Genomic DNA, 55,209 nt, shown 5'->3' on the forward strand with positions numbered 1-55,209 from the left:
GACCAACCCAAAGGTCAGCCTGAGCGAGCCTCTATCTACGCAGTGCGTCGATGTTCTCTTGACCATCCCAGGAACAAACCCGAAAGTCCGTCCCAAAATGTTCCGCAAGGACAACGCCGTCTGCGCTTCTCTTTCCGATGCAATTGTCAAAGAGCAAGGCCGTCCAGATTACCAGACAACCGCCAGATGAACAAACCCGAAACAGGCGAAAACCCCGACCATTCGATCGGTCCGTTCCGCCTGACTTTCGGGAAGTCTCCGGTAAGCTTCAGGGCCGCGCCCCGTCGCTGATGAGCGGCTTATAGGACCCCGCTCACCCAACTGTCAACGCCAGCCTTCGCAAAAAGTTCAAAATCCCCGCAAAACGCCCGACAGGGCGACGAGGCCGTATACGCTCAACGTTGCGCAACATTTTCACGAAACAAGGTTTTTCGACAAAAAACGCCGGAGCCCTCCCTGTGGAAGGCTCCGGCGCCAATGCATCGCTGTTTTGCGCCGGATACGGATCAGGCCGCCTGGTCGTCCGGGTTTTCCGTTTCCGGCTTGCGGCCGAGGCCCATGGATTTTGCCAGCGCCGAACGCGAAGCCGCATAGTTTGGCGCCACCATCGGATAATCGGCCGGCAGCCCCCAACGCGCCCGATAATCTTCCGGCGTCATGTCGTAGGCCGTGCGCAGATGACGCCTGAGCGATTTGAAGCGCTTCCCGTCCTCAAGGCAGATGATGTAGTCCGGCGTCACCGAGCGCTTGACCGGCACAGCCGGCTGCGGCGCCTCCTCAGCGGCTGGGGCCGCCCCCTGCCCGAGACGCTGCAGGGACGCATGGACGGACGCGATCAGCGCCGGCAGCTGATCCCGCTCAACCCGGTTATTGGCGACAAATGAAGCGACGATGTCGGCGGTAATCACCACCATCTGCCCGCTTCCCTCAGTTCTCTCCATAACGCACTCTCCTTCAGGAAGCGCTAATCTACGCAATATATGAAAAAGTAGAAGTTCAAAATTCCGACATGTTGCGGGTCTTTATCAGGGTTTGCTGGAATTTTCTCTGACACTGTTCAGAAATATCCAACCTCACAATCCGGTGATTGTCGGCGCGCCGGCGCGCACCTGCCAGGACGCCGCGACATTCCCCCGGATCGTACGGCCATCACAGCGGCGTAGTTCGGGAATCCAGGTTTTGCTGGCGCGTGCCGGGTTCATCAAACGGGCGGACTGGCGCAATATCTTCGCCGGATTTGTGTTCTGATAATCATATGGCGATATCGGTTCCATCCATCGCGAACTATCTGGAGACCAGGGCGATGCGCGCGACGGTCAGGCTGGGTTATGCAGGCGCACTGCTGGCGGGGATGCTTGCAGCGGCGCCAGCGCTTGCCTCAAAGGCCGATACGCCGGTTCCGGGCAAGACATCGGCGCTGATGCGGGAAAAGGGTATGATGCCTGGCGGCGGCGTGCTCGTCCGCGTCTTCAAGAAGGAAGCGGAGCTGGAAATCTGGAAGCAGCGCGCCGATGGTCGCTATGCGTTGTTGAAGACCTTTCCCGTATGCCGCTGGTCTGGCCGCCTGGGCCCCAAACGCAAGACTGGCGACCGTCAGGCGCCTGAGGGTTTTTACGACATCACGCCCAGGCTGATGAACCCGAACTCCTCCTATCATCTGTCCTTCGACACCGGCTTCCCCAATGCCTACGACCGGGCCAATGGCTATACCGGCTCCTATCTGATGGTTCACGGCGTCTGCTCGTCCATGGGCTGTTACGCCATGACGAACGACGGCATCGAGGAAGTCTACGCGCTGTTGCGCGACGCTTTCCGGGGCGGACAGAAGGCCGTCCAGTTTCAGGCGTATCCATTCCGCATGACCGCGAAGAACCTGGCGCGGATGCGCGACGATCCGGACATCGATTTCTGGCGCCAGCTGAAAACCGGCTATGACCGCTTCGAGGCCACCGGCCAGCCGCCCCGGGTCGGAGTTGCGGGAAAACGCTATACTTTCGCGCCGTACAGGGAGCGACGAGTCGAGGAGCTGGCCAGGGCGCGCCTTGGCGAAGAGCAGGAGGCCATCAGCAAGCAGATTGATGACGGCGCGCCAGCCATCCGCATCACCTATGTAGACGGCGGCATGCACCCGCACTTCGCCCGCATGCGCAACCATCCCTCGCTGGGCGTCATCAGCCGTCCGGAGGCGCTGGCTTTCGCCGGCCGGGACGTCATCATCCGGCTGGGCGTGCGCAAGGCGCCGCCAGTGATGATGGCGCAGGGCGCAATCAGCATGACCTTCGCGCGTCTGGCGGGCTGGCGGAACGCCACCCCGCCGGTCCCGCAACTGCCGCCGTCGGGCGCGCCGGCGCCGGAGCCCACATCCTCGTCAGCGCGCATCGCCATGGCGCATGACGGCGCCCGCGACGCCATGGTTTCGGCGGCGGGCCCGGATGCGACGACAACATCCGATCCGGTTCGCCTTGCCAGCGCGATGTCTGCGCGCGTCCCGACCTGGACGCGCAGCGTCCTGGCCATGGGGCCGTCAATTCCCTGACTCAGGACCGGCCGAGTTCGCGCGCGATGCGTTTGCAATTGGCGATCCACGCCACCGAATAGGGAATGTCGGCCGCGTCTGGCTGTGAGCTGAAGGCGGCGATCACCACCTCACTGGTGGGACAGACATAGAGCCACTGCCCATGGATGCCCGCTCCGCCAAAGGCGCCGGTTTCCTCATCGAACACATACCATTTGCTGCGGTAGCGGCTGGCGGGGAAATCCATGGCCGCGAAATTGCCGCGCCGCCAGGCGTCCCGGTCGCCATTGGCGCGAATATCGTCAACCCACCAGGCCGGAATGATCTGGCGGCCATTGGCCACGCCGCCGCGACGCATCATCTCGCCGAAGCGGGCGAGATCGCGCGTGGTCATGCATATGCCGCCGGCGGCGCGCGGCGCGCCGAACGAGTCGAGCGTGACCCAGGCTTCGCGTTCCGCGCCCATGGGGCGCCAGATCCATTCGGACAACATCTGGGCGAAAGGCGCGCCGCCCGCCCGCTCCAGCACCCAGCCCAGGGTGTCGGTATCCACCGAGACGTAGTGGAAAGCCGCGCCATGCGCGCCGTCGCCAGGCGTTTTCAGGCGGGCGAGGAAACCGCGCAGATCAGCGCCGCCAACAGCGCCGCCCGGGTCCCAGCCCACGGCGCGACGATACGCCGGCATGTCGCCGTTGGGGTCCGCGTAATCCTCGCTGAAACCGATGGAGACTGTCATGTCCAGCAGATGCCGCACCGTGGCGCTGGCGTAGACAGAGTTTTTCAGCTCCGGCGCATAGTCGGCGGCGGGCCTGTCCGGATCAAGCAGGCCACGATCGGCCAGCACGCCGGCGAGCGCGCCCGTGACCGATTTGCTGACCGAAAACAGGATGTGCTGCTGGCCGGTTTCAAGACCGTTGTCATAGAATTCATAGGCCAGTTCGCCACGACGCAGGACGACGAGGCCATCAATGTTGATGGCGCGCAGATATCGCTGACCAGGCATGCGCTGACCGGCTGCGTCGACCAGTTCGAGTTCGCCCAGATCACGCCAGGCCTCGCGCAATGTGGTGACCTCGCTGCCGGAGGCGCCGGCGACGGCCGCCGTGGGAACGAGGCTGCGCAGGTTGCGAAATCCCCATTTGCTGAAAGGCGACTGCCGCCAGTTGGCGAGCGTCACCTGCCCCTCAGGCCCTGGCGGGGCGCCCTGCATCAGTTGCTGCTTCATGACGTTCCTCCATGGCGCCTTCCCAGGGCGAAGCCGTGGAAACACCGCGTGTTTTTCTGTTGTGCGAGACGCGGCCGCGGGCCGGCGTCACATTCTGGCCCGAACAGTCTGGCATGAGGAATTCAGTCCCGCCATGCGTCTGGCGTCAGTTGGCCGCAGCGCGCCATGCACTGCTTGCGACACAGGCAACGACCGGGAAAGATTGCAACGGTGCATGCAATATGGCACCCAGCAGCGTCACATCATGCAATTTGCGTCGCAACGGCAAGAGCGTTCCGCAGGTCGGCCTGCCTTGGGTCCATGCGGATTGACGTTCTAGCCCGGTGGGATTGCTCCGCCGCCATGGCGGGATCATCACGATGATCTGCCTGAGCGGTTCAGGCGACGCCAAACAGAGGCTTCACCTTGGACGCCGCACGCGCGTCCTGTGAAGTGCGGAATATTGTCAGCATCTGAATTTCGTAAAATGGTCGTCGCCAGCATTCAGGCGGCGTTTCTTGTTGTTCCGGGCCTTTGCGCCGCCGCGAACGCCAACGCACCCGTGGCCACGGCCGATGCGCGCCTGACGCGCTCACTCATGCGGCTCGAACCGGCACAGCGTTTCCAGCAGATTTGCGACGTCGCGGCGATGAAGATGATCGCCCGGGAAAGCGACGGCATGCGTCCCGACCGCGCCATGCTCGACGCCCTGTCGCCGCCCAGTGAGAAGGGCGATACGCTCGCCGGTTCAGGCGCCGCCGTGCGCAGCAAGGGCAAATGGCGGCAAATGTCTTTCAGTTGCGAAGCGACTGCGGACCGGCTGTCGGTCCTGCGCTTTACTTACAAGCTGGGCGACGAAATCCCCGGCAGCCAGTGGGAGCGTTACGGGCTCTGGCAGTAAGTCTGCCCGCATACCCGCCCCCCGCCGAAGAGACAGCGCCAGGCTGGCCGGACCCAGCGCCCTGCGCGACGGCCGGCTGCTCCATACGCCGCACCCGCGTCGTCTGCACCCGCGTCGCCTGATGGATCAGACACGGGCCGGCCGTTCTTCCGGGACGTTGACGCGCGCCGAATTCTCCCGAGCGCTTGCTCCTTCTCATTCCTTCTCCTTTCCCCTGCCCTGCCCCATTCGCCCGGAGCCATGGGCCATCGTTGCGAGCTGGAAAACGTCGCCACGACATTGATTGCGCGCGCAGCGGAAACTGCGCCACTATGGGCGTTGAAATTCTGTCGAACGCACTGGTGCGCCCATGTTTCTTGTCTGGCTGCTTTGTCTGATCGTGCTGTTTGCCGCCGGTCTGGTCTGGTTCGCGGCGCGCACCCAGCGGCGGGTGGAGGCGGCCGTGCCGCCCGTCGGCCAGTTCATCACGGTTGATGGCCAACGGCTGCATTATGTCGACACCGGCGGCGATGGGCCTGCCATCGTCATGATCCACGGCCTTGGCGGCTCGCTCTGGAACTTCACCTATGCGCTGGTGGACCGGCTGGCGGGAGATTTTCGCGTCATCGCCCTCGACCGGCCAGGCGCTGGCTACTCCGGCCGGGCGGATGGGGCCGCGGCCAACCCGGCGGCCCAGGCGGCGACGATCGCCAGGTTCATTCAGGCGTTGAAGCTGGATCGTCCTCTGGTGGTGGGGCATTCGCTGGGCGGCGTCATTTCCCTCGCCCTGGCGCTCAACCATCCGCAGCAGGTCGGTGGTCTGGCGCTGGTCGCGCCGCTCACACACCCGCAGGAAGCGGAGGCCGGAGCGTTCAAGGGCCTGGCGATCCCCTCCCCCGCCCTGCGCAGGATCATTGCCTGGACCACGGCCATCCCCATGACGATCCTCAGCGCCCGGGCGGTGATGAAGTTCGTCTTCGCGCCCGATCCGGCCCCGGAAGATTTCGGAACGCGCGGCGGCGGCCTGCTGGGCCTGCGCCCGGGTAATTTCTACAACACGTCGAGCGATCTGCTGGCGGCCGGCGACGACCTGCCCGACATGACGGCGCGGTATCCGTCGCTGTCTGTGCCCTTCGGCATGATCTACGGCCGGGGCGACACCCTGCTCGACTACCGCCTGCAGGGTGAGGCGATGAAGCAGAAGACGCCGGATCTGGACCTGGTGCTGCTCGACGGTCGCGGCCACATGCTGCCGATCACCGCGCCGGACGACACGGCCGCCCTGATCCGCAGCGTCGCCGCGCGGATGTAATCACCGCCCGCCCCCCCGGCGGGTTGCCTCCAGGCTCCAGCCTCCCGCCGGTTCAGCCAGGCGGCGAAAATCTTGGGCGGGTCCGGTGCGCCAGGCTGCACCGGACACGCTCTATTTTATATGGCCTGACGCATTGCGCGTCGCTGGCGCGCCGCCTCGCACGATGAACAAGCCGGCTCAGCTTTCTTCAAGGCGCCTCAGTCGCGCGCATCCTTGCGCGCCTGTGCGTCCTTGACGAACTGGGAGACGCGGCCGGCCTCCATCGGGCTGCCAATCTGTTTCGTCTTCTTCGATGGCTTGGGAGCCATGCCCTCGCTGGTTGTCTGGCCGCCGTCGGGGATGGCCGGCTTCCTGGCGGCTTTTTTCAGTTTGAGCGCGCGGCGGGAACTGCTGACCAGTTCCTGGCGGGCCGCGACGACCTGCCGTCGCGACAGTTCGCGGTTGGCGCGCTGGATCGCGCCGGACAGCACCCGCGCCTTCATTTTGGAACCGCTATTGTCGGTGGCGGGAGAAGCCGACTGGGCCTTGCCGCGCATTTCCCGCCGCTGCTGACGGGCGATGGTCCGCGCCCGGTCCCGGCGCTCCCGCAGCAGTCCCACCGTCTTGCGCAATTCGGCGTCCGCCACCGCGGTGATTTCCGCGCGCCGCGTCAGCGCGACAAGCTCCAGTTCGTCCCGTGACAACAATCTGCGTTCAGCTCTGGTTTCGATAGCCATCCGCCGGCTCCTCCCTCATCGCCAAAACAGGGAGCAGCGTGGCACAGATCACCAGGCGAACCAAGGCGGACGGCCGCAACTGGATTTCACGTTTCCTGAAGTCTCGCCAGCATGGCGCAAGACACAAAAAAACCCGCCGGAGCGGGTGTTTTTTGAGAAGATGGTGGGCGCACTAGGGCTCGAACCTAGGACCCGCTGATTAAGAGTCAGCTGCTCTACCAACTGAGCTATGCGCCCATCTTCAGTCCGGCGGGGCGTTTGTGACCGCCGCCGTTTGGTGAGCGGTGGATACCAACCCGCCCCCCGGTTGTCCAGCGTCCCGAAAGCGCCGGACCAAACTTTTTTATGACGCTGGGGAAAAATGGCGCGTCTGTGCATAACATGGCGGCCCATCCCCGGTCCCCTGTCGGGGCCCAGTCAACGGCAACCCGGCTCGCGGGACGCCTCGCGCGCCTCCCGGCGAGAGCCTGGCCGTCGTGGCCGGGCAACGCCCGGATCGCGATCGGCGGGCCATGGTCGCGGGGACGCCGCAACGCGAACCCCAAACGCCCTTCGCAAAGCAAAACGGGCGGCCAGAGGCCGCCCGTTCCGTCTATACCGGCGCGGACCGTACGCGACGAAAGCTTCAGACGCCGTCGTGCTGGGCGTGCCTGCGGGCGCCCCGCGCCGCCTGGGCCTGCAACTTGTTAAGCGCCGACACATAGGCGCGGGCCGAGGCCACCAGGGTATCCGGGTCGGCGCCGCGGCCGGTGACCGGCGCATTGTCGCCGGCGGTCAGCCGCACCGAGACTTCCGCCTGGGCGTCGGTGCCCTCGGTCACCGCGTGCACCTGGTACAGCTCCAGGATCGCCTCATGGGGTGCCAGCTCCTTGATGGCGTTGAAGATGGCGTCCACCGGACCGTTGCCAGTGGCTTCGGTTTTCACGGTCTGCCCGTCGATCTCCAGCTCCAGCGTGGCCTTCTGCGGCCCCTGGGTGCCGGCAATCACCGCCAGCGACGCCACGCGGATGCGGTCGTGGGCGTTCTGCATGCTTTCATCAACGATGGCCTCGATGTCCTCGTCGTAGATGTGCTTCTTGCGGTCAGCCAGCTCCTTCATGCGGCGGAAGGCGTCCTCGATGGCGTTGTCGCCAAGCGTGTAGCCCATGGACTTCAGCCGGTCCCTGAAGGCATGACGGCCGGAGTGCTTGCCCAGCACCAGCGCGTTCTTGCTCAGCCCAACCGACTCCGGCGTCATGATTTCATAGGTCGCCGGGTTCTTCAGCACGCCGTGCTGGTGGATGCCGCTCTCATGGGCGAAGGCGTTGCGGCCGACGATGGCCTTGTTGAACTGCACCGGAAACGAGGTGACCGACGACACCAGGCGTGAGGCGCGGGTCAGCATGGTCGTCTCGATATTGGTCTGGTACGGCAGCACGTCGGCCCGGGTGCGGATCGCCATGACGATCTCTTCCAGCGCCGCATTGCCGGCGCGCTCGCCGATGCCGTTGATGGTGCACTCGATCTGGCGGGCGCCGCCCTTCACGCCGGCCAGCGAATTGGCGACGGCCATGCCGAGGTCATTGTGGCAGTGCACCGAGAAGATCGCCTTGTCCGAGTTCGGCACGCGGGCGCGCACGGTCTCGAACAGCGCCCGATATTCTTCCGGCGTGGTGTAGCCGACGGTGTCGGGAATGTTCACCGTCGTGGCGCCGGCCTTGATGACGGCCTCGACGCAACGGCAAAGGTAATCGATCTCGGTGCGGGTGCCGTCCTCCGACGACCATTCCACGTCATCGGTCCACTGGCGGGCGCGGGTGACGGCGGCGATGGACGCCTCCAGCACCTCGTCCGGCGTCATGTTGAGCTTGGCGCTCATGTGCAGCGGCGAGGTGGAGATGAAGGTGTGGATGCGACCCCGCGCCGCCGGCTTGATGGCCTCGCCGCAGCGGTCAATGTCGCCGAGAGCGGTGCGCGACAGGCCGCAGATCACCGAATTCTTGCTGCGGCGGGCGATCTCACGCACCGATTCAAAATCGCCGTCCGAAGCGATGGGGAAACCGGCCTCGATCACGTCGACGCCCATGGCGTCGAGCAACTCGGCCACCTGAAGCTTCTCCTCGAAGGTCATCGAGGCGCCCGGGCACTGCTCGCCGTCGCGCAGGGTGGTGTCGAAAATAATGACGCGATCGGAACCGGAAGTGGCGGCGCTATGCGAAGTCATGCTGTGTCCTTCAGGCGCGCCCCACGTGCGCGCGGAATTTTCCGGAGTTTTCGCTGTGGCGCGCAGGCGCGGCAAATGCCGCGTCATCGCAGGCGCGCCGCACGTGCGCGGATTTTGGCGCTGTTTTACCGGGGCGACGATGGCGGCGCAAACATAATTGTGGCCAGCAATTTCTGTCGCGACCCACGCCCGGGGCCCTTGCCTTGCCAGCGATTTCAACGCCAGTCTGTGGTTCCCGTTTCAGGCCGTGTTCCGGTGAGCCCTGGCCTGCCGGAATTCGCTCCGTCGACCGGCTCCCATGCAGTTTGCACGCTGCGCGCCGCCCTCCACAAAAAGCTGGTTTCGCTTTTTGTGAAAATGCTCTCTGGCTTCTGGAACCTTTGCATGATCTTGCGCCGCCTGGTTCTCCCCGCCCTCATCACGGCTCTCGCCGGTGGTCTCGCCGCCTGCGTATCTGGCCAGGAGTCGCCGGCTCCGGTCATGCCGCCGCTGGCCCAAACGACAGATGTGAACGGCGACGCCGCCACGGGCAGCGGCGCTTGCGGCCTCCAGGTTGCGCGCCTGCGCCGCATCCTCGCCCAGGACCGGGAGATGGGTCACATCAATGAAAGCGTTTACCGGCGCATGGCCCCTGGCGTCGAACAGGCGGCGGCGAAATGCCGGGCCGGCGACCAGAACGGCGCCCTCGCCATTCTGGCGAACCTCAAACGCAAAAACGGCTACTATTGACCCAAGCGCGGCGTGCGATCCGGACGCGGTTCAAGCCGCGTCCTCAGCGAAAGCGGCGGCAAGCCAGGCGATCATGAAGGGCTGCATGCGGGCCGCATCGATATCAGCCGGGCCGCGCGCCAGATAGACGTCGGCCAGCTCCGGCGCGGCATCGGCGGCGATGAAGCTGCGGATGCGCGCCGCCAGTTCATCAGCCGGCAAGGCCGAGCGCGCCTCGCGCATCAGGGCGACCCGGCCACCGTCGAGCACCGCCCGCCATGTGCTGGCGAAGGCCAGTTCGCTGGCGTCGAGGCCTGTTTCCTCCGCCAGTTCGCGAACGATATTGCCCTGCAGGTCCAGCGCGCCGTCAGGGAGAACGTCCGACAGGTCGGGCGTGCCGGCGGCGAAATAGATCTGGCCCGCGTTGGCGGTGTGCCTGCCCTGAACGCCGGCGAGCCATGGCCCGTCAGCAGCGCGCAAGGCCGCCATCGAGAAACCGTTGACCACCGTTTCGTCAGGCCATCCCAGATCGCGCCAGGTCAGGAAGGCGGCGAAATCCACCGGCAGATACGTCGCTTCATAGCGCCCATCAACAATCACCGGGCGGCGCGACAGCAGCACGCGGCCGTTGAACATCCGCGGCTGGCGTTCCAGCGCCGCCCGCCAGTGCCGGTCGATCGCGTCGCGGTTGGCGTCGGCCCAGGGCCAGGGCTCTTCCACCACGCGCGCGGAAACCGTGCGCACCGGGATGATGGCCGGCGCGCCGCGCCAGGGAAAGGCGCCGCGCGCGCAGACAGCAACGCCGTCGCTCACAGCTGCGTCGCCTCAAAGATACGCGACGGCGCCACGAATTCCTCCTGGGCCAGAACCAGTTGCAGTTCGCTCTGGCCGGATGCGGCCGTGGCGGCCAGCAACCCATGCACCGAGGAGGCGGCGGCGCTGACAGCGCTGGCTATGGAGCGCTCGCGCAGATAATGGGTGAAGAACAGCGCCGCCGTGACGTCGCCGGCGCCGGTGAAATAGCGGTCGATGCGCGGCGTGCGCACGCCCCAGACGCCCTCGGGGCCAGACGCGACCATATCAATGCAATCGTCCGGCGTTTCCGCCGTGTGCAGCGAGGTGATCAGCAGGATGGAAGGGCCAAGCCCGTGGGCGATCCGAATGGCTTCGCGCGCTTCCGCCATTGATGCGACCGAGCAGCCTGACAGCAATTCCAGCTCAAACTGGTTGGGCGTGGCCACATCGGCGGCGGGCATCGCCTGGCGGCGCATGAACTCCGGCACGTCCGGTCGCACGAAGACGCCGCGCCCCACGTCGCCGATCACAGGATCACAGCAATACAGCGCGCCAGGATTCGCGGCCCGCACCCGCGCCGCCACGTCAAGGATGGCGTCGCCGATCGCCGCCGAACCCGCATAGCCGGAAAGCACGCCGTCGCATTGCGGAAACACCCCGCGCGCTTCGACGCCGCGTGCGATCTCCGAGATCATCGCCCCCTCGAACACCGGCCCTGTCCAGTCGCCATAGCCCGTGTGATTGGAAAACTGCACGGTGAGAATCGGCCAGACATCGACGCCCATGCGCTGCATCGGAAACACCGCAGCCGCATTGCCGACATGACCATACGCAACGTGGGACTGGATGGACAGGATGTTCATGGGGTCTCCCTGGCTGAGCGGGATAAAGGCGGCGGCGCTCGTACGCCCCGACGCTGTCGGACGTCGCCCCGGACCGAGGCCGCGCCGCTGGCAAATTAACTGCTTTGCGATGACGCGCCAGCCCCCTCCATTACAGCGCGGCAAAGACGCAACGAAGAGACAGGCGCATCGACGCGAGGTCCCGGCGGCCCCGTCCGGATTTGGTTTGATGAACGCAACTGCGCCCATTTCCCAGGATATTTCTTTTCAGGATATCGCTTGCCCAGGGAGTTCTTGCCCAGTCTCTTGTCCAGCAGATCTCGGCAACCCATACGGGCGGGCGGCGGCGATTTCGCCAGCCGGCCCGCACCGTCTACGATGCATCGCAGCCACCTCCGCCCTGGACACCAGATGAATTTCACAGAAATCGCACAGACGGTCACCAGCTTCATCCAGCAGCATCAGGCGTGGGCGCCCTTCATCGTCGGCGCGCTGGCCTTCGCCGAATCAATGGCGATTGTTTCATTTATCGTGCCGGCCACAGGCATGCTGCTGGCGATCGGGGCCCTGCTCGCAGCCAGCGGCATACCGTTCTGGCCGGTATGGGCGGGCGCTGCGATCGGGGCGATTCTCGGCGACTGGATTTCGTACGCGGTCGGCTATTGGCTGAAAGACAGCATTCGCGGCTACTGGCCGTTTTCGCGCGTGCCCCACTTCATGGACAGGGCCGAGGCATTCACGCGCAAATGGGGCGTCCCGGGCGTATTCATCGGGCGTTTCTCCGGTCCGTTGCGCGCCTTCGTGCCGCTTGCCGCCGGCGTATTTCACCTGCCGCATATTCCTTTCCAGATCGCCAATATATCATCCGCCATGATCTGGAGCTTCGCCATGCTGGCCCCCGGAGAAGCGCTTAACTGGTTCAGGCACTTACAATAAATACATTGCATGATATAGTATATTCTATCTCGTCTCTTCTATTCATCGTGTGACGACTGGGAGACTGACTGATGGAACAACTGATTTCTCTCGCCATGAACCTGATCGGCGGCGCCGCCGGCGGCGGCATGACTGGTCGCGCGGCGCCATCCGTTGACATGGGCAGCGCCATCAACGCCGTAGCCGGAGCGGTTGGCGGCGGCGTACTGGGCCAGGCGTTGCAGACAGCATTGCCAGCGCTGCAGAGCTCATCTGCAACGGATTTCACCGCTCTCGCCGGCAATCTCGTCGGCGGAGGCGCCATGGGCGCCGTCGTTACGGCAATCGTCGGCCTCGTGCTGAACCGGCTGCGCCCGTCAAACTGACGCCAAACCCAGTGAGCCTGGCTCATGCGGTTTGACGGCGGGTTTCAGGCGAAGCCCTGGCGGCGCAGGCATGCCCCGCAAGGACATACGTCGTACTGTTTTGCGGCTTTGCCGGTCGCCGACGCCACAGGGCAGCGCGGCCCGATGGGGGCTGGCGCGCCGGATGCGGGCGGATCCCTCCGCCCCCACGGTCCGGCCAATAAAAAACACGAACGGGCGGGCCCGTTCGTGTCCAGATCTTCAGTGCTCGGGAAACAGCGCCGGCGCGGCGTTGCTTCCAGGTCTTTTCGACCTCAGTTCTTCGACTTGTCGACCAGGGCCTTTTCCTTGATCCACGGCATCATGTCGCGGAGCTTGGCGCCAACTTCCTCGATCGGGTGAGCGTTGTTGCGGGCGCGGGTGGCCTTGAACGACGCCTGGTTGACCTTGTTCTCGAGCATCCAGTCGCGGGTGAACTTGCCCGACTGGATGTCCTCCAGCACGCGCTTCATCTCGGCCTTGGTCTCGGCGGTGATGATGCGCGGGCCCGTGACGTACTCGCCGTACTCGGCGGTGTTGGAGATCGAGTAGTTCATGTTGGCGATGCCGCCCTCATAGATGAGGTCGACGATCAGCTTCAGCTCGTGCAGGCACTCGAAATACGCCATCTCCGGAGCGTAACCCGCCTCGACGAGGGTCTCGAAACCGGCGCGGATCAGCTCGACGGCGCCGCCGCACAGCACGGCCTGCTCGCCGAACAGGTCGGTCTCGCACTCCTCCTTGAAGGAGGTCTCGATGATGCCGGCGCGGCCGCCGCCATTGGCGGAAGCGTAGGACAGGCCGATGTCATGGGCGTTGCCGGTCGCGTCCTGATGGATGGCGATCAGGGTCGGCACGCCGCCGCCACGCAGGTATTCGGAACGAACGGTGTGGCCCGGGCCTTTCGGGGCGACCATCAGCACGTCCAGGTCCTTGCGCGGCTCGATCAGGTTGAAGTGCACGTTCAGACCGTGGGCGAACATCAGCGCCGCGCCGTTCTTCATGTTGTCGTGCAGGTGATCGCGATAGATGTCGGCCTGCAGTTCGTCCGGCGTCAGCATCATGACGACGTCGGCCCATTTGGCGGCGTCAGCGGGCGACATCACCTTGAAGCCGGCGCCTTCAGCCTTCTTCACCGTGGCGCTGTCCGGACGCAGGGCGATGGCGACGTCCTTGACGCCCGAATCGCGCAGGTTCTGGGCATGGGCGTGGCCCTGGCTGCCGTAGCCGACGATCGCGACCTTCTTGCCCTTGATCAGGTTCAGATCCGCATCGCGGTCATAGTAAACACGCATCACATACATCCTCTGGCGAAGGTCGCGGGCCAAGTGCCGACGATCAGATCAGAACTGGCCTGGCCGTCGTCGCCCCACGACATCCAGACCACCGGGTCGCCGTGCGGCGCGAGGGCCGCGCCACGGACGCTCCGGCAATGAAAACAGACGGAGGCGGTAAAACCCGCCACGGCCAGTTGGTCAAGTCATTCCTTGCCGCCAATGGCCGCTTCTGGCGAAGCCTTCGCATCCGGTCGCATGTTTCCGGCTTGCGGATCGAAAAATCGCCAGCCGCCGCCGGCGCGACATCCGGCGAATTCTCCAGAAATACGGGCTCCGCCGTCCGGCGACGCCGGCGCGCATTCCCCCTGCGGCCAATCCAGGCGATGCTGCCTGAATGATGACCAGAAATGACCTCACTGCCCCCGCCGCCGCCAACGCGCCGCCGCCGACCCAGGCGGCCGACCTCGTCGCGGCCTGGCGGGACGCCGGCTACGAAAAATGGTTCAACCGCGACGACGCCTTCGACGCCATGCTGCGCGAGCGCTTCGGCGAGGCCCAGGCCGCGGCGGCGCATGGCCTGCTGGACGACTGGCAGGCGACGCCGGAGGGCGCTCTCGCCCTGGTGCTGCTGCTCGACCAGATTCCGCGCAACATCCACCGGAGCACGCCGGCGGCCTTCGCCACCGACCCTGCGGCGCGACGGGTCGCCGCCGCCAGCCTGGAGCGCGGCTACGACACGCGGGTTGCGCCGGAGTTGCGCAGCTTCTTCTATCTGCCGTTCATGCACTCGGAAGAGCTGGCTGACCAGAAGCGTTGCGTCGCCCTGTACCAGGCGCTCGGCAACGCCGATAGCCTGCGCTATGCGGAGGAACACCACGACATCATCGCCCGCTTTGGCCGTTTTCCGCATCGCAACCGCATTCTGGGACGCGAAACGTCGGCGGACGAGCAGGCCTACCTCGAAGACGGCGGCTTTACCGGCGGGCAGTGAGCCCGCCACAAGCCTTCTGGAACCCGGCCTTTTGAACCTCAGCCCTTGGATGATCCGCGCGGCAGGGCGGCGACGCCCGTGCGGGCTACGTCCACGACGCCGGTTTCGGCCATGACGCGGATGAACCGGTCAACCTCATCGATGGCGCCGGTGAACTCGAAGATGAACGAGTTCAGCGTGGCGTCGAGGGTGCGGGCGCCAAAGGCCTGGGCGAGACGCAGGGCCTCGACGCGGTGTTCGCCGCGGCCGGCCACCTTCACCAGCGCCAGTTCGCGCTCCACGGCCTCGCCACTGGCGGTGAGGTCGTCGACCCGGTGCACCGGCACCAGCCGGTCAAGCTGCGCCATGATCTGGGCGATCGCCGCGTCGTCGCCAGAGGTAACGATGGTGATGCGCGAGAGGTGCTCCTCATGCTCGGTCTCGGAGACGGTGAGGCTCTCGATATTGTAGCCACGCCCCGAGAACAGGCCGGCGATGCGCGCAAGAACGCCCGGTTCGTTGTCGACAATCACCGCCAGGGTGTGGCGGGCGATTCTCTGGGCGGCCGGCGCGTCGGAATAGTGCGATTTCATCAGTTGTACCCAGTCTTTGGCGTGACCCGGCAGCGGCCCTCAGGGCCGGCGGCAGCCGTTATTTCAAACAAAGGACGCGCATCAGAAACGTGCGGCCAGCGTCTCGTCGATAGTGTCGTAATCGGGAATGCCCGGCTCCTTCAGCCCCGCCGCGCGCCACTCCTGAAAGGCCGGCAGCGCCAGCACCGCATCCATATAGGCCCGGCAGACGTCATCGACCGGAATGGAGTAGCCATCGAGGCGGCAAACGACCGGCGCATACATGGCGTCGGCGGCGGTGAAACCGCCGAAGAGGAACGGCCCCGACGCGCCATGCTTTTCGCGCAGCCCGCGCCAGATGGCGCAAACCCGGGCAACGGCCGCGTCGACGGCCTCGCCCCGGTCGCGGGCGGCGAACCGCATGCCGAGATTCATCGGGCAGGCCATGCGCAGGGCCTGGAAGCCTGAGTGCATCTCGGCGGAAACGGAGCGGGCCACGGCCCGGGCGGCCGCATCGGACGGCCACAGGCCCGCTGCGGGAAACCGCTCGGCGACATATTCGATGATCGCCAGCGAATCCCACACCGTGAGATCGCCATCCCGCAAGACCGGCACGACGCCGGATGGGGAATGCCTGGCGATCTCCGCCTTCGTGTCCGGCTGACGCAGGATGACGACCTGCTCATCGAACGGGACGCCGGCGACGCGCATGGCGAGCCAGGGGCGCAGCGACCACGACGAGTAGCGTTTGCTGGCGACGATCAGCTTCATATCCACATACTCCCGGCTGCAAAAGCCCTGACTGTGAATTCCCAGGCAGTGGGCTCCCAGGGTTACCGGCGCCGCAGTTTCAGGCGAAACGGTCCGCCCCGCCTGAAACAGACCGCGTCAGACGAGCATCTTGCCGGCTTCGTCGATCACCGAACCAATGTCGGTGGCGGCGTCGCCGAGGATCATCTCGTTGTGCGCCTTGCCCGACGGAATCATCGGGAAGCAGTTTTCCATCTTGTCGACGATGCAGTCGAAGATCACCGGACGGTCGGTGTTGATCATCTGCAGGATCGCCGCGTCGAGCTCCTTCGGATCGCTGCAGCGGATGCCGACGCCGCCGTAGGCCTCGGCCAGCTTGACGAAGTCCGGCAGGGCCTCCGAATAGCTTTCCGAATAGCGGCCGCCGTGCAGCAGTTCCTGCCACTGGCGCACCATGCCCATGTATTCGTTGTTGAGGATGAAGATCTTCACCGGCAGCCGGTGCTGCAGCGCCGTCGACATCTCCTGCATGTTCATCAGGATCGACGCCTCGCCCGCCACGTCGATCACCAGGGCGTCCGGATGAGCCATCTGCACGCCGATGGCGGCGGGCAGACCGTAACCCATGGTGCCGAGACCACCGGAGGTCATCCAGCGGTTTGGCTCCTCGAACTTCAGGAACTGCGCCGCCCACATCTGGTGCTGGCCCACCTCGGTGGTGAAGTAGACGTCGCGGTCCTTCGTCAGCTCCTGCAGACGCTGCAGGGCGTACTGCGGCTTAATGGTCAGATCCGAATTGTGGTAGGCGAAACCGTTGCGGGCGCGCCAGGCGTCGATCTGCTTCCACCAGGCGTCCAGGGCCGTCCTGTCCGTGCGCCCGCCGGCGACGCGGTAAAGACGCACCATGTCCTCGAGCACGTGGGCGCAGTCGCCGATGATCGGCACGTCGACCTTGACGTTCTTGTTGATCGACGAGGGGTCGATGTCGATGTGAACCTTCTTCGAACCCGGCGAAAACGCGTCCAGACGGCCGGTGATGCGGTCGTCGAAACGGGCGCCGACGCAGATCATCAGATCGCAGTCATGCATGGCCATGTTGGCCTCGTAGGCGCCGTGCATGCCCAGCATGCCCAGGAACTGGTTGTCCGAGGCCGGGAACGCGCCAAGGCCCATCAGCGTCGAAGTGATGGGGAACCCGGTCAGGCGCACCAGCTCGCGCAGCAGCGCGGAGGCCTCGCGGCCAGAATTGATGACGCCGCCGCCGGTGTAGAAAATGGGCTTTTTCGCTTCGCCCATCATTTTCACGGCGGTGCGGATCGCCTCCAGATCACCCTTCACCTTCGGGCGATAGGTCTTGTGCTGGTTGTCGCGCGGCCGCTCATAGCTGCCGGAAGCGAACTGGATGTCCTTCGGAATATCGACAACCACCGGCCCGGGGCGCCCGTTTGAGGCCACATAGAAGGCCTCGTGCAGGATGCGCGGCAGGTCCTCGATGCGCTTCACCAGATAGTTGTGCTTGGCGCAGTGGCGGGTGATGCCAACCGTGTCGCACTCCTGGAAGGCGTCCGAGCCAATCAGATGAGTCGGCACCTGGCCGGTGATGCAGACCAGCGGGATCGAATCCAGCAGGGCGTCGGCGAGACCGGTCACGGCATTGGTGGCGCCAGGACCCGAGGTGACGAGCACGCAACCGACCTTGCCGGTGGAACGGGCATACCCTTCAGCGGCGTGCACGGCGCCCTGCTCATGGCGGACAAGAACGTGACGCACCTTTTCCTGATGGAACATGGCGTCATAGATCGGCAGCACGGCGCCGCCTGGATAGCCGAAGATGTGCTCGACGCCCTGATCCTGGAGGGCGCGGATGACCATTTCGGCGCCGGTCATTGTCTCGCTCATGGTTCTTCTCCCGTCTCCGCCCGCTGTGTGCATCCGGCTTCTGGCTGGAGCAACAGCGTTTTTCGTGTTGCTGGCGCGCGATCGCCAGCTGGAGCCTGTCCTGTCGTAGGTGAGCGACGCCTGACGCCGACATCCCGGGTCTGCTTCAGGCAACAAAAAAGGGCCCCGAGGGACCCTGCATGCGCCATCAGCGGACCTGCGGTTGTCACCGCTCCGTCGATGGCGCCTCACATACGATAAGAATAGCGCGCATTGCGCCTCACTCCTGTTTCGATAGTGGCGGGACGCTAGCGGATGCGAAGGAAGGCGTCAACGACAATTTCTGCCGTTAATCGCAAGCGGCGATGACAATTCAGGACGCGCGCCGGCAACGCGTTCACGCCGCGCACGCGGCCTCCATAGAGCGTCTGCTCTCCAGCGTTGCTGGCGTCATCGTCAGATCGCTTCACACTACGTGCGGCGTGATCCAGCGCATGCCGAATGCAAACCGGAGATTGCCATATGTTGGCCACGCCGCCGCGCCTCGACCACGCCCCGTTCTACGACGCCGTGAGCAAAGGGGAGTTTCCGGCAGCCCACGACTTCATGCAGCGGCGCTATATCGCGCCGTTCCGCTACGGGAATCCATTGCGGCCGATCCCGATATTCAGGGGCGTTTCATCCCGGCAGTGGGACGCCATCCAGGCCGCCGGCCTGAGGGGTGGAGCCGCCGCACCCTCCCCTGAGAGGCGGGCGTCACGACCGGACATTGCGTCAGGCAGCCTGGAGCGTCCCACCGTCCTGTTCGGAGAGCCCTCACCTCACCAACACGGCGTCGACGATCTCCCGGAGGATCAGGCCGCCGACATGTTCCGCACAATCATCAGCTGCCGGACCGACGAATACGGCAGGGTGGTGGGAGAGGTGAGGATTACCTGCTGGAGAACCGGCGGGGACGGGCGGCCGGCGGCGACGAGCCGGCGAGCGTCATGGTCGGATCACGACCCGATCGATCTTCCCGCCAGCGCGACGGGCCATCACGCCATATCTGGCGCGCCCGGCAGAACCGCCCGCCGGGTGAAGCAAGACGATCTGCCCGGTGGAACAGGCCTTCGCCAGATCACGGGAGAGGGCCCCGTCAGGGACGGGATCCGCGACATGGACGAGCTCATTCTCATTTCCTGAGGCAACGATCCCAATGCGACGGCCCGGGGTCCCCAGTGCGCGCGCTGACCCCGAACAGCAAGGAATGTCTCATGGCTGAATGGTGGCGACGACCAACGCCATACCTGCTTCATCCGGAAGGTCCGGAAGATCCGCCAGACATCGCCCCACCCCGCAATGACCAGCATATCCAGGGCATTGTGCAACCCGTTAACCCGAATCCGCCGCCCAACCCCGACTTTCCGTGGGACATCCCGCCGATACCTCGCCCCAGATTGCGTCTGCAAGGCCGCGTCCCCACACCAGCTCCTCGCCTTCGCGGCGCGAACAGGCGGCTCACTCCCCCCCAACCACTTCCTAGGACCGTGCGCCTCTGGGCAGAGCCCCCGCCAGCCTCCCACACCATGAGAAACCCCACTGGCGCGGGGGCGGCGGAGGTCGCCGATCTCCCCATCGCGGCTGTGGCGCGCCCGACGCCGGTCCCGGCGCCGCGCATGCGCTCACTGGCGCCGCGGAACGGAAACGGTCAGGGAGAGAGTTCCGGTCAGGCGTGGGGAGCAACGGCGGCGCCAGCCCAGCCGGGCCGCGTGCGCCCTCCAGCCATCGACGCCGGCCGCGACCCGGCGCCCGTCGCTGACGCGGGAGGCGGGGCCGCGCCTAACGATACGCTGGAAAATTTACTGGCCGACCTGGATGATCTCACAAGATATTTCGGCGCCATTTGACCCATCAACTGGCGGTATCCGCCAGAGGAGCCGGAGACAAAATCGCTAAATTGCGGCGCTGAACGACGGCGCAATCATTGTCGCTCACCAAAACAGCGGCCATCCGACCTGCGAGCTGGCTGGCCAATCGAGGCTACCGGCGCACGAAATGGCGCCCGCATCATCCCGCGAAAAGAGTTTGATCATGTTTCCCGAGCGGAGGTGCAGCAACGTCCCCCTGCCCGCGCGACGTCAGCGCTTCGGCCTGACGCGGGCAACGGCGCCCCGCTCAAGGTCCCGTCTGCCCGGATCAACGATCCCCGCGATTCCAGGGCATGCACGTCGTCCGGGCGCTCATGGCGCATGATGCGGATACGCGCCGCGTGATGATGCCTGGTCGCAGACAACAGGTTTCAGCACGATGCCATCCGAAGTCACGTCCCGATTCAGGTTGCCAGCCGCCAGCTCGCTCCCGCCATCCGGATGCCCTGATGCCCGGCGCGCCCGCGCGTTCAGGCGGCCGCGCGGCTTCGTGGCGCAACAGATTCGCCCCAACCTTTCAGCAGGGCGCGGCGCGCCAGCAGCAGGCAGCCGAATGGGAGACGCCTGTCATACGCGCGCTCAGGATCCCGGCCTGGCGTGAACCTCTGGAACTTCCCCGCCCCCCAATGCGCAACCGCCAACTCCAGCCGGGCGTCGCGTGGACGCCATGCCGATGAGGCGGAAGTCATGAAACCCGACGGCCCCTGGTTCCGCGCATACCGGAACAAAGCCGGCTTTCTGGTCACAGAAATATAAAAGCCATGCTTCAGACCGCCACCCACGTCCAGCCCGCCATCTGGTGGCGGAACCAGGTGAACTGGCGCTTGGCGTAATGGCGGGTGTCGGCTTTGCCGCGCGTCACCGCATCTTCCCGCGCGGCCGCGCCGCGCAGCCAGGCCGTCAGGCCCGGAACGCCGTGGGCGCGCATCACCGGCAGCGCCGGATCGAGGCCGCGCGCCGCGAGGCGCTTCACTTCCTCCACCGCCCCCTCGCGCATCATCTGGTCGAAGCGCGCGTCGATGCGCGCATACAGCGTCGCCCGTTCCGGAGCCAGGAACAGCCGCTGCGTCCGCGCCGCAGCCAACGGCCCGGCGACGCGCTGCTCCTGGAACGCTGCAAGGGAACGACCGGTCGCCGCGACCACCTCAAGCGCCCGCAGGATGCGCTGGCGGTCTCCCGGCTCAAGACGGGCGGCCATCAGCGGATCGCGCGCGGCGAGGCGCGCATGCAGGGCGTCGCCGGCCAGCAGTTCAGCTTCGGCGCGCAGGGCGGCGCGCAGCTCCGGCGGCACGGGCGGAATATCCGACAACCCCTCCAGCAGCGCCCGGAAATACAGGCCGGTGCCGCCAACGAAGATAGGCGTCAGGGCAAGATCGCGGGCCCGCTGCAACTCCTGCTCCGCCGCCGCCAGCCAGCGCGCCACCGAATAATTCTCCGCCCCGTCAACGACGCCGTAGAGCCGGTGGGGAGCAGCCTGTTCGTCAGCGGCGGACGGGCGGGCGGTGAGCACATGCAGGTCCCGGTAGATCTGCATGGAGTCGGCGTTGATGACCACGCCATTGAGACGCCGGGCCATGTCGATGGCCAGTGCGGACTTGCCGGATGCGGTCGGGCCTGCGATGAGAACCGCGTCCACGGGTTCGCCGGGCAAGATCACGTCCGCGAGGGCCTTCCGTTCCGGTTCTTCCACGATAGCAGCCACGCGCCATGTCCCTTGCAACTCATCAAACCGAAGCTTCTGTCGCGACCCTGGTCGCAAGTCCAGCCCTCGCCGGCTCCGGGCTGCTCGCGGCGCACGGCCCCAACAGCCTCGTCCCGCGACTGAAGATGCTGGCGGCGTCGTTGGCCAGCGGCCCCGTATTCACCACCGAGCTGGCGGAAGACCGGGCCGTGGATCTGGTGTTTCCGTCGCCGGCGCCGGTCGATCTGATCGAGGCGCAGTTGCGCGCCCTGATCGATGAGGCCAGGGCGCCCGTGGACATTATCGTCCAGCCGGCGGCGCATCGCCGCAAGCAACTGTTCCTCGCCGACATGGATTCGACCATGATCGGCCAGGAATGCATCGATGAGCTGGCGGATTTCGTCGGCCTGAAGCCGCAGGTGTCTGAGATCACCGAGCGGGCCATGCGCGGCGAGCTGGCGTTCGAGCCGGCGCTGCGCGAGCGGGTCGCCCTGTTGAAGGGGCTCGACCTTTCGGTGGTTGACGCCATCGTCGCCGACCGGCTGATCCTGACGCCCGGCGGGCGTGAGCTGGTGATGACCATGCGCGCCAATGGCGCCCACACCTGCCTCGTCTCGGGCGGCTTCACCGTGTTCACCGGCCCGATCAGCGAGAAGATCGGCTTTCACGAGCACCATTCCAACACGCTCGCATACGCCGACGGCAAACTGACCGGCGTGGTGATCGATCCCATTCTGGGCCGCGAGGCCAAGAAGGCGACGTTGCTGCGGCTGCGCGAGGAGCTGAAGCTGCCTCCCGAAGCGGTGATGGCGGTGGGCGACGGCGCCAATGATCTCGACATGCTGCAGGAGGCGGGGCTCGGCGTCGCCTATTACGCCAAGCCCGCAGTAGCCGCCGCCGCCAGCGCCCGCATCAACCATACGGATCTGGCCACCCTGCTGTTCGCGCAGGGCTATCGCGAGGAAGAATTCGTGCGCTGACGCCGAAACCTGGCGGGCCTGGCCCACCGGGAGCCTGGATGGCGGAACAAAAAAGCCGGGTCCCTGCGGACCCGGCTTTCATTTTGCCTGCCGTCTGACATGACGGCCGCGACGGAACCAGGACTGGCCCGGGCGCGCCAGGCCAGCCATTTGCCCGTCCTTACTCGATGGGCAGCGCCACGAAGCGGACGTCGCCGCGCGGATTGGCGACCAGCAGCAGGGCGGACTTCTTGCCGTCCTTCTTCAGGGCGTCGATGCGCTTCGTCACGTCGGCCGGCGACGCCACCTGCTCCTGGTTCACCTCGACGATGGTGTCGCCAGGCTGCAGGCGCTTTTCAGCAGCGCGGGAATCGGGGTCGACGCGAATGACCAGAGCGCCCTTGACGTCGTCCTTGATGTTGAAGCGGCTGCGGCCTTCCGACGTCAGCGGAGCCAGGTCAAGGCCGAGGGTCTTGCTGACGGTTGGCTTGGCGACGCCAGGCACGTTCTCACCGCGCGCGGCCATTTCCTTCTCGCCGTCCTCAAGACGGCCAAGCTTGATCTTCAGCGTGACTTCCTTGCCCTTGCGGACGACAACCACGTCGGTTTCCTTGCCGACGGGCGAGAACGACACGATGCGCGGCAGCTCACGGCTGTCCTTCACATCCTGACCATCAAAGCGAATGATCACGTCGCCCACCTGCATGCCAGCCGGCTTCGCAGGGCCCTTCTCATCAATGCCAGCGACCAGGGCGCCGCGCGCCTTGCCGAGACCAAGCGCCTCGGCCGTGGCGTCGTCGACGTTCTGGATGCGCACGCCGAGCCAGCCGCGACGGGTCTCGCCGAACTTCTGCAACTGCTCGATCACCGGCGCGGCCAGCGATGAAGGCACGGAGAAACCGATGCCGACCGAACCGCCGCTGGGCGACAGGATGGCGGTGTTGATGCCAACCACCTCGCCGGCCATGTTGAACAGCGGACCGCCGGAATTGCCCTTGTTGATCGCCGCGTCGGTCTGGATGTAGCTGTCGTACGGACCCTGATCGATATTGCGGTTGATGGCGGAGACGATGCCGGCCGAAACCGAGCCGCCGAGGCCAAACGGGTTGCCGATGGCCAGCACCCACTCACCGATGCGCATCTTGCTGGAATCGCCGAACTTCACGGCGGTCAGCTTCGTCGCGCCCGGCTTGACGCGCAGCACCGCCAGGTCGAGCTTGGAATCCTTGCCGACGATCTCGGCCTTCATCTTGGTGCCGTCATTGAGAATCACCTCGACGTCATTGGCGTCGCCAATCACGTGATTGTTGGTGACCACGACGCCGGCGGCGTCAATGATGAACCCGGAGCCGAGCGAGCTGGACTTGCGCTGGCGGCGCGGTCCTTCACCAGGTCCACCCGGTCCGCCGGGGCCGCCGCGACGGTTGAAGAACTCCTCGAACAGGTCCTCAAACGGCGTGCCGCGCGGGATCTGCGGCAGCATGCGGTCCTTGCCCTGCTCCACCGTCGTCGTCGCCGAGATATTCACGACGGCGTTGGTGACCTGGTCGGCAAGATCCTCGAATCCGGCGGGGCCGCGGGCCTGCGCCGGGGCGGCGCCAAACGCCAGCCCGAGCGCCAGCGCTGCGGCCGCCATGATGTTGAATCCAGCAAATTTCATAAATCCTCCTTGCCCGCGCACGCGCGCTGCGACAGGCCGGTTCGGGAGGCGCAGGTCCATCGTCCTGCGCCAGAGCCAGATCGGTTCATATGGGCGCCGGAGCGCGCGCATATGAATGGTGAATCCGTCGCTATCGAATATGTCAGGAAACGGTTTGCCTGATCCATGAATCAGGATCGCGCCCTGGCAAGATCATGCATCAGAATCAGAAACGTCCGGGCAGCACAATCTACCCCCGACAAAGCCAAATGATGGCGACGCCGGCAACCGCTGCGACAACACCCGCCATGCGCAGACGTTCCCCGGGCGTTTCAAGAACTTCGGCGGCCATCCGGCGGGTGAAATCCGGGGCGCAGGCCATCAACAGACCTTCGATGGCCAGCAGCAGCCCCAAGGCGACGACGAGATCGGTCACGACGCTGCCTTTCTGGCGCATTTGTCGAGATCTGGTAAGGCGCAGGGGGCCAAAGGCCCCCTGAACAGGTTTCCGCGCGCCGGACCACCTGTCCGGACGCGCGTCTGAGCCTCAGGGGCGCGCCGGGGCGCCCGCCTGCGGTTGCCCGGGAGCCGCCGCAGCGGGGTTGTGGAAGTATCGGAAGAACTCCGAATCCGGCGACAGCACCATGCGCGTGTCGCTGCCCTTCAGCGAGCCTTCATAGGCCTGCATCGAGCGGAAGAACGAGAAGAACGACGGGTCCTTGCCATACGCCGCCGCCAGGATGCGGTTGCGATCGGCGTCGCCCTGGCCGCGCAGCTCCTCGCTCTTGCGGTTGGCCTCGGCCAGCAGCACCGTGACCTCACGCTCGGCGTTGGCGCGGATGCCCTGGGCGATCTGCGAACCCTGGGCGCGGATGTCCGCCGCCTCGCGCTCGCGCTCGGTCTTCATGCGCTGGAACACCGCCTCGCTGTTCTGTTCGGGCAAATCCACCCGACGCAGACGCACGTCCACCACCTCGATGCCGAGGCTGGCGGCCTGACGGTTCACGTCCGCGCGGATGCGCTTCATCAGCCGGTCGCGCTCATCCTTGACGATCGCAGTGAACGTGGCCTCGGCCAGCACCGAACGGGTCGTCGAATTGACCATCGGCGTCAGGCGCTGGTTGGCGCCCGGAATGGTGCCGACGGTTTGATAGAACAGCAGCGGATTGACGACGCGATAGCGGGTGAAGGTGTCAACCACCAGACGCTTCTGGTCAGCGGCGATGACCTCCTGAACCGGCAGGTCAAGATCCAGCACGCGACGGTCGACATAGACGACATTCTCGATGAACGGGATCTTGAAATACAGGCCCGGCTTCTGGATCACCGCGCGAACGCGGCCCAGCTGCAGCACGACGGCCTCCTGGGTCTGCCCGACCACGAAGGCGCCCGCATAGATCGCCACGGCGACGACGAGGACGACGATGACGCCGAGGGTTTTCAGGGTGCTGTTCATCGTGCGGCCTCCCCGTCAGCGGCCGCGCCCGAACGGCGTTGCAACTGGTCAAGCGGCAGATAGGGAACGACGCCCTGGCCGCCCTTCTGGTCGATGATGACCTTGTCGGAGTCCTTCAGCACGTTTTCCATGGTTTCCAGATACATACGCTCGCGAATGATCGCCGGCGCCTTGCGATACTGCTCGTAGACCGAATTGAAGCGCGCGGCCTGACCTTCCGCGTCCTTGACGGAGCGCTCCCTGTAGCCCTCGGCCTGCTGCACGACCCCAATCGCCTTGCCGCGCGCCTCCGGCACGATGCGGCTGGCGTAGGTTTCGGCCTCGTTGCGCATGCGGTCCTGATCCTGACGTGCGGCCTGCACGTCGCGGAACGCGTCAATGACCTGCTGCGGCGGGTCGACGCGAAGCAGGTTCACCTGAACGATGACCACGCCAGCGCCGTAGCTGTTGAGCGTGCCCTGCATCAGTTGCCGGACATCCTCCTGGATGGCGGCGCGGTCCGAAGTCAGGATGGCCTGGATGTTGCGCCGGCCGACAACCTCGCGCATGGCGCTTTCAGCGACCACACGGATCGTGCCGTCAGGGTTCTGGAGGTTGAAGACGTAATCCTGCGCCTGGGCCTTGTTCACGACCCACTGCACTTCAAAGCTGATGTCGACGATGTTCTCGTCGCCCGTGAGCATCAGTCCCTCTTCGGTCACCGGCCGCTGCTGCAGGCGGGTGCGCGAAACATCGGTGGTCCGCATGCCGATCTCGATGGTCCTGCGCCCCGTCACGTCCGGGCGAAGAACCTGGCCAATTGGCCAAGGGAAGTTGTAACGCAAGCCCTCGCCGGTCTGTCCGACATATTTGCCGAACACCAGATTGATGCCGACCTGGGTGGGGCCGACCTGGTAAAAGCCCGTGAGCAGCCACAAGGCGATGGCGCCCAGAGCCGCAAGCAGAATGGTGCGAAGACCGGGGCCGCCGCTCTGTCCGCCGGGGAAGACGCTTCTCAGCCGGTCCTGGCCGCGCCGCAGCAGATCCTCAAGGTCGGGGGGGCCGCCGGGATTCCGTTGCGGCCCCTGTCCCCAGGGCCCCTGGTTGCGCGGTCCCCAGGGACCGCCGCCATTGCCGCCGCTACCGCCGCCGCCACTCTGATTGCTCCAAGGCATCGATCTGTCATTCCCCTTTCAAAGCGCGCCGGTTCCGCATTCTCTCCTGCCCCGCCAGGCGGCGGGCAGAAGCACAGAGCGGTTTTCATATGTCTGGAGCAGGTTCGCATCGGCCTGACCTGGAGGCCCTGCCGGAACATGCTTCTGGCGCCGGACGCAGATCCCTTCGCCGCCATGCTTTTTTACGTCTGCTTTTGTTGGTTGCCCACGCGCGCCTGTCAACCAGGGCAGATAGTCATTGAATCCTTGCGGCACAATGCGCGGCGCGGTTTTTTGGCGCGAAGGCGACGTCCGGAGACCGCCGCCTCCGAAGGGGAGCGCCCGTCAGTGCTGGCGTCGGGCCAGGTCGATGAAGACAAACGGCCGCTCGTCTTCCGCCCCCGCCGGGTGCGCCTCGCGCCACGTCTCGACGAAGTTGTCGCGCCAAGCGCCTTCCGGCCCGCCCGGAAAGAAGGCGTCGGCCTCGGGCCTGTCCTGCACCAGGGTAAGGTGAACGCGGGCGGCGCCGGGCAGGGTCGCCGCATAGATTTGCGCTCCGCCCACCACCATGGCGCTGTCGACGCCGCGTCTGGCCGCGCAGGTCCCGGCCAACTCAAGCGCCCCAGCGAGATCATGGGCGACCAGCACGCCCTCCGGCGCGAACGCCCCGTTGCGGCTGAGCACGATCGTGTCGCGGTCCGGCAGCGGACGGCCTATCGAATCCCAGGTGTTGCGTCCCATGATCAACGGATGGCCCATGGTCAGCGCCCGGAAACGGCGCATGTCTGCCCGCAGCTTCCAGAGCAACGCGTTGTCGCGGCCGATGGCGCCATTCTCGCCCATGGCGACCACCAGGGCCAGTTGCAACGGTGCGCTCATGGGTCAACTCCACTTTTCTTGGGAACGCCCCCGGTTCAGAGGAAAGGTCGGGGACAAGTTCACCCTTGCCCCCGGCTGCGGCCCCTTCGCGTCATGGCCGGGCTTCGGGCCATCCATGCCTGAACCCCACGCCATCCTTACGCTCTCATACCGTCTAGTGCGCGTGGTTGCCGTGGTCATGGCTCTCGCCGGCCTTTGAGCCAGCGCCCGCCCCGGCTGGAGCCTTGCCAGGCCCTGGCGAGCCGGCGGCCTCCACCGGCAGCGTCACCGCCACGTCGCCAGCGTCACGGAAGGTCAGCACGCCCTGGATGGCGTCGCCCTGCCTGAGCTGCTTCTTCAGCCCCATCAGCATCAGGTGCAGGCCGCCGGGGCGCAGTTCGACAGAGCCGCCGGCGGGAATCTCCAGCCCCTGCTCAAGATGGCGCATGCGCATGACGCCGTCGGTCATGGTCATGTCATGCACTTCAACCCGGTCGGCCACATCGAACCTGCCGCCGATGAGCACGTCGCCCTTCGGGCCGCCATTGGCGATCGCAACATAGGCGCCTGCGACCTTGGCGCCATTGGGCGTGGCGCGGCTCCAGCCGCCGGAGACGGCAAGCTGGCGGGCGTTTGCGCCCTGGGCGCCGGCGGCGGCCTGGCCAGCCCCCTGCCCGGCGGTGGCGACGGCCAGCGCCGGCGCCGGGGCCTTCAGGTCATGGGCGTTCTGACCCGCGGCCGGGATCTGCGTCCAGTCGAACGACCCCTTTTCACATTCCTGATAGACCGGGAAATACAGTCTGCCGTTCTGGAGCGCGACGTCCGGCTGGATCTGGGCCATAAACTCGAATTCGTCGAACATGTGGTCAGGCAGCGCGGCGCCCTTCCAGGTGATGGTCTTGACCCCCTCCATCACTTTCTTGCCGTGGATCTCCACGGGGCTGGCGTAAGGCGCCCAGGTGGTCTCGATCAGCCAGCCATATTTCGCCTTCGGCCGCACGGCGACAACGCCATCGGGAATGGTGACGCGCACCAGCCTGGTCGGCGTGCCCTCGCAGCCATGACCGATCCGGACGGCGCCGCGCCAACTGGCGCCGGCTTTGGCCTCCGGCGGTGTCAACACCGCATGCGCAGAAGCGGCGCTGGCGAAGCCTGCCGCCAGAAGGCCGCCGACGAGCAGCCGCGCCAGCGGGGAAAACACCGTCGGTCGGGCGGCCGTGGAGTGTGAAATCACTGGGTTCGTCATGAAATTTGCCTGTCGTCATCCGGATCGGAAATGGCGCGGACGTTCGCCTCACGCCGTCTGTGTGATCTCCGGATGGGCGGGCGGCGCCCGTGGGCGGGCGGAGGGTCGCGCCGGGGCGGGCCAGCCGTCATGCCAGTCCGCGACGGCCGGCGCCGCGAGGCGCGCGAACGGCGGCGCGCCCGGTAGCGCAAGCGGCGGCGGCGGCTCGGCGGCGGCGCCGCCAATGGCCGCGAGGCAGCAGCACGCCAGCGCGACAGCGCCGGCGGGAGGCGCGTCGCCAGGCCTCGCGTCGTCACGGCCCGCGCTGCCGGCGGCGCACAATGCCTGGAAGTCGCCCGGCGCGCCGTGAGCGATGCCGCCGCCCATGAGCAGCGGCTGCAAAGCCAGCGCGTAGGCCAGAACCAGCGCGAACAGGGTCCGAAACCGGCGATGGCCGGCAATGTCAGGCGGTTTTGCCAGGGCTGATCCGTGGGGCCTCATGGCGGCGGCCCTCACACCGCGACGGGCGCGCGGATCAGCGGATGCGGGTCATACCCCTCCAGCCGCACATCGTCATACCGGAAGGCAAAGATGTCGCGCGTTTGCGGATTGAGCCACAGCTTCGGCAGGGCGCGCGGCGCCCGGGAAAGCTGCTCTTTCGCCTGCTCCACATGGTTCAGATAAAGATGGACGTCGCCAAAGCTGTGGACGAAATCGCCTGGCTGCAGATCGCAGGCCTGGGCGATCAGATGGGTGAGCAAGGCGTAGCTGGCGATATTGAACGGCACGCCCAGAAACACGTCGGCCGAGCGCTGGTAAAGCTGGCAGGACAGGCGACCATTGGCGACGTAGAACTGGAACAGGGTGTGGCATGGCGGCAGGGCGACGCGGTCCTGCTGCTCCGGGTCCCAGCCCGTAACGATGAGCCGGCGGCTATCCGGATTGCGCCGGATTTCCTTGATTAACCACGAGATCTGGTCGACGCCGTCCTGGGCGAAAGAGCCGTCGGGCAGTTCGGTTCCACCGAAATTGCGCCAGGCGTGGCCATAGACCGGGCCAAGGTCGCCAGCCTGGCGGCCGAATCTGGCGCACTGTTCGGGCGTCGCCCACTCGTCCCAGATGCTGACGCCGTTTTCCTGCAGATAGCGCACGTGAGTGTCGCCGGAGAGAAACCAGATCAGCTCATGCACGATGGAGCGGAAATGCACCCGCTTGGTGGTGAGCAAGGGGAAGCCGTCAGCCAGATTGAAGCGCATCTGATGGCCGAACAGCGACAGCACGCCGGTGCCGGTGCGGTCGCCCTTGCGCGCGCCTTCGGAGAGAATCCGGTTGAGCAGATCAAGATAGGTTTGCATCGCTGTCCGTCGGGACCGGAACGGACTCAAAACCAGGACGGCCTTTCCGGGCGGCGCAGCATAGGCGCCGCCCCCTCCTGCGGCAAGTGTCCCTCCCCGGGGAGGGCCTGTCCTGCCCGGCGCGGGCTCCTGACGGGGCTGGCGCATGGCGGAAAGGCCACACAGACGTGGGTTTCCCACCGCTGCCCACAGCATCCCTGGCCCCAAAGCCGCCTGTCTTGCGCTTGCCCCTTTTCGCCAGGGGCGCCACGCCCTATATTCATCTCGCCGTCGCAAGACGGATATGGCGATAAATGGTCATCGAAATAAGCCTTTCGGACCCGGGGGCGGTACCCGGCGCCTCCACCAAAACCCGGCTTCCTCCGGGTTTTGGCGGGGGCGAAACAGGATCGACGAGGGTGTAAAGGGTGTGCTTTTGCCCGGCATGGTTCCGCCGTTATCGGGCCGTTGCAATAGTTGCCAACGACAACTTTGCTGAGGTCCGCGCGGCCGCGTAAGCGGTTGAGCATCCTCGACTCAAGCCCTTGCGGTTAGCCCCGTAAGGCGGGGCCCGGAGGCGCCTGGCAACAGAAGCCTCCACCTGATTTGCGGCGCGCGGGGCTCCATGTCGAAAGATCACATCCGCTACGATCTCCTTGTTCAGAACGCGCTCAAAGGCGTCGTTCGCAAGGTGCTGACCGACGCCAGCCGGGACGGCCTGCCGCCAGAGCACCATTTCTACGTCTCGTTTCGCACCAATGTCTCCGGCGTGAAGATCTCCAGCCGTCTGCGGGAGAGATATCCGGAAGAGATGACCATTGTCCTGCAACACCAGTTCTGGGACCTGACGGTCAATGACAACCTGTTTGAGGTTGGCCTGTCGTTCTCGGGCATTCCCGAGCGGTTGACAGTGCCGTTCGACGCCATCAGCGGCTTCTATGATCCGTCGGTGGAGTTCGGCCTCAAGTTCGAGGTGAAGGACGACGAAGCAGCCGACAAGGCTGACGGGAAGGGCGCGGACCGGAACGGGCCGACGGCCGCCGGCGAGCCAGCCCCCGCCCCGCGTCAGTTCACGCCGCGCTCGGTGCGGGAACGCGCCGCCGCGACGGCGGCTGGAGCCGCCCAGGATGGCGTGGCCGGGACTGACGCCATCGACGAGGCCGAAAGCAAGGGCAGCGCTCCCGCAAAAGAAACCGTAGCGGACGCCACTGCGAACGACGCGCCTGCTGAAGCCGGAGAAACCGTCAGCGTCGACGCCGGGCCGGCTGCGACGGAAAAGGAAGAGCTGGAGACGGAAGGCGCGCCGGCTTCCGGCGGCGCCCAGGTCGTCAGCCTCGACGCTTTCCGCAAGAAGCACTGACACGGCGTCTTCGCGCTGGGGCCAACGGCGCCGCGATCCCAACCATGCCCGCACACGTTGCGGGCATGTGTGTTTCTGCGGGCCATCACGCGTTTCGCAAGCGCCGTTCCGGACAATCACGCCGCTTTGCCGCAGCCAGCTTTTGGCGCACAACAATGTCCACGCCGCGCCAGCGTTGCTGCGGCGCTTCGTCTGAAGGTGAGCGACATGAAGCTGTTCTATGCCCCCGGCGCCTGCTCTATCGGCATTCACGCCCTGCTGGAGGAAACCGGCAAGCCCTATGAGGCCATCCGCCTGGACCTGTCCGCGGGCGACCAGCGCAAGCCGGAATATGCGGCGGTGAATCCCAAGGGCAAGGTGCCGGCGCTGGTGCGCGATGACGGCCGCCTGCTGACGGAATTCGCCGCCATCGCCTGGTGGATCGGTCTCGCCAACCCGGAGCTGAAGCTGATCCCGCAGGGCATCGACGCACAGGCGCAGGCGCTGTCGTCGCTCAGCTACGTCACCGGCACGGTGCATCCGCAGGGCTTCACCCGCATGTTCCGTCCCAATTATTTCACGCCGCACGAGGCGGAATACGGCGCGATCCGCGCCCTCGGCGCCGAGAACGTCAACAAGGGCCTCGCCATTCTTTCACAGGAACTGGGCGACCGGAACCATGTGGCGGGAGACCTCTCCGTCGCCGACTACGCCCTGTTCTATGTGACGTGGTGGAAAGTGTTCCGTCTGAAGGAGGAACTGCCGGCCAATCTCGCCGCCCACCACGCCCGCATGCTGGCGCGCCCGGCAGTGCAACGGGCGCTGGCGGCGGAAGGCTTTGGCGCCTGACGACGCGCTCCGACTGACGGCGCCATCTTCGCGAAGCGCCGTCGGCTGGCGGGGCATTTCGCTATCCTTTTATTTGACGCAATTTGGCTGGCACATTGAAGCTGCGCCAGTTTTTGGCAATGCGCGGAAGCGTTTCCGGAAACGCGGGCCATCGTGTTTCGTGAAGAAGCGCTTTGTTCGGAAAATTTGAGCAAAATCCGGGTTCGATCGGCGGATTTCTGCTTTCCCATGACAGGGGGCGGGTGATGGGCGACGTCATCAATCTTCGGCAGGCGCGCAAGCAACGGGCGCGCCAGGACAAGGACGCCGGGGCGGCGCGCAACCGGACGGCGTTCGGCCGCAGCAAGGCGGACAAGCAGCGCGACCAGAGCGTGGCCGATCTGGCCGAACGACGCCTGGAAGGCCACCGGCTGACGCCCTTCGCCCCCGATGACGATGGGAAAACGCCTGCTTGAACGCCCACCCCGCAGGCGTGGTCAAACGCTCCATTGTCATCGCCGGGCACAGCACCAGCGTCTCGCTGGAGGAGGCCTTCTGGCAGGCGCTGCGCGATATTGCGGCGGCGCGCGGCTGCCCCGTGGCCCGGCTCGTCGTCGAAATCGACCAGACCCGCGCCGGCGAGAACCTGTCATCGGCCATCCGGGTGTTTGTGCTGAACGAAGCGCTGAAGCGCGGCCAGGCCGCCCCGGAATAGAGCCTTGTTCCGCCAGACGCCCCCCAACCCGTTGCGTCCGGCGCGTCAGGCGCCGACGATGGGTTTTGGCGAAAGAGCCCTGGTCAAACCCAGTCAGCGCAACGCACGTCCCGCCATGGGCGAATGTGCTGATTTGAGTTTTGCCGGCCACGGATGCGCCAGCTTTCTGGCGACCTGACATCAGCATTGACCATCACGCACCGGGAAAAGCGTCCGGCAGTTTTGGCATAATCGGTTCTTCTCCGCATTGACGCCGCCGCCGACCGGCCGCTGGCGCCGCGACCAGGCGCCAGAGCAACCGAAGACAACATTGTCGACGCTGGCCCGCAAGCGCCGGCGCCGACGCACTACTGAAACCGCAGCGTGGGCGTTGGCGTGGACGGCAGGGCTGTGGGCGGCTTTGGCCGCCCTGGAGCGAGGCCCGGAGCAAGATTTGGGCGCGGCGGCGGCAACGGGGCAGTTGGCAAAGGCGCGCCGTCCTGGGGCGGGGCGTGCATGTCGCGGCGTCGCGCCTCTTCAGCCTTGCGCGCCTCTTCAGCCTGACGGGCTTCATGTGCCTGGCGCTCCTCCTGCCCCTGGCGTTCCTGCTGCGCCTGACGTTCCTGCTGTCGGCGCTGTTCGGCCTCCTCCAGACGCCGGGCCTCCGCCTTCCATGCCTCGACCCGACGCAACTCGTCGTCAAGCCGGATGGCGGCCAGCCCGGTCTGCAGCGCGGCCACATCGACCGTTCGCGCCGGGGCCGTCAACGGCCCACGCCAGTTCAGGACGAGCGCCGGCGGCGCGCCCTTCCAGCGCGGCGGGGCCGTCAAGGCAACCAGCCTGGCGACGGCGTCCAGACGCAGCGCCCGCAGATCAACCATCACCTCCGCGTCAAGGCCGCCGGGGCCATCGGCAAGCGGCGGTGGATCAATCCTGATGACGCCGCCCGTCGCGACCACCGGCGCTTTCGCCTCCGCCACCGTGAATGCCCCCGCCGCCAGTTGGCGCTGCGTCGTCTGCAACAGCGTCGCCGCGTCAAGCCCGGCGGGATCGCCAGCCAGACTGGCGACCACCGCGCCGGGGGCCAGCGGCGACGCCTGCAACAACCGGCCGTCGCGCAGATGGATTTCGCCATTGCCAGCGAGATTGGCGACCAGGGCGGCCGGGCTCTCACCCGAAGCGCCAAGACGCAGCTCGACGTCGGCGACGCCCTGAACCTGACCAAGGCCCCACCCTGTTAACGGCGCGCCCGTAAGGCGAAGGTCCGCCGAAAGGGCCGCCGCCGCCCCCTGGCGACGCAGAAGCACGGTTCCGGCGAGCCTGCCGCCAGCAGATGATGAGAGAGGCGTTGAGAGCGCCGCCGGTTGCAAGGCCATGCGCACGCCATCGGCGACAGAAGCGACGCCCAGGCTGGCGTCGGCCACGACAAAGCCAGCGCCAAGATCCAGACGCCGCGCCTTCAGCGACAGCTCCAGGGCGCGCGGCGCGCCGGTCGCCGGATCAGTGAGCGAGACCGGCGCCGGGGCGAACCGTCGTGACGACCATAGCCCATTGCCCTGGGGTTCGCCGGCTGCGGCTTCGCCCAGCGCCAGGGCGCCGGCCAGCGTCGGCAGGGACACGGCTTCAAGATTGACCTCAGCCGCCAGCCCCCCGTTTCCAGACGTGTCATCGCTCAGGGGGCTGATCATGCCGGATAGCGGCGCATCGCCGTTGCGTCCCTGGAATGTGAGGCTCCAGACCGCTCCGTTGTCTTGCCCCCGCCCCTGCTTTTGATCCGTATTGCCCCAGTTGAGGCGCCCTTCCAGTTTGAGGGGAGCGGCGGTTGGGCGCGGCCAGCCCAAGGCTCTGGCGAAGCTGGCGGCGTCATCGGCGGCCAGCGCCAGGCGCGCGCCGCCAGCATCCGGCGTCACCGTGAGCCGCGCCCCTGCGGCCTGCGCCTCGAAGGCGGCGCGGACACCGCTGGCTTCGGGCCTGAGATTGACCACTGCCCGCCATGGGCCCTGCCCTGTCGGAGGATCAGCGAGAGCGAATCCCGCCGGCGCCAGCAGGCGCAATGGCGTCGCCGCGTCGCCGCCAGACAAGGTAATCTGGCCGGCGGCGAGGCTGACAGCGCGGCCGTGCGCGGGGGGCGCCAGCGTAAGGCGCCCCATGGCCACGCCGGCCGACGTGACGTCGCCAGTGAAACGGAACACCGCGCCGCCGCCTGATTGTGGCTCGGCGCCAAAGCTGATCTGCACCGGGCGCGCCAGCACGGGATCGCGCAACGCCCGCTGCAACCACGACGGGCCGCCGGCGCCAAGCCGCTCTGACAGGGTGGCCAGCGCCGCCAGTCCCGGCGCGCGAATCTCGCCGGTGAGCGGCTTGCCGGCGCCGCTCAGGCTCCCAGCGGCGGTTATGTCGACGCCGCCGAGATTGCGAACGTCGAGCAGCGCCACGTCCACGTCAGCGCCAGTGCGGCTGGCGCGCAGGCGCACGGCGCCGACCGGCCCGGTCGCGCCCAGCCGCAGGCGTTCGCCGGTGAATGTCAGCGACCCCTCCTGCTGACGCGCCACGCCATCGCCTGTCCATCCCGCCAGCAGACCCGGCGACAGTGGCAGATCAGCAAGATCGAGGCCACGCGCGGCGAATTGCGCATCAAAACGCGGCGGCGCGCGCAGATCACCGGCGCGGCTGGCGAACAGCCCTGAAAGCGCGCCGTCGCCGGCAGTCAGTTGCAGGCCGTGCACCGACAGGCTCTCGCGCGACACGCCGGCCTGGCCCGACAGTCCCAGATTTTTCTGTCGGCTGATCCAGCCGGCGACGTTATCCGGCGCGCCCAACCGGCGCAGCCATGCCGCCAGCAAGGCCGGCTGACGGGCCTCCAGACGCGGCGATACGGTGATGAAAGGACGCGGCGTCATGCGGGCGTCGCCAGTCAGATCCAGTGACGCGCCGGGTAGCGCGACGCGGCCAGAGCCGAGGGTCGCCACGCCGCCGGCCAGCCGCGCCTCCAGCTGCGCCGGCCCGGTTTCCTCCTCGCCCCAGGCCAGGGCGTCGATGCTGAGGCGCGCCGAAAGGTCGGGAACCGGCGCAAGTCTTGCGAGTTCCTGGACCACGGCCATGACGCTGGCGAAGACGTCGTCGCCGTCCGCGACCTGCAGACCCGCGAGGTCGAGACGGCGCGCCTTCAGGTCAAACGTCAACCGGCGCGCGCCGCCCAGCGCGCCGGCGCCGCTTCCCTCAAAGCGCAGCGGCGCCGCCGGGCCTCCAAGATCGATGCGGACCTGGCTGGCTTTCAGCGCCTCGCCGGCCAGGGTGAGATCGGCCGTGAGGCTGGCGCGCGGCGCGTCTTCCGGCCTGGTTGCCGCGGCGCCAGGCTGCGGCAGCGGACGACCCAGCGACAGGCGGCCCGCGAGGCCCCACTCCCTGCCGGATGCGGCGTCCGGCGGCAGCGCCTGGCCGTCAAATTCAGCGCGACCGCCCGCGCCTTCGCCAAGTGAGGCGCGCAACCGGAAGGCGCCGTCGCTCTCAAGCTCGCCCGTCGCCAGGCTGAACGGAGCGTCATCGACGACGCCGTTGATGCGCCACGGACCGGCCAGCGAGGCCGCCTGCACCTGGGCATTGATCCTCTGTCGCTCGAACAGGGGCGCGCCGTGGCGATCGGTGACGATGAGCACGCCATTGCTGATGCGCAATGCGTCGAGGGCAGGCGCAATCGCCGGGCCCGGGCGCTTTGCGCCTGCCGCAGGCGGCCAGACAAGACGCAACACCGGCCGTTCGACTGCGGCGTCGGCAATCTGCCATTTACCGCCAAGCAGCGGCGCCAGGGCCAGTTCAACGCGCAGGCTGCCTGTGGTCAGCAGCGGTGGAGCGGCGTTCGAACGAACAGGGGCTTCCTGCGCCACGGCCAGGGGCGGCGCATCGCGAACTTCAGCCCCCTCGAGTTGCAGCACCGGCGACGGCAGCAGCCGCAGGTTGACGGCGCCGCGGGTCCGCACGTCAAACCCGAGCGCTTCCCCCAGAGCCGCGTCGATGCGGCCGCGCTGGCTGGTCCAGTCAATGAAGCGCGGCCCGGCGAGCGCGACAACCAGGATCGCGATCAACGCCACGGCCAGCACCGTCAGGAAGTCGCGCAAAGCTGCTCCCCATCATGCGAACATGGAGCCGGCCAGGCCCGCTCCCTCTCCGGCGTCGGCAACGCCGGCTTCAGGCAAGGCCGGTTTCCGGCGTTGCCCAATGCAACGCGCCGCAGCTCAGGCTTCAACCCGGAGCGCAGGATCTTGCCGGGGCGGCAGGATCTTGCCGGGGTTCATCAGATTTTCCGGATCGATGGCCTGCTTGATGGCGCGCATCACGCCGAGCGCGTCCTCGCCGTGCTCGGCGGCCATGAATTTCATCTTGCCCTGGCCAATGCCGTGCTCGCCGGTGCAGGTGCCGCCGTAGGCCAGAGCCCGCGCCGCCAGCCGCGCCAGAAAGCCCTCAATGGCGGCGCGCTGGGCGGCGTCGTTGACGTCAAAGAACGGCTGGGTGTGGAAATTGCCATCGCCCACGTGGCCAACGGTGCCGCCGGCAATGCCGATGCTGTCCAGATCGCGCGCCGTTTCCTCCACGCAATCGGCCAGATGGGAAATCGGCACGCAAACGTCGGTGGCGAAGGTCAGCATGCCCGGATTGGCGGCGCGCCCGGCCCAATAGGCGTCATGCCGGGCCTGCCACAGGCGGGTGCGATCTTCAGCCCGGGTGGCCCATTCGAACGGTCCGCCGCCAAGCCCTTCGGCGATCTCGCCAAAGCGGGCCGCCTGCTCCTGCACCGAAGCGTCGGTGCCGTGGAATTCCACCAGCAGCATCGGCGTCTCGGGCAGGCCGATCTTCGAATAGGCATTGACCGAGCGCACCGAGGCGACGTCGAGCAGTTCGATGCGCGCCACCGGAATGCCGGACTGGATGGTCTGGATGGTGGCGTCGCAGGCAGCGTGAACGCTGGGGAACGGGCAGCATCCGGCGGAGATGGCCTCCGGAATGCCATGCAGTCGCAGGGTGATTTTGGTGATGACGCCGAGGGTGCCTTCCGAACCCACGAACAGATGGGTGAGATCATAGCCCGCGGCGCTTTTCTTCGCGCGCGAGCCAGTGTGGATGACGCGGCCATCCGGCAGCACCACCTCCAGCGCCAGCACGTTCTCGCGCATGGTTCCGTAGCGCACGGCGTTGGTGCCGGAGCAACGCGTCGCCGCCATGCCGCCGATGGAGGCGTCGGCGCCGGGGTCGATCGGAAAAAACAGGCCAGCGTCGCGCAGATACTCGTTGAGCTCCTTGCGGGTGACGCCAGGCTCGACCACCACGTCGAGGTCCTCCGCGTGCACCGCGATCACCGCCTTCATGCGGCCGGTGTCGATGCAGACGCCGCCAAAGGGGGCGTTGACGTGGCCTTCCAGCGAGGTGCCAGTTCCATAGGGGATCATCGGCACATGGTGGGCGGCGCACAGGCGAACGATTTCCACCACCTCTTCCGTCGTCTCCGGAAAGACCACGGCGTCCGGCGGCTGGTTGCCCTGCCAGGTGAGGGTGTTGGCGTGCTGCTCGCGGATCGTCTCATTGACGGTGAAGCGCTCGCCAAAGCGCGCCTGCAAGGCCGCGAGACAGGCGGCGCGGCCAGGCGGGGCGTTCACATCGTCGACAGGTGCTGTCTGGATCGTCGCGGCCATGTCTGCCTCCCCCTCGCATGATGGACGTCGTGGCCGGGGGCGCCTGTTGCCACGTCCCCGGATTGGCCCGAATGGGCTACAGCCTAGAGCATTTTTCAGCGAAAAGCGGCGTTCCGTTTTCTGAAAAGCGCTTCAGACGGCCTTGCCGATCGCCACCACGGGTTTGCCGATATTTTCGCGGTTCAGCATGCGCGTCAGCAGGGCGGGCGTTTCCTCAAGCGCGAAGGTGGCGCTGGGCTGCGGATTGATGCGGCCGCCGTTCACCAGCTCGATCATGCGCTGGAAAATGACGGCGGCGGCGCCGGCTTCGGCCCGCACATGGCCGCCCCAATCCACGCCGACGATGCTGGCGCGCTTCAGCAATGGCAGGTTAAGCGGTATTTTCGGAATTTCGCCGCCGGCGAAGCCGACCACCAGATGACGGCCGCCAGGAGCCAGGCAGCGGAACGCCGTCTCCGACCACTGGCCGCCGACGGGATCATAAATCACCGTGAGCCTGCGACCGTCGAGCACGGCTTCCAGCGTCTTGCGCCAGTCCGGCCCGCTATAGTTCACGGTGAGATCAGCGCCGGCCTTCACACAGGCGGCGAGGCGCTCATCGGACGAGGCGGCGGCGACCACGGTCGCGCCCATGCCCCTGGCCACGTCGATGGCGGCCATGCCGACGCCGCCGGAAGCGCCGAGCACCAGCACGGTTTCGCCGGGCTGCAGATGACCGCAGGTTTCAAAACCGTAGATGGCGGTGGAATAGTTCACCAGCGCGGCGGCGGCGGCGACGGAGCTGAACTTTTCCGGCAGCGGCGTGCACTGGGCGGCGAAGACCACGGCCTTCTCACACAGGGCGCCGCGTTCGGCCAGGGCCATCACCCGCTTGCCGACGAGATCCTGCGGGGCTTCGGAGCCGACGGCGATCACCGTGCCAGCCAGTTCGCTGCCGGGAATGAACGGCAACGGCCGCTTGACCTGATACGCGCCCCGCACATTGAGGCCATCGACATAACCGAGGCCCACCGCCTCGACGGCAATGATGGCGTCGCGCGGACCCGGAACCGGATCGGGCAGATCCCTCACCACCAGGTTTTTGGGATCGCCGTATTCAAGACACTGCACAGCCTTCATCGTCATCCTCGCCCGTTCACTCCCGCCTGGCGTTTGGCGCCGAAAGCGAACCACGCCGCGAACGGAAACACCAGGCCCCTTTGCCTCAGGCTTTGAACCGAAGCGGCGGGTTGTGCAAGGGGTGGGATGGGAGAACGGCTGGACGGTGTCGTGGAAGGGCGGTCATGGACCGGATCGGCCGCGATTAAAGGCGACAACCAGCTTCCCCATGCAACTTCCCCATGCGTCAGGGACTGGCCTGTTGGGGATGCAGGTGGCAGGCGCAGGGGCTGCCCGGGCATGCGATGGCCGCGATCCGACATGTCCTGACAGGCGGTTGCAGGTCAGCCTGTTCCGCACGATCGACGAAGCCAGACGTCGACGCCCGCAACACGTGCGGGCATGACATAGCGCAAGACAGGCGGATGAAAGACAGGGGCATGGCGCGGGGCTGGGCGGCGTCGCCAGGTTCGCCCTGGATCGCCCGGCCGGCTCCTTTAGCAGAGGCCTGTCGTACAGGGGCGCAGCATGCCGGGCTGGTTCTGGTTCTGCAACTGCTGGATCTGCTGCTGTTGCTGCATTTGGCGCAACTGGTTCTGCTGCTGATACTGCTGGTTTTCCAGACGCTGCTGCATGGCGCGGTTCGACTGCTGGACCGACTGGCCAGAGCGGACGCCCGTCACCGGATCATAGCCTTGGGCGTGCAATGGAACGCCTGAGGCCGCCCACAGGGCGGCGGCGGCGGCCAGCGCCGCGGCGGCGGCGCCCAACGCCACCCGGCGGCGCATGCGCGCGACTTCCTGGGCGGTGATGGCTTTCGCCCGGGCCGTGGCCTTTCCACGCCGGCCATTGCTGCGCGCGGCGTGATCGCGCGCGACAGCCCATGCATGACGCGTGTCGGGATGGTGGCGCATGGCGGCTCCTTGTACAGGTCGGCGCGCTGCCCGGAGAGACGAAACTGGCAGGCGCGCCAGAAGGCTGCGGAAACCTTCCATTTACTAATATAGAAGCCCATATGGCTTTTGAAAGGCCTTTCTGGTGGAAACGAATGCTCGACTTTCGTTCCCCTTATGGTCCAATGTGCTGACGTTACGGCGCGCCGTCGAATCGGAAGCCCCGCGAGGCGGCGACGCTGGCGGGCGTTGGGCAACTGGCTGAATTGCGCGCTCCAGTTCATCGCGTGGGCATGCCAGCTGGCGGCGCGAACAGGTCGGGGGCCAGCGGCGACGACAGCGCTGGCCAGATCACGGCGCTGGCCAGGTTGCGGCGTTGGCCAGGTTGCGGCGCTGGCCAGATTGCGGACAGCCAATCCGTTTCATGATGGCGCCGGCCGGCGTGCAGGCGCGCGCCGCCGGGCCGGTTTCGCGGAAAGTAAACTGAACAGGTCAATGCAAGGTTCTGACGATCATTCCGGCAATATGGCCGCGCCCGCTTATGCGCCGAAAGCCGGCGGGATTGCCGCCCGCGCCCGCCAGGGCGCCATGGCGACGCATACGCCGCACTCCTGGATGGACGGGCTCAACCCGGAGCAGCGCCTCGCCGTTGAAACCACGGAAGGCCCGCTGCTGGTGCTGGCCGGGGCCGGCACCGGCAAAACCCGGGTGCTGACCACCCGCATCGCCCACATCCTCGCCAGCGGCCTCGCCATGCCGTCGCAGATCCTCGCCGTCACCTTCACCAACAAGGCGGCGCGCGAGATGAAGGAGCGCATCGGCCATCTGGTTGGCCCCGCCGCCGAGGGCATGCCTTGGCTTGGCACCTTCCACGCCATCAGCACCAGGCTGCTGCGCCGCCACGCCGAGCTGGTCGGTCTGAAGCCGACCTTCACCATCCTCGACACCGACGACCAGATCCGGCTGATGAAGCAGGTGCTGCAGGCGGAAGGCGTCGATGAAAAACGCTGGCCGGCGCGCCAGCTCGCCCATCTGATCGACGGCTGGAAGAACCGGGCGCTGTCGCCGGCGCAGGTTCCGGCGGGCGAAGGCGCGGCCTTCGCCAATGGCCGCGGCGGCAAGCTCTACGCCATGTATCAGGAGCGGCTGAAAACCCTCAACGCCGCTGATTTCGGCGACCTGCTGCTGGAAACCATCCGCCTGTTCCGGGAACAGCCAGATGTGCTGACCATGTATCAGCAGCGTTTCCGTTACATGCTGGTGGACGAATATCAGGACACCAACGTCGCCCAATACCTGTGGCTGCGCCTGCTGGCCCAGGGGCGCGATCCGGCCCACCGCAATCTGTGCTGCGTCGGCGACGACGACCAGTCGATTTATGGCTGGCGCGGCGCCGAAGTCGACAACATCCTGCGCTTCGAGCACGATTTCCCTGGCGCCCAGGTGGTGCGGCTGGAGCGCAACTACCGCTCGACCGGACACATCCTCACCGCCGCTTCGGAGTTGATCGCCCGCAATGAGGGCCGCCTCGGCAAGCGCCTGCGCACCGAAGATGAGGATGGTGAGAAAGTCGCCATCACCGGCGCATGGGACTCTGAAGAAGAAGCCCGCCTCGTCGGCGAGGAAATCGAAGCCCTGCAGGCCAGGGGTCATTCGCTTGGCGACATGGCGATCCTGGTGCGGATCTCGGCCCAGATGCGCGAGATGGAAGACCGCCTGGTGCAGCTCGGCGTGCCTTACCGGGTGATCGGCGGCCCGCGCTTCTACGAGCGCCTGGAAATTCGCGACGCCATGGCCTATTTGCGCTGCGTCGTCTCGCCCGCCGACGATCTGGCCTTCGAGCGCATCGTCAACACGCCGAAGCGCGGCCTTGGCGACGCCACCCTTCAGGTGCTGCACGCCCATGCCCGGGCGGCGCGGATTCCGCTGATGGAGGCGGCGCGCTATCTGGTGGAGACGGAAGAGCTCAAGCCCAAGCCGCGCAAGACCATCCGCGATCTGCTGGCCGACTTCGGCCGCTGGAGCGCCGCCGCGACGCGGATGCGCCAGGGCGAGCTGGCGGAGCTGGTGCTGGAAGAATCCGGCTACACGGAGATGTGGCGGCGGGACCGCTCGGCTGAAGCCAGTGGCCGCCTCGACAACCTCAAGGAACTGGTGCGCTCGCTGGAGGAATTTCCCGACCTGCAGAGTTTCCTGGAGCACGTCTCGCTGGTGATGGAGGCGGCTGACGGCGACACCGGCGAGCGCGTCTCGCTGATGACCCTGCACGCCGCCAAGGGGCTGGAGTTCGACACGGTGTTCCTGCCCGGCTGGGAGGAAGGGCTGTTCCCCAACCAGCGCGCCCTCGACGAAAGCGGCCGCGCCGGGTTGGAGGAGGAGCGCCGCCTCGCCCACGTCGGCATCACCCGCGCCCGCAAGCGCGCCCGCATTTACTTCGCCAGCAACCGGCGCATCCACGGCCTGTGGAACGCCACCATTCCCTCGCGCTTCATCGACGAATTGCCGGAAAGCGCCGTGGAGGTTCTGGACGCCCCCGCATCCTATTCCTACGGCGGCTACGGCCAGAACAACAGCTATGGCCAGAGCCGCTTCGACCGCGCCGCCGGCGGTTATGCCGGGGCGGCGGAAACCGCTCCCTCCAGCTACGCAACGCCTGGCTGGCAGCGGGCCCAGGCGCGCGGCTTCGGCCAGGGCGGCTTTGGCCGCGACGGCTATGGCGCCGGCGGTTCGCAGTTCGCGGCCGGGCGCGGCGGCTCCCGCACCAGGACCAAGGGCGGACCGGTCATCGAGGGCGAACTGGTGGCGCGCTCCACCGGCGCCTCGGCCTTCAGCGTCGGCGACCGGATCTTTCACCAGAAGTTCGGCCCCGGCTCGGTGGCGCTGGTCGACGGCAACAAACTGACGGTCGATTTCGACAAGGCCGGCCGCAAGACGGTGCTCGACAGTTTCGTCGAGGCGACCTGAGGAAGGAGCTGCGGGGCATTCCCTCTCCGCAAGGAGGGGGCCGATGGCCTCGCCGCAGGCCCGAACCTGACGACAGGCCCGGGGCGGCTTGCCCGCGAAACTGTCTGTTCAGACCTGGCCGTTCACCATCGTGCGAAACTTGCCGGGCATAGCGCCCGATACGGGATTGCGCCCGAAGGCCGATCCACGGCAGGATGATGTAAACCTTGTGTTTACTGTTTTCCTGAAGCCCGGCGCCCTGACGCCGGCCGGGCCTCACAATCGCCACAACAGAGCGCCACCGCTCAACGCCGTTACCAAGGAGATCCCAGATGGCGAACATCCCCCAGGCTTCCGACTCAGGCGACGCCAGCACCCTTCCGGCACTCGGCCTGCGTTGGGCCGCGTTGCGCGGCATGCTGGGCTCGCCGTTGATCGACGCCGAGGACCAGCGCGAACTGCGCCGTGAGCTGCTGCAGGAGCTGAAAAGCGTTGAGCAGTCCATGTCGCGCGTTTCCGCGCGTAGCGGCCTCGAACTGTCGACCAAGATTGACGTGCTGGCCCAGGCCCTGCGCGAACTGACCTTCCCGGATGGTCGCAACGCGCTTGACCTGCTGGAGAGCATCCGTGGCGACGTGACCAGCCTGGTGCCGCGCAATATCGAGAAGAGCACCCACCTGAGCCGCGGCCCCGTGCTGCAGCGCCCCGAAAGCGGCGCCCCGACCCCCACTCCGTCCACCCCGACCGGCTCGGGCGCCTGAGGCCACCAGCCCCGGGAGCATTTTCAGGAAAAGTGGGACCCACTTTTCCTGAAGGAAATGCGTGAAATCCAGGAGAGCGAGCATTTTCTCACCGAAAATGCTCCAGATTGCGCGAACAGGTCGCCGCGAACACGTCGTTCGCGGCGATTTTTTTGTCCGCGTCGTCGCGCGCCCGTGGTCATGAGGGCTTCCATGGGCATGGTCTTCAGTTATGGCCTTCAGTTGATGCCGACGGCAGGCATTCACGCCAGGCAACAACCATCCTGACGCTTTCCCGCCCTGCAATTCCCGACGCCAGGACGACCCGTGCTCCTGCTGGAAACGCCAGGGCCGTTCGGGCAGCACCTGACGCGGAATGCGCACACCCCGGGGTTCGGGGGTCAGGCCACGATGGCCTGCGTCGCCTCCACCAGCCAGGCCCGCTCCTCCTCGCTGGCGAGGGACGGCGTCAGTTCCTCCCGCACGCGCGCATGATAGGCGTTCAGCCAGGCAAGTTCAGCGTCGGAGAGCAGCGAAGGTTCGACAAGGCGCAGGTCGATCGGCGCCAAGGTCAGGGTCTCGAAGCCAAGCATGGGCCTTTCCGCCCCGGGGATGTCCCGCTCCTCCACCACGAGCAGGTTCTCGATGCGGATGCCCCAGGCGCCGGCCTTGTAGTAGCCCGGTTCGTTCGAGAGAATCATGCCCGGCTCCAGCGCCACGTTGCCGAGACGGGAGATGCGCTGCGGCCCCTCATGCACGGACAGGAAGCTGCCGACGCCATGCCCCGTCCCATGGTCGAAATCGAGACCAGCCTCCCACAGGGGGCGGCGGGCGAAGCTGTCGATCTGCGCGCCCCATGTCCCCCTTGGGAACACCGCCGTCGCCACGGCGATGTGGCCCCGGAGCACGCGGGTGAAGCGGTCGCGCATTTCGGCGTCCGGTTCGCCGACAGCAATGGTCCGGGTGATGTCGGTGGTGCCGTCGGCGTATTGCGCGCCTGAATCGATCAGGAACATCCCCTCGCCCACCGGCGCATTCGTCGCCGTAGTGACCCTGTAGTGAACGACGGCGCCGTTCGGCCCGGCGCCGGATATGGTGGGGAACGACACGTCTTCCAGCACATTGGTTTCGCGCCGGAAGGTTTCGAGGGCGCTGACCGCGTCGATTTCGGTGACGCCGCCGGCGGGCGCCGCGCCATCAAACCAGCGCAGGAACCGGGTGACGGCGGCACCGTCGCGCAAATGGGCGGCCCGCGAGCCGGCGATCTCGACCGTGTTCTTGCGCGCCTTCATCAGCGTCAGCGGATCCTCGCCCACATCGGCGACGCCACCGGCCGCATGGACGATGGTCGACAGGGCGGCGGCGGCGGTCGTCTGGTCAAGGCGAATGCGGGCGCCGCCGGCCGCCGCCTGCTGCAAACGCTCCTCCAGCGCGGCCGGCGGCGCCACGTCGGCAACCCCGGCGAGCGCCGCGCCCGCCTCGGCGGTCAGCTTGCGGCCGTCGAGAAACAGCGCCGGCCGGCCCTCACGTGGAACCAGGGCGTAACCCAGCGCCAGCGGCGTGTGCGGCACGTCGGCGCCGCGGATGTTGAACAGCCAGGCCATGTTGTGGGGGTCGCTGATCAGCAGCGCATCCAGCTTCTCATTGACGAGGCTGTCGCGCAGCCGCGCCAGCCGCGTGGCGGCGCTTTCCCCGGCAAGGCTCTCTGGCTGCACGCGGATACGGCCGGTCGGCGGTTGCGGCCGGTCGCTCCACACGGCGTCAAGCGGATTGTGGCTGACCGGCTCCAGCCGGCCGCCAGCAGCTTCGGCGGCTTTGGTGAAGCGGCGGACGGAGGCCGTGGCGTGCAGCCAGGGATCGTAGCCGAGCCGGGCCCCGGCGGGCAGATGCGCCCGCAGCCACGCCTCGGGGGTCGTTTCCGCCAGCGGAACCACGGTGAAGGCGGTTTCATCGACCTGCTGCGGCGCCTGGAGCACATAGCGCCCATCGACGAATATGGCGGCGCGGTCCTCCAGCACCACGGCCAGGCCGGCCGAACCGGTGAAACCGGTGAGCCAGGCCAGCCGCTCCGCATTCGCCGGCACATATTCGCCCTGGTGCTCATCTGCGCGCGGAATGATGAAGCCGTTGAAGCCATGGCGACGCAGTTCGGTGCGCAGGGCGGCGAGGCGACCGGGCCCGGCGGCGCCCTGCGCCGCGTCGTCAAAACTCTGGAACACCGCCCTGAACATGAGGTTCTCCCGCAACCGCCCCTGCCTGCTCCGATATGGCCGCATTCAGGTCGCTCACGCAAGGCGCGGACGCGCGGAAGCCTGGGACGGATCAGGCAGGTTTGCGTACGCCCGCGTACTGTTTGCAGAAAGTAATGTATGTGACAATTATTTGAACAGTTAAAGAATTCATACCCGTTCCGGCCGCAACCAACTGTCATGCATTTGGGTGATGGGCGCCATGCGCTACAACATCTACTGTCCGCCCGCCGACAGGCCTAAATAGGGAGCATACAAGAACAAGAGGAACGCTGGGGCTGTCTTTCAGATTTGGAGATAGACCAATGGCAACTGCTACTTTCGGTAACCTTTCGGCCAACCGCAACGCCCACTCTGGAAAGCACGCCGGTTTTGGCGCGGCTCTCCGCTCGCTCTTTACTGGTTTCCGCTACGGCGTCTCGGGCGATGTGCTGCACACCGCCGCCCAGCTCGGCCCGGAGCAGCTCAAGGAAGTTGGCGGCGTTCAGGACTCCGAGACTGGGCTGGTTTACGCCACCCGCTAATCCCGCCACGCCAGAGCGGATTTCAGTAACCGCTGGCGCCGCGTCAGGCGATCACTTATGGCTGCGGATCACTCATGGCCGCGAACGTTTCATGCGCTCGCGGCGACGCCTTCCAGAACAGGGCCTTCCGCAAGGATCTGTTCTTTGGGATGATCAAATAAAGAAAAAGCCGGCCGCCATGGCCGGCTTTTCTTGTTTCAGGGTTTCCCGGCCGGGTTTGCCGGCAGCTCCATGCGCGGAGATACAGTCTCTCGCCGGAGAAAACGGAAAACAACCGGGGCGCCATCGCTGGCGCGCCCGGCCATGAACCCGCTTGATCCCGAACTGGCTTCTATCGCCTGGAGCGCGGAGCCGCGCCGCCGCGCCGCAGCACCAGCGCGGCCCAGCCTTCACGATCACGCCGCTCCGCCAGCGCGAAGCCCTGGGCGCGATAGGCGGCGAGCACGCCGGGCACGTCCCGCGCCAGCAGGCCGGACAGCACCAGGTTTCCGCCTGGCGCGACCGAGCGGCTCAGGGACACCGCCATCAACCGCAATGGCCGCGCCAGGATATTGGCGAACACCAGCTCGAACCTGCGGCCGCGCGCATGGGCGTTCTCGACGCCAGGCGCGATGTAATACGTCAGCAGGCTGGCGACGCCATTGGCTTTGGCGTTCTCCGCCGCCACGGCGACGGCCGTGGGATCGAGATCGCCGGCGATGACCGGAACGCGCAACCATTTCGCCGCGGCGATGGCCAGAATGCCGGTGCCGGTGCCCACATCGAGAATGGACTGGGGCCGACGGCGGTTGGCGAGGCGCACCAGCGCATCGAGACAGCCAGAGGTGGTGCCGTGATGGCCGGTGCCGAAGGCCAGGGCCGCCTCGATCTCCAGCGGCACGTCGTTGGCTTTCACCACGCCGCGATCATGGCTGCCATAGACCAGAATACGGCCGGCGCGCACCGGCTTTAGCCCATCCAGCGAAGCCTTGACCCAGTCCTGCTCGCGAATGTCGTCGAACACCGCGTCGTCGGCGGCGGCGCCGACCACAGGGCGGATGATGTCGCGGATCATCGCCTCATCCGGCGGATGGGCAAAATAGGCCTCAAGCAGCCAGCCCTGGTCCGTTTCGAAGGCGGACACGGCGGTTTCGACGGGATCGAAGATCTCGCCGAGAATTTCGGTGGTCATGCGGGCGCTGCCCTCGTCGGTGACGAGGCGCATGATCCGCGTGGCCTTGTGGGGTTGCAGTCCTTCGATCATGGCGACGCCGTTAGCACAGGCTGGCGTTCGCGGCGAGGCGAAAACGCCGCGCCAGAACAGCGCCCGCCCTGACTTTCTGATGGGAGGCGCCCCGGCGATCCAGATTTCCTCCGGCATGGCGCAGTCCTCCAGCGAAAACGGACGCTATTCCGCCTGTTGCCGGATGGCCCGGAACAGGTCCCTTTGCCCGTCCATCCGCCCTCCCCAACGAAACGTCAGTCCGCCAGCCAGTCCCGCAGCGCGGCGTTCACCGCGTCGGGCTGCTCCAGGGTTGAGATATGGCCGCACCCGGGAACCACGACCAGGCGTGAGCCGGCGATTCCGGCGTGGATTTCCTCCGCCCGCTCCGGCGGCGTCAGGCGGTCGCCATCGCCGACCAGCACCAGCGTCGGGCAGCGGATGGCGGCGAGGCCGGGCCGTGAATCGGGCCGCCCCATGATGGCGCGCTGCTGGCGGGCATAGGCCGGCAAGCTCACCTGGTCATACATGGCCCGGTAAACCGACTTCAGCGCCATGTCGCCAACACGATCGGCGTGCACGGCCTGCGGCCAGCTCGCATTGACGACGCCGTCAAGGTTGTCCGCTTCAGCCATGGCGATGGCGGCGAGACGACGCTCCGTGACTTCTGGCGTATCCGCCGTGGCGGCGGTGTCGAGCAGAGCCAGACGCGTCACCCGCTCAGGTGCCAGCCGCATGATGGCGAAGGCCAGGTAGCCGCCCATGGACAGGCCAGCCAGGGCGAAGCGCGGCGGAGCGTCGGCGAGGATGGCGCCGGCAATCTCATCCATGGTCGCGCCGCGCGTATGATTGGCCACCTGCACCGCCGCCTGTGGCCACAACGCCGGGATCTGCGCCTGGTACAACAGGGCCGAGCAGCCGAGGCCAGGAATCAACACCAGCGGTTCACGCATCGCGGCTGACATGGGCGTTCCTCCTTCTCGCCTGAACCATTGACTGGCAGGCCCGCGCAACCTTGCCCTGAAAACCGGCTGAGGCCAATCTGCCCGGCAAGCAACAGACCAGAACCGGAGAAAACGCCCATGCTGACCCAGATCGACCGCATGGTCCTCGCCACGCCGGATGCGGCCGAAACAGCGCGCAACTGGGTCGCCCTGCTGGGCGCGGAGCCGGACGGCGGCGACGGCACCGCCGCGCTGGGCGCCCGGCGCACCCGGCTGCGCCTTGCCCAGGGCTTTGTCGAGCTGCTGGAGCCTGACGGAGCCGGGCCGGTCGCCGACGCCCTGGCGGCGCGCGGGCGGGCGCACATGTTCGCGGCGGGCGTGTCGACGACGGATATGCCGGGCCTCAAACGCCGCCTCACCGACCACGGCGTGACGGCGGCTGAAGAGAACGGGCAGTTGCATCCGGACCCGACGGCAATGGGCGTGCGCGGGTTGCGGGTGGTTGTTTCACCGCACGAGGAGCGCCCGTCGGTCGGACTGCTCGACTTCTTTTACGAGGCCACCCTGCTCGATCCGGCGCCAGAGCCGGCCATCGCCCGTCTCGCGACGTTGTTCGGCCTCGACCGGCAGATCGAATGTCCGATCGCCTCTGAGACATTCGGCTATGAGGGCGCGCTCACCCTGTTCCGGCCACGCCAGTTGCACCGTTTCGAGGTGATCAATCCGTCGAAGCCGGGCACCACCATGGCCCGGCAACTGCAGAAGCTTGGCCCGGTGATGTACATGGGCTTCGGCGAGGCGGCGCGGATCGGCGAGATCGAAACCAGGGCCCGGGCCGCTGGCGCCGGCATGACCGTGGACCGGCCAGCGGCGCGCCCGGCGGATCGCATGGCCGACCAGCTCTGGCTGCACCCGGATGCGCTCGGCGGCATGATGCTCGGCGTCTCGCGCCCCGGCATGGCGTGGACCTGGTCTGGCGACCCGGCGCGGGTTCCGCCGATCGGCTGAATGGGCGGCTGGCGACGCCGGTTAAACCAGCCGTCGTCAGGTTACGCTTTTCGTAACAAGCCGGTTGCCGGCCCGGCTCGCCCAAGGTATGCGAACGCCATGTCAGAGAACGATCAGACCCGCAACGACGCCGGCATGGCCGCTACGTCGCAAGAGCAGCCGAAAGACAAGGCCCAGCAGCGCCCCAAGGCCCGGCTGGCGCGCGGTTTTGTCGATCGCGGCCCCGCAGAACTGGCGGCCAGCGGCCGCATGCTCGAAAAAATCCGCGAAACTTATGAGTTCTACGGGTTTGACGCGGTCGAAACGCCGTTCATTGAATACACCGACGCGCTCGGCAAGTTCCTGCCCGACCAGGACCGGCCCAATGAAGGTGTGTTCTCATTCCAGGACGACGACGAGCAGTGGCTGTCGCTGCGCTATGATCTGACCGCGCCGCTGGCCCGCTTCGTCGCCGAGAATTTCGACAGCCTGCCGAAGCCCTACAAAAGCTATCGCGCCGGCTGGGTATTCCGCAACGAGAAGCCGGGGCCCGGCCGCTTCCGCCAGTTCATGCAGTTCGACGCGGACATCGTTGGCGCCGCCTCGGTCGCCGCCGACGCCGAAGTCTGCATGATGGCGGCGGACACGCTGGACGCCCTCGGGCTTGCGGGCAAATACGTCATCAAGATCAACAACCGCAAGGTGCTCGACGGCGTCATGGAGGCCATCGGCATCGGCGGCGAGGACAATGCCGGCCGTCGCCTCACGGTGCTGCGGGCCATGGACAAGCTGGACAAGGTCGGCGTCGATGGCGTGCGCGACCTGCTCGGCAAGGGCCGCATGGACCCCTCGGGCGACTTCACCAAAGGCGCCGAGCTGACGCCGGATGCGGCGGACCAGGTTCTGGCCATTCTGGGCGCGCGCGAGGGCAGCAACGCCGCCACGGTCGCCAATATGGCGCGGGCTTTCGCCGGCACCGCCACGGGCCGCGAAGGCTGTGCGGAACTGGCCGAAATCTCCGGCCTGCTCAGCGCCGCCGGTTATGACGACGGCCGGGTCATCATCGACCCCTCGGTGGTGCGCGGCCTGGAATATTACACCGGCCCGGTGTTCGAGGCGGAGCTGACCTTCGAGGTGAAGGACGAGAAGGGCCGTCCGGTCCGGTTCGGATCGGTGGGCGGCGGCGGTCGATATGACGGCCTGGTTGGCCGTTTCCGGGGCGAGGATGTGCCGGCCACGGGCTTCTCCATCGGCGTGTCGCGGCTGATGGCCGCCCTGCTGGCGGTGAAAAGCCCGGTGGTGGCGGTGGAGCCGCCCATGGGGCCGGTGGTGGTGCTGGTGCTGGACCGGGACCGCCTCGGCGACTACCAGGCCATGGTCGGGCAACTGCGCGCAGCGGGCGTCCGCGCCGAGCTGTACATGGGCCAGGCCGGCATGCAGGCGCAGGTCAAGTATGCCGACAAACGCGGCAGCGTCTGCGTGGTCATCCAGGGCAGCAACGAGAAGGAAAAGGGCGAGGTCACCATCAAGGACCTGCGCCTCGGCGCCAGCATCCGCCAGATCAAGGACCGCGAAACCTATCTGGCGAAGCAGGCGGAAGCCCAGTTTGTCGCGCCTGAAGCCGACCTGGTCGCGGCGGTGAAGCGGGTGCTGGACCGCTATCGCTGACCGGGTGTGGTCCAGACTGCTGACGGCCGGCGATCGAATGCGCCGCCGGCCCTTCCCCACCCCACGCTCATGGCCGGGCTTGACCCGGCCATCCACGAACCTGGAGCGATCCCTCCGCTCGCTGCGCCTGCTCCGGCCGCAATTTTCGCGCCGGTCGCGGGAAACGCGGTTTTCTGATAAGGAACCGCCCGGATGGCTTGCGGGAGCGATGTCCGCCCTTCTGTCCATCCGCGCCAACCATGCCATCCGGCCTCGTCATCCCGGCCCAACCGCCGGAACGCTCACCCACCCGGCCCCCTACAGGTAGAACAGATGTCGCCCCTGCTGACCGACGAACCAGCCACGCAACAGGCCTGCGCCAGCCTTCTGGCGCTGTTCGGGCGTGAGGGCTACCACCGGGTCGAACCGCCAGTGCTGCAACCGGCCAGCGTGTTTCTCGATCTCTCCGGCGAGGATATCCGCCGCCGCCTGTTCGTCACCGCCAGCGGCGACGGCGCGGAACTGTGCCTGCGGCCCGAGTACACCATTCCGGTGACCCGCCAGTTTCTGGAGGCGCAGGCCCGGGGGGCGCAGCCGCACGCCGCCGTGAGCTACCTTGGCCCCGTCTTCCGCCTGCGCGCCGGCGAGACTGGGGAATTCCCCCAGGCTGGCGTGGAATCGTTCGGCCGCAGCGACCGCAGCGCCGCCGACGCGGAAATTCTTGGCCTCGCCGTTGAGGCGACCACGTCGCTCGGCCTGCGCAACGCCGCCGTCCGGCTCGGCGACATGGGCCTGCTCACCGCGGTGGTCGACGCGCTCGGCGTCGACGCGCCAACCCGCCGCCGCCTGCTGCGCGGCGTCGCCGCCGGCCAGCCGCTGGCCGCCATCACCGGCGACGGCAATGCCGACGGCGATTACGCCGGCCTGCTCGGCGCCCTGGAGGGGCAGGACCCGCGCGCCGCGCGCGCCTTTGTCGAGGACGTGCTGACCATCGCCGGCATCACCACGGTGGGCGGGCGCAGCGCCAGCGACATCGCCCGTCGTTTTCTGGCCCGGGCCGAGCGCCGCGCCGCCGCGCTGGGCGGCGAGAAGCGGGACGTTCTGGAAAGCTACCTCGCCATCGCCGGCAACCCGGACGACGCGGTGGTCTCCCTGCGCAAGCTGGCGAGCGACGCCAGTCTCGACATTGGCGCGGCCATCGACCTGTTCGAGGAGCGGCTGGGCTTTTTCGCCGCCCGCGACGTGGACGTGGAGCGCATTGGCTTTTCGGCCCGCTTCGCCCGCAATCTCGACTACTACTCGGGCTTCATTTTCGAGATCGACGATCCGGTTCGCGCCGACCGCCGGCCGGTGGCGGCGGGCGGCCGCTATGACGGGCTGGCCGAGCGGCTTGGGGCCGCCGCGCCCCTGCCCGCCGTCGGCTGCGCCGTCTGGCTCGACCGTTTCGACAGCCTCGCCGTCATCGCCTGATCCGGGGAACCCCATGTCAACCGATACCCCGCTTGTTATCGCCGTCCCTTCCAAGGGACGTCTGCAGGAAAACGCCGCGGCGTTCTTCGCCCGCGCCGGCCTCGAGCTGCACCGGCCCGGCGGCGCCCGCGACTATCGCGGCGCCATCAAGGGGCTGCCCGGCGTGGAGGTGCTGTTCCTCTCCGCCTCGGAGATCGTCACCCAGCTCGCCAGCGGCGCGGCGCATCTCGGCATCACCGGCGAAGACCTGGTGCGCGAGCAGGTGCTGGACGCCGACGCCGCCGTGGAATTGCTGACGCCGCTCGGTTTCGGCAACGCCAATGTGGTGGTCGCCGTGCCCCAGGCGTGGATCGACGTCCGCACCATGGCCGATCTGGACGACGTCGCCTCTGACATGCGCGCCCGCCATGGCGAGCGCATGCGCGTCGCCACCAAATACATCAATCTGACGCGGGGCTTCTTCTCCGCGCACGGCCTTGCCGACTACCGCATTGTCGAAAGCCTGGGCGCCACCGAAGGGGCGCCGGCCTCTGGGTCGGCTGAAATCGTCGTCGACATCACCACGACCGGCGCGACGCTGGCCGCCAATGCGCTGAAAATTCTTGATGACGGCGTCATGCTGCGCTCCTGGGCCAATCTGGTGGCCTCCATGCGCGCCGACTGGGGCCCGACGGCGCGCGCCGCCGTGCGCACGATCCTGACCCGGATCGCCGCCGAGGAAGTGGCGCGGACAACGCGCGAGGTCAGCGCGCTGGTTCCGGCGCTGGACAGGGAAGCCCTGGAGAATCTCGCCAACCGCTTCAGCGCCCGCCTGCCATTCGGCGCCCCGGCGTCCGGAGCGCCCGCGACGCTGGTGTGCCCCGCCGGACAGGTCTTCGCGCTGGTGGACGCCCTGTCCGCCGCCGGGGCCGACCATGTGGGCGTGCGCAAGCTGGAATACGCCTTCCGCCGGGAGAATGCGTTGGCCGAGCGGCTGTTCCGACGGCTGGGCTGAAGCGCCAGAGCCCCTTCCGGCCAGGCGGAGGGCCTGGTCGTCCAGAATTCGCCGGAGCCAGGAAAACCTGGGCTGGCCTTCGGTCAATATTGATTGGAAGGCGCCCAGCGTGGCGGTTCCCGGGGCGGTCTGTTGGCGACCGTGTCCTGTCAGCGCTTGCAATGACGCCCCTGTTGCTGGCAAAAAGCCGCAAACGGCGACAACTTCCTGCGGGACGACGCCGTTGCGGTTGTTGGCCGGATTGGGGCAACCGTACGCCGGGCCCGCGGATATGTTGATGGAGTGGATGCACGTGAAAACTGTTCGCCTTGCACTGACGGCTGTCACCGCGCTTGCTGCGGCGAGCGTTCTCACCACGGCGTCAGCCGACGCCCGCCAGGGCCGGCAGCAGTCGCAACAGCAGGCTGCGCCGCAGCCGAAGAAGATCGAAAAGAATTTTCCGCTTGGAAAAAACTGGATCGCCGTCAGCCTGAACGGCAAGCGCTATAGCGGCGCGGAGCGCCCCTCCTTCGTGCTTGACTCGCAATTCCGCGCCCGCGGCTTTGGCGGCTGCAACACCTTCTCCGCCGTGGCCTTCCCGCTGCGCGACATGGGCATCGCCGTTGGTCCGCTGGCGCTGACCCGCCGCGCCTGCGACAAGGGCAGCCAGGGCGCCGAAACCGCCTATCTCTCGGCCCTGCGCTATGCCCAGAAATGGGACATCGTCAACGGCCAGCTGGTGCTGAAGGGCCCGGCCGGCGAACTGCGCTTCGACCGCACGTTCTGAACCAGTTTCGGACGCGGAGCCTGCGCAGGCTTTCGCGAAGATCAAAAAACCCCGCTGCATGGCAGCGGGGTT

At 66.9% G+C, this 55,209-nt stretch carries 49 protein-coding genes, 1 tRNA gene and 1 other RNA gene; 24 read left to right on the forward strand and 27 right to left on the reverse strand.

What is annotated here, in order from left to right; all coding sequences use genetic code 11:
• Window positions 1-190: hypothetical protein (locus IE243_RS23175; protein WP_210319868.1), on the forward strand; the 190-nt coding region annotated here is incomplete at its 5' end.
• Window positions 191-506: 316 nt separating this feature from the next.
• On the opposite strand, the gene IE243_RS14585 is transcribed toward IE243_RS23175, so the two are convergent.
• Window positions 507-941, reverse strand: coding sequence for a Ros/MucR family transcriptional regulator (locus tag IE243_RS14585; protein ID WP_191320131.1), 435 nt, complete (start codon window positions 939-941; stop codon window positions 507-509).
• Between the two features lie 314 nt (window positions 942-1,255).
• Here IE243_RS14585 and IE243_RS14590 point away from each other — a divergent pair, with 314 nt between their 5' ends.
• A complete protein-coding gene (locus IE243_RS14590; RefSeq protein ID WP_191320132.1) occupies window positions 1,256-2,536 on the forward strand; it encodes a L,D-transpeptidase family protein in 1,281 nt (426 codons plus the stop codon).
• A gap of 1 nt (window position 2,537) precedes the next feature.
• Here the strand turns inward: IE243_RS14590 and IE243_RS14595 are convergent, their stop codons facing one another.
• Window positions 2,538-3,740: a serine hydrolase domain-containing protein gene (locus tag IE243_RS14595; protein ID WP_191320133.1), complete on the reverse strand. Its 1,203-nt coding sequence runs from the start codon at window positions 3,738-3,740 to the stop codon at window positions 2,538-2,540.
• A gap of 466 nt (window positions 3,741-4,206) precedes the next feature.
• Between IE243_RS14595 and IE243_RS14600 the strand changes: the two genes are divergently transcribed.
• Together IE243_RS14600 and IE243_RS14605 are read left to right on the forward strand one after the other, a co-directional pair.
• Window positions 4,207-4,620 carry a DUF930 domain-containing protein gene (locus IE243_RS14600; RefSeq protein ID WP_191320134.1) on the forward strand — a complete coding sequence of 138 codons (414 nt, stop codon included), beginning with the start codon at window positions 4,207-4,209 and terminating at the stop codon, window positions 4,618-4,620.
• Between the two features lie 349 nt (window positions 4,621-4,969).
• Window positions 4,970-5,911 (forward strand): alpha/beta fold hydrolase, encoded by a 942-nt coding sequence (locus IE243_RS14605; RefSeq protein WP_191320135.1) that lies wholly within the window; start codon window positions 4,970-4,972, stop codon window positions 5,909-5,911.
• A 197-nt stretch (window positions 5,912-6,108) separates the two neighbouring features.
• Here IE243_RS14605 and IE243_RS14610 read toward each other — a convergent pair whose 3' ends face one another.
• The 3 genes from IE243_RS14610 to IE243_RS14620 all read right to left on the reverse strand — a co-directional run bounded on the left by IE243_RS14610 (window position 6,109) and on the right by IE243_RS14620 (window position 8,830).
• Window positions 6,109-6,627, reverse strand: coding sequence for a hypothetical protein (locus tag IE243_RS14610; RefSeq protein WP_191320136.1), 519 nt, complete (start codon window positions 6,625-6,627; stop codon window positions 6,109-6,111).
• Between the two features lie 161 nt (window positions 6,628-6,788).
• Window positions 6,789-6,864: transfer RNA gene (locus IE243_RS14615), tRNA-Lys, on the reverse strand.
• 388 nt (window positions 6,865-7,252) lie between these two features.
• Window positions 7,253-8,830, reverse strand: a complete 1,578-nt coding sequence (locus IE243_RS14620) for a 2-isopropylmalate synthase (RefSeq protein WP_191320137.1) — start codon at window positions 8,828-8,830, stop codon at window positions 7,253-7,255.
• Between the two features lie 384 nt (window positions 8,831-9,214).
• Here IE243_RS14620 and IE243_RS14625 point away from each other — a divergent pair, with 384 nt between their 5' ends.
• The gene (locus IE243_RS14625; protein ID WP_191320138.1) at window positions 9,215-9,559 is read left to right on the forward strand and encodes a hypothetical protein; all 345 of its coding nucleotides are present in this window, start codon (window positions 9,215-9,217) and stop codon (window positions 9,557-9,559) included.
• 30 nt (window positions 9,560-9,589) lie between these two features.
• On the opposite strand, the gene IE243_RS14630 is transcribed toward IE243_RS14625, so the two are convergent.
• Both IE243_RS14630 and pdxY read right to left on the reverse strand, forming a co-directional pair.
• The gene (locus IE243_RS14630) at window positions 9,590-10,351 is read right to left on the reverse strand and encodes an NUDIX hydrolase (RefSeq protein WP_191320139.1); all 762 of its coding nucleotides are present in this window, start codon (window positions 10,349-10,351) and stop codon (window positions 9,590-9,592) included.
• Window positions 10,348-11,196 (reverse strand): pyridoxal kinase PdxY, encoded by an 849-nt coding sequence (pdxY, locus tag IE243_RS14635; RefSeq protein WP_191320140.1) that lies wholly within the window; start codon window positions 11,194-11,196, stop codon window positions 10,348-10,350. Before pdxY ends, IE243_RS14630 begins: the two co-directional genes overlap by 4 nt.
• A 390-nt stretch (window positions 11,197-11,586) precedes the next feature.
• Between pdxY and IE243_RS14640 the strand changes: the two genes are divergently transcribed.
• Together IE243_RS14640 and IE243_RS14645 are read left to right on the forward strand one after the other, a co-directional pair.
• Entirely contained in the window at window positions 11,587-12,111 is a 525-nt protein-coding gene (locus IE243_RS14640; protein WP_191320141.1) for a DedA family protein, read from the forward strand.
• Between the two features lie 71 nt (window positions 12,112-12,182).
• Complete coding sequence (locus tag IE243_RS14645) at window positions 12,183-12,476, forward strand: hypothetical protein (protein ID WP_191320142.1); 294 nt, start codon at window positions 12,183-12,185, stop codon at window positions 12,474-12,476.
• A gap of 293 nt (window positions 12,477-12,769) precedes the next feature.
• Here IE243_RS14645 and ilvC read toward each other — a convergent pair whose 3' ends face one another.
• On the reverse strand, window positions 12,770-13,789 hold the full coding sequence (ilvC, locus tag IE243_RS14650) for a ketol-acid reductoisomerase (protein WP_191320143.1): 1,020 nt from the start codon (window positions 13,787-13,789) through the stop codon (window positions 12,770-12,772).
• Window positions 13,790-14,168: 379 nt separating this feature from the next.
• Here ilvC and IE243_RS14655 point away from each other — a divergent pair, with 379 nt between their 5' ends.
• Window positions 14,169-14,762 (forward strand): DUF924 family protein, encoded by a 594-nt coding sequence (locus IE243_RS14655; RefSeq protein WP_191320210.1) that lies wholly within the window; start codon window positions 14,169-14,171, stop codon window positions 14,760-14,762.
• 38 nt (window positions 14,763-14,800) lie between these two features.
• Here the strand turns inward: IE243_RS14655 and ilvN are convergent, their stop codons facing one another.
• The 3 genes from ilvN to IE243_RS14670 form a co-directional block, all read right to left on the reverse strand.
• Window positions 14,801-15,334, reverse strand: a complete 534-nt coding sequence (gene ilvN, locus IE243_RS14660) for an acetolactate synthase small subunit (protein WP_191320144.1) — start codon at window positions 15,332-15,334, stop codon at window positions 14,801-14,803.
• A gap of 81 nt (window positions 15,335-15,415) precedes the next feature.
• The gene (locus IE243_RS14665) at window positions 15,416-16,084 is read right to left on the reverse strand and encodes a glutathione S-transferase family protein (protein ID WP_191320145.1); all 669 of its coding nucleotides are present in this window, start codon (window positions 16,082-16,084) and stop codon (window positions 15,416-15,418) included.
• A gap of 117 nt (window positions 16,085-16,201) precedes the next feature.
• Window positions 16,202-17,962 (reverse strand): acetolactate synthase 3 large subunit, encoded by a 1,761-nt coding sequence (locus tag IE243_RS14670; RefSeq protein WP_191320146.1) that lies wholly within the window; start codon window positions 17,960-17,962, stop codon window positions 16,202-16,204.
• Between the two features lie 501 nt (window positions 17,963-18,463).
• On the opposite strand from IE243_RS14670, the gene IE243_RS14675 reads away from it, so the two are divergent.
• Entirely contained in the window at window positions 18,464-19,126 is a 663-nt protein-coding gene (locus IE243_RS14675) for a hypothetical protein (protein WP_191320147.1), read from the forward strand.
• Window positions 19,127-19,509: 383 nt separating this feature from the next.
• Window positions 19,510-19,830 carry a hypothetical protein gene (locus IE243_RS23115; protein ID WP_194624597.1) on the forward strand — a complete coding sequence of 107 codons (321 nt, stop codon included), beginning with the start codon at window positions 19,510-19,512 and terminating at the stop codon, window positions 19,828-19,830.
• Window positions 19,831-20,617: 787 nt separating this feature from the next.
• On the opposite strand, the gene miaA is transcribed toward IE243_RS23115, so the two are convergent.
• A complete protein-coding gene (gene miaA / locus IE243_RS14680) occupies window positions 20,618-21,508 on the reverse strand; it encodes a tRNA (adenosine(37)-N6)-dimethylallyltransferase MiaA (protein ID WP_191320211.1) in 891 nt (296 codons plus the stop codon).
• 50 nt (window positions 21,509-21,558) lie between these two features.
• On the opposite strand from miaA, the gene serB reads away from it, so the two are divergent.
• Window positions 21,559-22,512 carry a phosphoserine phosphatase SerB gene (serB, locus tag IE243_RS14685; RefSeq protein WP_191320148.1) on the forward strand — a complete coding sequence of 318 codons (954 nt, stop codon included), beginning with the start codon at window positions 21,559-21,561 and terminating at the stop codon, window positions 22,510-22,512.
• A gap of 160 nt (window positions 22,513-22,672) precedes the next feature.
• Here serB and IE243_RS14690 read toward each other — a convergent pair whose 3' ends face one another.
• The 8 genes from IE243_RS14690 to IE243_RS14725 form a co-directional block, all read right to left on the reverse strand.
• Window positions 22,673-24,151 carry a Do family serine endopeptidase gene (locus IE243_RS14690; protein WP_191320149.1) on the reverse strand — a complete coding sequence of 493 codons (1,479 nt, stop codon included), beginning with the start codon at window positions 24,149-24,151 and terminating at the stop codon, window positions 22,673-22,675.
• A gap of 229 nt (window positions 24,152-24,380) precedes the next feature.
• The gene (locus tag IE243_RS14695; protein WP_191320150.1) at window positions 24,381-24,566 is read right to left on the reverse strand and encodes a DUF2065 family protein; all 186 of its coding nucleotides are present in this window, start codon (window positions 24,564-24,566) and stop codon (window positions 24,381-24,383) included.
• Between the two features lie 111 nt (window positions 24,567-24,677).
• Entirely contained in the window at window positions 24,678-25,586 is a 909-nt protein-coding gene (gene hflC / locus IE243_RS14700) for a protease modulator HflC (protein ID WP_191320151.1), read from the reverse strand.
• On the reverse strand, window positions 25,583-26,740 hold the full coding sequence (gene hflK / locus IE243_RS14705; protein ID WP_191320152.1) for an FtsH protease activity modulator HflK: 1,158 nt from the start codon (window positions 26,738-26,740) through the stop codon (window positions 25,583-25,585). The genes hflC and hflK overlap by 4 nt, the downstream gene beginning before the upstream one ends.
• Window positions 26,741-27,064: 324 nt before the next feature.
• A complete protein-coding gene (locus IE243_RS14710) occupies window positions 27,065-27,598 on the reverse strand; it encodes a dihydrofolate reductase (protein WP_191320153.1) in 534 nt (177 codons plus the stop codon).
• 154 nt (window positions 27,599-27,752) lie between these two features.
• Window positions 27,753-28,823: a copper chaperone PCu(A)C domain-containing protein gene (locus tag IE243_RS14715; RefSeq protein WP_191320154.1), complete on the reverse strand. Its 1,071-nt coding sequence runs from the start codon at window positions 28,821-28,823 to the stop codon at window positions 27,753-27,755.
• Between the two features lie 48 nt (window positions 28,824-28,871).
• A complete protein-coding gene (locus IE243_RS14720; RefSeq protein WP_191320155.1) occupies window positions 28,872-29,303 on the reverse strand; it encodes a hypothetical protein in 432 nt (143 codons plus the stop codon).
• An 11-nt stretch (window positions 29,304-29,314) separates the two neighbouring features.
• Window positions 29,315-30,157, reverse strand: a complete 843-nt coding sequence (locus IE243_RS14725) for a thymidylate synthase (RefSeq protein ID WP_191320156.1) — start codon at window positions 30,155-30,157, stop codon at window positions 29,315-29,317.
• A gap of 227 nt (window positions 30,158-30,384) precedes the next feature.
• On the opposite strand from IE243_RS14725, the gene ssrA reads away from it, so the two are divergent.
• The 5 genes from ssrA (at window position 30,385) to IE243_RS14750 (ending at window position 33,018) form a co-directional block, all read left to right on the forward strand.
• Window positions 30,385-30,738: a transfer-messenger RNA gene (ssrA, locus tag IE243_RS14730) on the forward strand.
• A gap of 23 nt (window positions 30,739-30,761) precedes the next feature.
• Window positions 30,762-31,496 carry an SspB family protein gene (locus tag IE243_RS14735; RefSeq protein ID WP_191320157.1) on the forward strand — a complete coding sequence of 245 codons (735 nt, stop codon included), beginning with the start codon at window positions 30,762-30,764 and terminating at the stop codon, window positions 31,494-31,496.
• A gap of 207 nt (window positions 31,497-31,703) precedes the next feature.
• Window positions 31,704-32,324 carry a glutathione S-transferase family protein gene (locus IE243_RS14740; RefSeq protein WP_191320158.1) on the forward strand — a complete coding sequence of 207 codons (621 nt, stop codon included), beginning with the start codon at window positions 31,704-31,706 and terminating at the stop codon, window positions 32,322-32,324.
• Between the two features lie 173 nt (window positions 32,325-32,497).
• Entirely contained in the window at window positions 32,498-32,779 is a 282-nt protein-coding gene (locus IE243_RS14745) for a DUF4169 family protein (protein ID WP_308432054.1), read from the forward strand.
• Window positions 32,776-33,018 carry a ribbon-helix-helix domain-containing protein gene (locus IE243_RS14750; protein ID WP_191320159.1) on the forward strand — a complete coding sequence of 81 codons (243 nt, stop codon included), beginning with the start codon at window positions 32,776-32,778 and terminating at the stop codon, window positions 33,016-33,018. The genes IE243_RS14745 and IE243_RS14750 overlap by 4 nt, the downstream gene beginning before the upstream one ends.
• 347 nt (window positions 33,019-33,365) lie before the next feature.
• Here the strand turns inward: IE243_RS14750 and IE243_RS14755 are convergent, their stop codons facing one another.
• From IE243_RS14755 to IE243_RS14770, 4 genes are all read right to left on the reverse strand, one after another.
• Window positions 33,366-37,112 carry an AsmA family protein gene (locus IE243_RS14755; RefSeq protein ID WP_191320160.1) on the reverse strand — a complete coding sequence of 1,249 codons (3,747 nt, stop codon included), beginning with the start codon at window positions 37,110-37,112 and terminating at the stop codon, window positions 33,366-33,368.
• A gap of 117 nt (window positions 37,113-37,229) precedes the next feature.
• On the reverse strand, window positions 37,230-38,681 hold the full coding sequence (locus IE243_RS14760) for an FAD-binding oxidoreductase (protein WP_191320161.1): 1,452 nt from the start codon (window positions 38,679-38,681) through the stop codon (window positions 37,230-37,232).
• Window positions 38,682-38,813: 132 nt separating this feature from the next.
• Window positions 38,814-39,806 carry an NADPH:quinone oxidoreductase family protein gene (locus tag IE243_RS14765; protein ID WP_191320162.1) on the reverse strand — a complete coding sequence of 331 codons (993 nt, stop codon included), beginning with the start codon at window positions 39,804-39,806 and terminating at the stop codon, window positions 38,814-38,816.
• 470 nt (window positions 39,807-40,276) lie between these two features.
• Entirely contained in the window at window positions 40,277-40,693 is a 417-nt protein-coding gene (locus IE243_RS14770) for a hypothetical protein (RefSeq protein ID WP_191320163.1), read from the reverse strand.
• A gap of 474 nt (window positions 40,694-41,167) precedes the next feature.
• Between IE243_RS14770 and IE243_RS14775 the strand changes: the two genes are divergently transcribed.
• Window positions 41,168-43,636, forward strand: a complete 2,469-nt coding sequence (locus IE243_RS14775; protein ID WP_280514601.1) for an ATP-dependent helicase — start codon at window positions 41,168-41,170, stop codon at window positions 43,634-43,636.
• 311 nt (window positions 43,637-43,947) lie between these two features.
• A complete protein-coding gene (locus tag IE243_RS14780; protein WP_191320164.1) occupies window positions 43,948-44,376 on the forward strand; it encodes a hypothetical protein in 429 nt (142 codons plus the stop codon).
• 380 nt (window positions 44,377-44,756) lie between these two features.
• Here IE243_RS14780 and IE243_RS14785 read toward each other — a convergent pair whose 3' ends face one another.
• The gene (locus IE243_RS14785) at window positions 44,757-46,586 is read right to left on the reverse strand and encodes an aminopeptidase P family protein (RefSeq protein WP_191320165.1); all 1,830 of its coding nucleotides are present in this window, start codon (window positions 46,584-46,586) and stop codon (window positions 44,757-44,759) included.
• A 323-nt stretch (window positions 46,587-46,909) separates the two neighbouring features.
• Here IE243_RS14785 and IE243_RS14790 point away from each other — a divergent pair, with 323 nt between their 5' ends.
• Window positions 46,910-47,128 (forward strand): hypothetical protein, encoded by a 219-nt coding sequence (locus IE243_RS14790; RefSeq protein ID WP_191320166.1) that lies wholly within the window; start codon window positions 46,910-46,912, stop codon window positions 47,126-47,128.
• Window positions 47,129-47,459: 331 nt separating this feature from the next.
• Here the strand turns inward: IE243_RS14790 and IE243_RS14795 are convergent, their stop codons facing one another.
• Together IE243_RS14795 and IE243_RS14800 are read right to left on the reverse strand one after the other, a co-directional pair.
• Entirely contained in the window at window positions 47,460-48,371 is a 912-nt protein-coding gene (locus tag IE243_RS14795) for a 50S ribosomal protein L11 methyltransferase (protein WP_191320214.1), read from the reverse strand.
• A 215-nt stretch (window positions 48,372-48,586) separates the two neighbouring features.
• The gene (locus tag IE243_RS14800; protein WP_210319869.1) at window positions 48,587-49,294 is read right to left on the reverse strand and encodes an alpha/beta fold hydrolase; all 708 of its coding nucleotides are present in this window, start codon (window positions 49,292-49,294) and stop codon (window positions 48,587-48,589) included.
• A gap of 117 nt (window positions 49,295-49,411) precedes the next feature.
• Here IE243_RS14800 and IE243_RS14805 point away from each other — a divergent pair, with 117 nt between their 5' ends.
• The 5 genes from IE243_RS14805 (at window position 49,412) to IE243_RS14825 (ending at window position 55,137) form a co-directional block, all read left to right on the forward strand.
• Window positions 49,412-50,281: a VOC family protein gene (locus IE243_RS14805; protein ID WP_191320167.1), complete on the forward strand. Its 870-nt coding sequence runs from the start codon at window positions 49,412-49,414 to the stop codon at window positions 50,279-50,281.
• Window positions 50,282-50,416: 135 nt separating this feature from the next.
• Window positions 50,417-51,928 (forward strand): histidine--tRNA ligase, encoded by a 1,512-nt coding sequence (hisS, locus tag IE243_RS14810; RefSeq protein WP_191320216.1) that lies wholly within the window; start codon window positions 50,417-50,419, stop codon window positions 51,926-51,928.
• 312 nt (window positions 51,929-52,240) lie between these two features.
• Window positions 52,241-53,377 carry an ATP phosphoribosyltransferase regulatory subunit gene (locus IE243_RS14815; protein WP_191320168.1) on the forward strand — a complete coding sequence of 379 codons (1,137 nt, stop codon included), beginning with the start codon at window positions 52,241-52,243 and terminating at the stop codon, window positions 53,375-53,377.
• Between the two features lie 13 nt (window positions 53,378-53,390).
• Window positions 53,391-54,371 carry an ATP phosphoribosyltransferase gene (gene hisG / locus IE243_RS14820; RefSeq protein ID WP_191320169.1) on the forward strand — a complete coding sequence of 327 codons (981 nt, stop codon included), beginning with the start codon at window positions 53,391-53,393 and terminating at the stop codon, window positions 54,369-54,371.
• A 277-nt stretch (window positions 54,372-54,648) separates the two neighbouring features.
• Window positions 54,649-55,137, forward strand: a complete 489-nt coding sequence (locus IE243_RS14825) for an META domain-containing protein (protein ID WP_191320170.1) — start codon at window positions 54,649-54,651, stop codon at window positions 55,135-55,137.
• Window positions 55,138-55,209 lie beyond the last annotated feature (72 nt).

The sequence above is a fragment of the Camelimonas fluminis genome (genome assembly GCF_014656355.1).
Classification (GTDB): domain Bacteria; phylum Pseudomonadota; class Alphaproteobacteria; order Rhizobiales; family Beijerinckiaceae; genus Camelimonas; species Camelimonas fluminis.

Coding starts and splice junctions, on each gene's coding strand:
- IE243_RS14585 (WP_191320131.1), bottom strand. CDS start 941: ATGGAGAGAACTGAGGGAAGCGGGCAGATGGTGGTGATTACCGCCGAC.
- IE243_RS14590 (WP_191320132.1), top strand. CDS start 1,256: ATGGCGATATCGGTTCCATCCATCGCGAACTATCTGGAGACCAGGGCG.
- IE243_RS14595 (WP_191320133.1), bottom strand. CDS start 3,740: ATGAAGCAGCAACTGATGCAGGGCGCCCCGCCAGGGCCTGAGGGGCAG.
- IE243_RS14600 (WP_191320134.1), top strand. CDS start 4,207: ATGGTCGTCGCCAGCATTCAGGCGGCGTTTCTTGTTGTTCCGGGCCTT.
- IE243_RS14605 (WP_191320135.1), top strand. CDS start 4,970: ATGTTTCTTGTCTGGCTGCTTTGTCTGATCGTGCTGTTTGCCGCCGGT.
- IE243_RS14610 (WP_191320136.1), bottom strand. CDS start 6,627: ATGGCTATCGAAACCAGAGCTGAACGCAGATTGTTGTCACGGGACGAA.
- IE243_RS14620 (WP_191320137.1), bottom strand. CDS start 8,830: ATGACTTCGCATAGCGCCGCCACTTCCGGTTCCGATCGCGTCATTATT.
- IE243_RS14625 (WP_191320138.1), top strand. CDS start 9,215: ATGATCTTGCGCCGCCTGGTTCTCCCCGCCCTCATCACGGCTCTCGCC.
- pdxY (WP_191320140.1), bottom strand. CDS start 11,196: ATGAACATCCTGTCCATCCAGTCCCACGTTGCGTATGGTCATGTCGGC.
- IE243_RS14640 (WP_191320141.1), top strand. CDS start 11,587: ATGAATTTCACAGAAATCGCACAGACGGTCACCAGCTTCATCCAGCAG.
- IE243_RS14645 (WP_191320142.1), top strand. CDS start 12,183: ATGGAACAACTGATTTCTCTCGCCATGAACCTGATCGGCGGCGCCGCC.
- ilvC (WP_191320143.1), bottom strand. CDS start 13,789: ATGCGTGTTTACTATGACCGCGATGCGGATCTGAACCTGATCAAGGGC.
- IE243_RS14655 (WP_191320210.1), top strand. CDS start 14,169: ATGACCAGAAATGACCTCACTGCCCCCGCCGCCGCCAACGCGCCGCCG.
- ilvN (WP_191320144.1), bottom strand. CDS start 15,334: ATGAAATCGCACTATTCCGACGCGCCGGCCGCCCAGAGAATCGCCCGC.
- IE243_RS14665 (WP_191320145.1), bottom strand. CDS start 16,084: ATGAAGCTGATCGTCGCCAGCAAACGCTACTCGTCGTGGTCGCTGCGC.
- IE243_RS14670 (WP_191320146.1), bottom strand. CDS start 17,962: ATGAGCGAGACAATGACCGGCGCCGAAATGGTCATCCGCGCCCTCCAG.
- IE243_RS14675 (WP_191320147.1), top strand. CDS start 18,464: ATGTTGGCCACGCCGCCGCGCCTCGACCACGCCCCGTTCTACGACGCC.
- IE243_RS23115 (WP_194624597.1), top strand. CDS start 19,510: ATGAGAAACCCCACTGGCGCGGGGGCGGCGGAGGTCGCCGATCTCCCC.
- serB (WP_191320148.1), top strand. CDS start 21,559: ATGTCCCTTGCAACTCATCAAACCGAAGCTTCTGTCGCGACCCTGGTC.
- IE243_RS14690 (WP_191320149.1), bottom strand. CDS start 24,151: ATGAAATTTGCTGGATTCAACATCATGGCGGCCGCAGCGCTGGCGCTC.
- hflC (WP_191320151.1), bottom strand. CDS start 25,586: ATGAACAGCACCCTGAAAACCCTCGGCGTCATCGTCGTCCTCGTCGTC.
- hflK (WP_191320152.1), bottom strand. CDS start 26,740: ATGCCTTGGAGCAATCAGAGTGGCGGCGGCGGTAGCGGCGGCAATGGC.
- IE243_RS14710 (WP_191320153.1), bottom strand. CDS start 27,598: ATGAGCGCACCGTTGCAACTGGCCCTGGTGGTCGCCATGGGCGAGAAT.
- IE243_RS14715 (WP_191320154.1), bottom strand. CDS start 28,823: ATGACGAACCCAGTGATTTCACACTCCACGGCCGCCCGACCGACGGTG.
- IE243_RS14720 (WP_191320155.1), bottom strand. CDS start 29,303: ATGAGGCCCCACGGATCAGCCCTGGCAAAACCGCCTGACATTGCCGGC.
- IE243_RS14725 (WP_191320156.1), bottom strand. CDS start 30,157: ATGCAAACCTATCTTGATCTGCTCAACCGGATTCTCTCCGAAGGCGCG.
- IE243_RS14735 (WP_191320157.1), top strand. CDS start 30,762: ATGTCGAAAGATCACATCCGCTACGATCTCCTTGTTCAGAACGCGCTC.
- IE243_RS14740 (WP_191320158.1), top strand. CDS start 31,704: ATGAAGCTGTTCTATGCCCCCGGCGCCTGCTCTATCGGCATTCACGCC.
- IE243_RS14760 (WP_191320161.1), bottom strand. CDS start 38,681: ATGGCCGCGACGATCCAGACAGCACCTGTCGACGATGTGAACGCCCCG.
- IE243_RS14765 (WP_191320162.1), bottom strand. CDS start 39,806: ATGACGATGAAGGCTGTGCAGTGTCTTGAATACGGCGATCCCAAAAAC.
- IE243_RS14770 (WP_191320163.1), bottom strand. CDS start 40,693: ATGCGCCACCATCCCGACACGCGTCATGCATGGGCTGTCGCGCGCGAT.
- IE243_RS14775 (WP_280514601.1), top strand. CDS start 41,168: ATGCAAGGTTCTGACGATCATTCCGGCAATATGGCCGCGCCCGCTTAT.
- IE243_RS14780 (WP_191320164.1), top strand. CDS start 43,948: ATGGCGAACATCCCCCAGGCTTCCGACTCAGGCGACGCCAGCACCCTT.
- IE243_RS14785 (WP_191320165.1), bottom strand. CDS start 46,586: ATGTTCAGGGCGGTGTTCCAGAGTTTTGACGACGCGGCGCAGGGCGCC.
- IE243_RS14790 (WP_191320166.1), top strand. CDS start 46,910: ATGGCAACTGCTACTTTCGGTAACCTTTCGGCCAACCGCAACGCCCAC.
- IE243_RS14795 (WP_191320214.1), bottom strand. CDS start 48,371: ATGATCGAAGGACTGCAACCCCACAAGGCCACGCGGATCATGCGCCTC.
- IE243_RS14800 (WP_210319869.1), bottom strand. CDS start 49,294: ATGTCAGCCGCGATGCGTGAACCGCTGGTGTTGATTCCTGGCCTCGGC.
- IE243_RS14805 (WP_191320167.1), top strand. CDS start 49,412: ATGCTGACCCAGATCGACCGCATGGTCCTCGCCACGCCGGATGCGGCC.
- hisS (WP_191320216.1), top strand. CDS start 50,417: ATGGCCGCTACGTCGCAAGAGCAGCCGAAAGACAAGGCCCAGCAGCGC.
- IE243_RS14815 (WP_191320168.1), top strand. CDS start 52,241: ATGTCGCCCCTGCTGACCGACGAACCAGCCACGCAACAGGCCTGCGCC.
- hisG (WP_191320169.1), top strand. CDS start 53,391: ATGTCAACCGATACCCCGCTTGTTATCGCCGTCCCTTCCAAGGGACGT.
- IE243_RS14825 (WP_191320170.1), top strand. CDS start 54,649: ATGGAGTGGATGCACGTGAAAACTGTTCGCCTTGCACTGACGGCTGTC.